This window comes from Roseisolibacter agri (assembly GCF_030159095.1).
In the GTDB taxonomy this organism is placed as follows: Bacteria; Gemmatimonadota; Gemmatimonadetes; order Gemmatimonadales; family Gemmatimonadaceae; genus Roseisolibacter; species Roseisolibacter agri.
On the sequence record NZ_BRXS01000011.1, the window covers coordinates 1 to 50,350 of the forward strand.

Annotated in this window: 46 protein-coding genes and 1 rRNA gene; 24 read left to right on the plus strand and 23 right to left on the minus strand. The window is 73.9% G+C overall.

Annotation, left to right across the window (positions count from 1 at the left end):
• A 23S ribosomal RNA gene (locus rosag_RS24820) occupies positions 1-92 on the minus strand; the annotation flags it as partial.
• A gap of 535 nt (positions 93-627) precedes the next feature.
• Between rosag_RS24820 and rosag_RS24825 the strand changes: the two genes are divergently transcribed.
• Positions 628-1,812, plus strand: coding sequence for a class I SAM-dependent rRNA methyltransferase (locus rosag_RS24825; RefSeq protein ID WP_284352889.1), 1,185 nt, complete (start codon positions 628-630; stop codon positions 1,810-1,812).
• Positions 1,813-1,831: 19 nt separating this feature from the next.
• Here rosag_RS24825 and mutM read toward each other — a convergent pair whose 3' ends face one another.
• Positions 1,832-2,617: a bifunctional DNA-formamidopyrimidine glycosylase/DNA-(apurinic or apyrimidinic site) lyase gene (gene mutM, locus rosag_RS24830; RefSeq protein ID WP_284352890.1), complete on the minus strand. Its 786-nt coding sequence runs from the start codon at positions 2,615-2,617 to the stop codon at positions 1,832-1,834.
• A gap of 164 nt (positions 2,618-2,781) precedes the next feature.
• On the opposite strand from mutM, the gene rosag_RS24835 reads away from it, so the two are divergent.
• Complete coding sequence (locus rosag_RS24835; protein ID WP_284352891.1) at positions 2,782-3,555, plus strand: SAM-dependent methyltransferase; 774 nt, start codon at positions 2,782-2,784, stop codon at positions 3,553-3,555.
• 216 nt (positions 3,556-3,771) lie between these two features.
• Positions 3,772-3,933 (plus strand): hypothetical protein, encoded by a 162-nt coding sequence (locus rosag_RS24840; RefSeq protein WP_284352892.1) that lies wholly within the window; start codon positions 3,772-3,774, stop codon positions 3,931-3,933.
• Positions 3,934-4,058: 125 nt separating this feature from the next.
• Here rosag_RS24840 and rosag_RS24845 read toward each other — a convergent pair whose 3' ends face one another.
• Entirely contained in the window at positions 4,059-4,400 is a 342-nt protein-coding gene (locus tag rosag_RS24845) for a hypothetical protein (RefSeq protein WP_284352893.1), read from the minus strand.
• A gap of 597 nt (positions 4,401-4,997) precedes the next feature.
• On the opposite strand from rosag_RS24845, the gene rosag_RS24850 reads away from it, so the two are divergent.
• The 4 genes from rosag_RS24850 (at position 4,998) to rosag_RS24865 (ending at position 8,493) form a co-directional block, all read left to right on the plus strand.
• Positions 4,998-5,789, plus strand: a complete 792-nt coding sequence (locus tag rosag_RS24850) for an SDR family oxidoreductase (RefSeq protein WP_284352894.1) — start codon at positions 4,998-5,000, stop codon at positions 5,787-5,789.
• 152 nt (positions 5,790-5,941) lie between these two features.
• The gene (gene tdh / locus rosag_RS24855; protein ID WP_284352895.1) at positions 5,942-6,958 is read left to right on the plus strand and encodes an L-threonine 3-dehydrogenase; all 1,017 of its coding nucleotides are present in this window, start codon (positions 5,942-5,944) and stop codon (positions 6,956-6,958) included.
• Between the two features lie 13 nt (positions 6,959-6,971).
• Positions 6,972-7,265, plus strand: coding sequence for an ankyrin repeat domain-containing protein (locus rosag_RS24860; RefSeq protein ID WP_284352896.1), 294 nt, complete (start codon positions 6,972-6,974; stop codon positions 7,263-7,265).
• 22 nt (positions 7,266-7,287) lie between these two features.
• Positions 7,288-8,493 carry a glycine C-acetyltransferase gene (locus tag rosag_RS24865; RefSeq protein ID WP_284352897.1) on the plus strand — a complete coding sequence of 402 codons (1,206 nt, stop codon included), beginning with the start codon at positions 7,288-7,290 and terminating at the stop codon, positions 8,491-8,493.
• A gap of 275 nt (positions 8,494-8,768) precedes the next feature.
• Here rosag_RS24865 and rosag_RS24870 read toward each other — a convergent pair whose 3' ends face one another.
• Positions 8,769-9,092 carry a hypothetical protein gene (locus tag rosag_RS24870; RefSeq protein ID WP_284352898.1) on the minus strand — a complete coding sequence of 108 codons (324 nt, stop codon included), beginning with the start codon at positions 9,090-9,092 and terminating at the stop codon, positions 8,769-8,771.
• 167 nt (positions 9,093-9,259) lie between these two features.
• On the opposite strand from rosag_RS24870, the gene rosag_RS24875 reads away from it, so the two are divergent.
• Both rosag_RS24875 and rosag_RS24880 read left to right on the plus strand, forming a co-directional pair.
• A complete protein-coding gene (locus tag rosag_RS24875) occupies positions 9,260-11,986 on the plus strand; it encodes a M14 family metallopeptidase (protein ID WP_284352899.1) in 2,727 nt (908 codons plus the stop codon).
• A 165-nt stretch (positions 11,987-12,151) separates the two neighbouring features.
• Complete coding sequence (locus tag rosag_RS24880; protein WP_284352900.1) at positions 12,152-12,829, plus strand: hypothetical protein; 678 nt, start codon at positions 12,152-12,154, stop codon at positions 12,827-12,829.
• A gap of 30 nt (positions 12,830-12,859) precedes the next feature.
• Here rosag_RS24880 and rosag_RS24885 read toward each other — a convergent pair whose 3' ends face one another.
• From rosag_RS24885 to rosag_RS24900, 4 genes are all read right to left on the minus strand, one after another.
• The gene (locus rosag_RS24885) at positions 12,860-13,504 is read right to left on the minus strand and encodes a DNA-3-methyladenine glycosylase (RefSeq protein ID WP_284352901.1); all 645 of its coding nucleotides are present in this window, start codon (positions 13,502-13,504) and stop codon (positions 12,860-12,862) included.
• Positions 13,505-13,635: 131 nt separating this feature from the next.
• Entirely contained in the window at positions 13,636-15,909 is a 2,274-nt protein-coding gene (locus rosag_RS24890) for an NYN domain-containing protein (RefSeq protein ID WP_284352902.1), read from the minus strand.
• Positions 15,910-15,995: 86 nt separating this feature from the next.
• The gene (locus rosag_RS24895) at positions 15,996-17,588 is read right to left on the minus strand and encodes a class I adenylate-forming enzyme family protein (RefSeq protein ID WP_284352903.1); all 1,593 of its coding nucleotides are present in this window, start codon (positions 17,586-17,588) and stop codon (positions 15,996-15,998) included.
• Between the two features lie 238 nt (positions 17,589-17,826).
• Positions 17,827-18,249 carry a secondary thiamine-phosphate synthase enzyme YjbQ gene (locus tag rosag_RS24900; RefSeq protein WP_284352904.1) on the minus strand — a complete coding sequence of 141 codons (423 nt, stop codon included), beginning with the start codon at positions 18,247-18,249 and terminating at the stop codon, positions 17,827-17,829.
• Positions 18,250-18,438: 189 nt separating this feature from the next.
• Between rosag_RS24900 and rosag_RS24905 the strand changes: the two genes are divergently transcribed.
• The 7 genes from rosag_RS24905 (at position 18,439) to rosag_RS24935 (ending at position 25,507) form a co-directional block, all read left to right on the plus strand.
• Positions 18,439-19,683, plus strand: coding sequence for a sensor histidine kinase (locus rosag_RS24905; protein WP_284352905.1), 1,245 nt, complete (start codon positions 18,439-18,441; stop codon positions 19,681-19,683).
• On the plus strand, positions 19,683-19,994 hold the full coding sequence (locus rosag_RS24910) for a hypothetical protein (protein ID WP_284352906.1): 312 nt from the start codon (positions 19,683-19,685) through the stop codon (positions 19,992-19,994). The genes rosag_RS24905 and rosag_RS24910 overlap by 1 nt, the downstream gene beginning before the upstream one ends.
• Positions 19,984-20,595, plus strand: coding sequence for a hypothetical protein (locus tag rosag_RS24915; RefSeq protein WP_284352907.1), 612 nt, complete (start codon positions 19,984-19,986; stop codon positions 20,593-20,595). Before rosag_RS24910 ends, rosag_RS24915 begins: the two co-directional genes overlap by 11 nt.
• Before the next feature lie 102 nt (positions 20,596-20,697).
• Positions 20,698-21,378, plus strand: a complete 681-nt coding sequence (locus rosag_RS24920) for a hypothetical protein (protein ID WP_284352908.1) — start codon at positions 20,698-20,700, stop codon at positions 21,376-21,378.
• 7 nt (positions 21,379-21,385) lie between these two features.
• A complete protein-coding gene (locus rosag_RS24925) occupies positions 21,386-22,756 on the plus strand; it encodes a sigma-54-dependent transcriptional regulator (RefSeq protein WP_284352909.1) in 1,371 nt (456 codons plus the stop codon).
• Positions 22,757-23,003: 247 nt separating this feature from the next.
• On the plus strand, positions 23,004-24,824 hold the full coding sequence (locus tag rosag_RS24930) for a BamA/TamA family outer membrane protein (protein ID WP_284352910.1): 1,821 nt from the start codon (positions 23,004-23,006) through the stop codon (positions 24,822-24,824).
• Between the two features lie 20 nt (positions 24,825-24,844).
• The gene (locus tag rosag_RS24935) at positions 24,845-25,507 is read left to right on the plus strand and encodes a hypothetical protein (protein WP_284352911.1); all 663 of its coding nucleotides are present in this window, start codon (positions 24,845-24,847) and stop codon (positions 25,505-25,507) included.
• A gap of 22 nt (positions 25,508-25,529) precedes the next feature.
• On the opposite strand, the gene rosag_RS24940 is transcribed toward rosag_RS24935, so the two are convergent.
• The 5 genes from rosag_RS24940 to rosag_RS24960 form a co-directional block, all read right to left on the minus strand.
• The gene (locus rosag_RS24940) at positions 25,530-26,204 is read right to left on the minus strand and encodes an HNH endonuclease (RefSeq protein WP_284352912.1); all 675 of its coding nucleotides are present in this window, start codon (positions 26,202-26,204) and stop codon (positions 25,530-25,532) included.
• A 168-nt stretch (positions 26,205-26,372) separates the two neighbouring features.
• Positions 26,373-27,323, minus strand: a complete 951-nt coding sequence (locus rosag_RS24945; RefSeq protein WP_284352913.1) for a branched-chain amino acid transaminase — start codon at positions 27,321-27,323, stop codon at positions 26,373-26,375.
• A 52-nt stretch (positions 27,324-27,375) separates the two neighbouring features.
• Positions 27,376-28,752, minus strand: coding sequence for an amidohydrolase family protein (locus tag rosag_RS24950; RefSeq protein ID WP_284352914.1), 1,377 nt, complete (start codon positions 28,750-28,752; stop codon positions 27,376-27,378).
• Positions 28,753-28,756: 4 nt separating this feature from the next.
• Positions 28,757-29,533 carry a hypothetical protein gene (locus rosag_RS24955; RefSeq protein ID WP_284352915.1) on the minus strand — a complete coding sequence of 259 codons (777 nt, stop codon included), beginning with the start codon at positions 29,531-29,533 and terminating at the stop codon, positions 28,757-28,759.
• Positions 29,530-32,007: a penicillin-binding protein 1A gene (locus rosag_RS24960; RefSeq protein ID WP_284352916.1), complete on the minus strand. Its 2,478-nt coding sequence runs from the start codon at positions 32,005-32,007 to the stop codon at positions 29,530-29,532. The genes rosag_RS24955 and rosag_RS24960 overlap by 4 nt, the downstream gene beginning before the upstream one ends.
• A 95-nt stretch (positions 32,008-32,102) precedes the next feature.
• Between rosag_RS24960 and tyrS the strand changes: the two genes are divergently transcribed.
• Positions 32,103-33,401 carry a tyrosine--tRNA ligase gene (tyrS, locus tag rosag_RS24965; RefSeq protein WP_284352917.1) on the plus strand — a complete coding sequence of 433 codons (1,299 nt, stop codon included), beginning with the start codon at positions 32,103-32,105 and terminating at the stop codon, positions 33,399-33,401.
• Positions 33,402-33,552: 151 nt separating this feature from the next.
• Here tyrS and rosag_RS24970 read toward each other — a convergent pair whose 3' ends face one another.
• The 8 genes from rosag_RS24970 to porX form a co-directional block, all read right to left on the minus strand.
• Positions 33,553-35,130, minus strand: coding sequence for a M20/M25/M40 family metallo-hydrolase (locus rosag_RS24970; protein ID WP_284352918.1), 1,578 nt, complete (start codon positions 35,128-35,130; stop codon positions 33,553-33,555).
• Positions 35,127-35,438 carry a hypothetical protein gene (locus tag rosag_RS24975; RefSeq protein ID WP_284352919.1) on the minus strand — a complete coding sequence of 104 codons (312 nt, stop codon included), beginning with the start codon at positions 35,436-35,438 and terminating at the stop codon, positions 35,127-35,129. Before rosag_RS24975 ends, rosag_RS24970 begins: the two co-directional genes overlap by 4 nt.
• A gap of 56 nt (positions 35,439-35,494) precedes the next feature.
• Positions 35,495-36,670, minus strand: coding sequence for an aminotransferase class V-fold PLP-dependent enzyme (locus rosag_RS24980; protein ID WP_284352920.1), 1,176 nt, complete (start codon positions 36,668-36,670; stop codon positions 35,495-35,497).
• Positions 36,667-37,563: an ABC transporter permease gene (locus rosag_RS24985; protein ID WP_284352921.1), complete on the minus strand. Its 897-nt coding sequence runs from the start codon at positions 37,561-37,563 to the stop codon at positions 36,667-36,669. The genes rosag_RS24980 and rosag_RS24985 overlap by 4 nt, the downstream gene beginning before the upstream one ends.
• Complete coding sequence (locus rosag_RS24990) at positions 37,560-38,537, minus strand: lysophospholipid acyltransferase family protein (RefSeq protein WP_284352922.1); 978 nt, start codon at positions 38,535-38,537, stop codon at positions 37,560-37,562. The genes rosag_RS24985 and rosag_RS24990 overlap by 4 nt, the downstream gene beginning before the upstream one ends.
• A gap of 113 nt (positions 38,538-38,650) precedes the next feature.
• A complete protein-coding gene (locus tag rosag_RS24995) occupies positions 38,651-39,763 on the minus strand; it encodes a glycosyltransferase (protein WP_284352923.1) in 1,113 nt (370 codons plus the stop codon).
• A complete protein-coding gene (locus tag rosag_RS25000) occupies positions 39,760-41,547 on the minus strand; it encodes an ABC transporter ATP-binding protein (protein WP_284352924.1) in 1,788 nt (595 codons plus the stop codon). Before rosag_RS25000 ends, rosag_RS24995 begins: the two co-directional genes overlap by 4 nt.
• A gap of 45 nt (positions 41,548-41,592) precedes the next feature.
• Complete coding sequence (gene porX / locus rosag_RS25005) at positions 41,593-43,152, minus strand: T9SS response regulator signal transducer PorX (protein ID WP_284352925.1); 1,560 nt, start codon at positions 43,150-43,152, stop codon at positions 41,593-41,595.
• Positions 43,153-43,408: 256 nt separating this feature from the next.
• Here porX and rosag_RS25010 point away from each other — a divergent pair, with 256 nt between their 5' ends.
• The 5 genes from rosag_RS25010 (at position 43,409) to rosag_RS25030 (ending at position 46,613) form a co-directional block, all read left to right on the plus strand.
• Positions 43,409-44,149, plus strand: a complete 741-nt coding sequence (locus rosag_RS25010) for a YebC/PmpR family DNA-binding transcriptional regulator (RefSeq protein ID WP_284352926.1) — start codon at positions 43,409-43,411, stop codon at positions 44,147-44,149.
• Between the two features lie 58 nt (positions 44,150-44,207).
• On the plus strand, positions 44,208-44,750 hold the full coding sequence (gene ruvC, locus rosag_RS25015) for a crossover junction endodeoxyribonuclease RuvC (RefSeq protein ID WP_284352927.1): 543 nt from the start codon (positions 44,208-44,210) through the stop codon (positions 44,748-44,750).
• Complete coding sequence (gene ruvA, locus rosag_RS25020; protein WP_284352928.1) at positions 44,747-45,346, plus strand: Holliday junction branch migration protein RuvA; 600 nt, start codon at positions 44,747-44,749, stop codon at positions 45,344-45,346. Before ruvC ends, ruvA begins: the two co-directional genes overlap by 4 nt.
• A gap of 13 nt (positions 45,347-45,359) precedes the next feature.
• Positions 45,360-45,899, plus strand: a complete 540-nt coding sequence (locus rosag_RS25025) for a hypothetical protein (RefSeq protein ID WP_284352929.1) — start codon at positions 45,360-45,362, stop codon at positions 45,897-45,899.
• A gap of 135 nt (positions 45,900-46,034) precedes the next feature.
• Complete coding sequence (locus rosag_RS25030) at positions 46,035-46,613, plus strand: hypothetical protein (RefSeq protein WP_284352930.1); 579 nt, start codon at positions 46,035-46,037, stop codon at positions 46,611-46,613.
• A 77-nt stretch (positions 46,614-46,690) separates the two neighbouring features.
• Here rosag_RS25030 and rosag_RS25035 read toward each other — a convergent pair whose 3' ends face one another.
• The gene (locus tag rosag_RS25035; protein WP_284352931.1) at positions 46,691-47,236 is read right to left on the minus strand and encodes a hypothetical protein; all 546 of its coding nucleotides are present in this window, start codon (positions 47,234-47,236) and stop codon (positions 46,691-46,693) included.
• A 422-nt stretch (positions 47,237-47,658) separates the two neighbouring features.
• Between rosag_RS25035 and rosag_RS25040 the strand changes: the two genes are divergently transcribed.
• Positions 47,659-48,756 (plus strand): helix-turn-helix transcriptional regulator, encoded by a 1,098-nt coding sequence (locus tag rosag_RS25040; RefSeq protein WP_284352932.1) that lies wholly within the window; start codon positions 47,659-47,661, stop codon positions 48,754-48,756.
• Between the two features lie 134 nt (positions 48,757-48,890).
• A complete protein-coding gene (locus rosag_RS25045; RefSeq protein WP_284352933.1) occupies positions 48,891-50,054 on the plus strand; it encodes a pyridoxal phosphate-dependent aminotransferase in 1,164 nt (387 codons plus the stop codon).
• A gap of 90 nt (positions 50,055-50,144) precedes the next feature.
• Here rosag_RS25045 and rosag_RS25050 read toward each other — a convergent pair.
• On the minus strand, positions 50,145-50,350 hold a 206-nt coding region (locus tag rosag_RS25050; RefSeq protein WP_284352888.1), incomplete at its 5' end, for a hypothetical protein.

Consider the following 50,350-nt stretch of genomic DNA (forward strand, 5'->3'; position numbering starts at 1 on the left):
TGTGCGGCTCCCCCCGGCTTATCGCAGCTTACCGCGCCCTTCATCGCCTCCGTGTGCCCAGGCATCCCCCACTGGCCTTCAGTCGCTTGACTACACCAACTCAGTCAACACGACACGCGCAGTAGATCAAAACACTAGGCTGATCCACAATAAATCGACACGCAATCTCGTCGCGCGCCACGAGCACCGAAGCACTCGCCGTCGCGCAATTGGATTCGCATCCCACGCGGCCAGCCGCTCTCGCGAGCCTCTGACCGCCCCTCGTCCGTCACTTGTCAATCAGCGTTGCGCCGGCGGCAACCGCCGTCGCATCCAGCCTCGTATAGTACTCTTTTGCGCCGCCTCTGTCAACCTTTTTTCGAGGCGTCCCCCGCGCCGCCAGCGGTGCCGAAGCGGTGCCGGTCAGCGAAGGGTCGGGTAATGTAGACGGCCCTGGAGGGAGGGTCAAGGCGTCCGAACACGCCTCCGCACGGCCCGTTCCCCCCAGAAAATGAGGCGCCGCCGAGCCCGCTCCCGGCGCGCCCCGCGCCGAGCGCATCCCTTGTCGCACCCCATCTATAAGAAGGAACGCGTCGGACCGAGTGCCGGCCGGTACCGGCGCCCACTGCGTCGGCGTACCATCCCCGCATGCCGACCACCACCGCCACGGCCACCGTGGCCGTCGTCTCCGCCCGCGGCGCCCAGCGCTGGGACGCGGGGCACCCCTGGATCTATCGCAGCGACCTCATCGAGCGGCCGGCCGACGCCCCCGGCATCGTCCGCGTTCGCGATCCGCGCGGCCGCCCCCTGGGCCAGGCACTCTGGAGCCCCGCCTCCGAGATCTCGCTCCGGCTCCTCACGCGCGAGGTCGACGCCGTGATCGACGCCGGCTGGTGGCACGACCGCCTCGGCACCGCCCTCGCGCGGCGCGCCCCCCTCGCGGCTCAGGCGAGCGCCTACCGCCTGGTCCACGGCGAGGGTGACGGCCTCCCCTCCCTGGTGGTCGATCGCTACGACCGCTGGCTGGTCGTCCAGCTGATGAGCGCGGGGCTGGAGCAGGCGCGCGGCCCGATCGTCGAGGCCCTGCGCGCGCTCACCGGGTGCGAGGGGATCCTCGCGCGCCACGACGCCGCGGTCCGCACGCGCGAGGGCCTGCCGCGCGAGACCGCGCTCCTGTTCGGCGACGTGCCGCAGGAGATCGAGGTCGCGGAGCATGGGGTGCGCTACCTCGCCGCTCCCTGGACCGGTCAGAAGACCGGCGCCTTCCTCGATCAGCGCGAGAACCGCGCGCTCGTCGGCCGCGTGGCGCGCGGACGCGCGCTCGACTGCTTCAGCTACCACGGCTCGTTCGCGCTGCACCTGGCGCGCGGTGCCGACGACGTGCTCGCGCTCGACGTCTCCGCGCACGCCCTCGAGCGCGCGCACGCCAACGCCGCGCGCAACGGCTACGCGAACCTCCGCACGCGCGAGGCGAACGCGTTCGAGTTCCTGCGCGAGGAGGAGCGCGCCGGCACGCGCTACGACACGATCGTGCTCGACCCGCCGGCGTTCGCGAAGACGCGCGGCGCGCTGCCGGGCGCGCTGCGCGGCTACAAGGACGTCAACCTGCGCGCGATGCGCCTGCTCGCGCCGGGCGGGCTGCTCTTCACGGCCAGCTGCAGCTACCACCTCACGAAGCCGCTCTTCCTCGAGATGCTCGAAGCGGCGGCGGCCGACAGCGGACGGCGCATGGCGCTGCGCGAGCTGCGTGGACAGCCGCTCGACCATCCCGAGCTGCTGACGGTGCCCGAGACCGGCTACATCAAGGGAGCACTGCTGGAGGCGATGGACTGAGCCGCGCGCGTGGCAGCGCCTAGCGGCGCTGGCAGCCGCCGCAGAAGTAGGTCGAGCGCCCCGCCTGCACGATGCGCCGGATCGTCGCGCCGCACCGCGTGCAGGGCTCGCCCTCGCGGCCGTACACGTGCATGCGCTCGAGCGCCTCGCCGTCCTGGTAACGGCCCGGCGTCTCGAGCGCATCGCGCATCACCGACCTGATCGCCGCCACCAGCCGCTCCGCGCGCGCGGGGCCGAGCGACGCCGCCGCGACGCGAGGATCGATGCGCGCCACCCAAAGCGCCTCGGCCGCGTAGATGTTGCCGACGCCCGCGACCACGCGCTGATCGAGCAGCGCCGGCTTGATGGCGGTGCGGCGCGTGCGCAGCGCGGCGCGCAGCGCGGCCGCGTCGAAGGCGTCGTCGAGCGCGTCGGGACCGAGCGCCGGCGCGGGCGCCTGCCCGGGCGCGTGCCACGTGATGCCGCCGAGCGCGCGCGGATCGACGAGCGCGACGCGCACGCCGTCGTCGAACGTGAGCACCACGCGCGCGTGCGGCGGCAGCGGCGCGTCCGCGCGACCCACGTCCCAGTCGCCCGTCATGCGGAAGTGCGCGTGCAGCGTGCTCCCGTCGTCGAGCGCGAGCGCCTGGTGCTTCCCCATCCGCGTGACGCCGACGATGCGCCGGCCGGTCAGCGCGGCCGCCACGTCGTCCGGGAGAGCGCGACGCGCGGCGGCATGCCGCGTGTGCGCGTCGCGGATGGTGCGGCCGACGACGGCGGCGCGCAGCGCGCGGACCGCGGCCTCGACCTCGGGCAGCTCGGGCATGCGACGTGGAAGCGGGTGGTGCGCGGATCCGTCGGTGGGCGGACGCGGCGGGCACCGTGACGGGATCGGCCAGACATGCATGCATCCGGCCTTGCACGCCCGGTCCCGCGCCCTAGGTTACGCGGGTCCCCCGCCATCCGTTCCCGCGCACCACCGCGCTCCGCATGCACGCCCCACGTTCACTCAAGCACGAATACGAGTTGTTCGTGGAGCGGGAGATCGAGGACTACAAGGACTCGATCCCGCGCAGCGCCATCCTCGCCATCGGCGACGAGGCGGTCGCCGCGCTGCGCGAACAGGCGCAGACGACGTTCACGGAGCTGGTGATCTGGGAGGAGGTGGACCGGATCATCGCGCGCCGCATCCGCCTGCCGAGCTACAGCACGTGGCGCCGCCGCCGGTTGAAGACGCTCGCCGAGCTGCGGAAGCCGGAGCGCTGGGGGCTGCACCCCAACAGCCCGCTCGCGCGCGAGGTCCGCGCGTCCGAGGGTGAGCACGTGCTGGTCGCCGGCATGGACGACGAGGGCGCCGCGATCTTCTCGGCCGCGCTGGGCTGCGCCGTGACCGCGATCGACGCCGCGCCCGACGCGGTGGAGCGCGTGATGGTGGCGGCCGAGCAGGCGGGGTTGATGACGCGGGTGCGCCCGCTCGTCGGCGACATCGCGGGGTGGGCGCCGGACGTCGCGCTGCGCCTGGTCGTCTGCTCGCCGCAGGCGTTCGAGGGGCTGGCTCCCGAGGAGCGGGAGCGCGCCATCGCGACGCTCCAGAGCGCGACGCTCGACGGCGGCGTCCACCTGGTCCAGACGATCGTGGCCGGCACCGCCGGCCCCACGCTCGAGGAGCTCCGGGCGCGCTACGCGGGCTGGGCGATCTCGGTGGAGAGCGAGTCGGCCACCGGGCCGACCTTCCTGGCGCGCAAGCAGGCCGAGCTCCACTGAGCCGGCGGGGCCCGTTGACAGGGCACGGGGGTGTCGCGTTTCGCGACACCCGTGCCGGCGGGGATGTGTCAGAGCGCGACATTCGCCCACGGCCGCGGCCCGGGCGATCTTAACAACTGCTTGCGAGGCAACGTCTTACGTGTGGGCGAATCCCCGGCACCGGCGCTGCCAGTAGTATGGGCGCCCGGGTGCCGGGCCCCTACGCAAGGAGTGCCTATGAAGCAGACGCGTCAGACCATAGAAGTGCAGGAGCCCCTCGGGATCGTGATCGCGGACGGCGCGCGCGCCGACGTGACGCCGCGATTCTTCGCGTTCGTCTGGGGCCCGGCCCCGGAGCCCGCGGTGGCCGAGGCCACGCCGGAGCCCCGCGCGGCCTGAGTCGCCATCGCGCGACCGGGCACGAGCCATCCTGAACGACGACGCCCCGCCGGCATGCCGGCGGGGCGTCGTCGTGTAGCGCCTACGAAAGTGCCCGACGCGTGCGATGCGCCGGGCGGAGCGACTCAGGCCGACTTCTTCGCGGCCGACTTGCGCGCCGTCGTCTTGCGGGTGGCCTTGCGCGCCGACGTCTTGCGCGCGCCGCCCTTCTTCGCCGCCGCGCGCTTGGTGCCGGCGCGCTTCGCGGTGGACTTCTTGGCGGCGGACTTGCGCGCCGTCGTCTTCTTCGCGCCGGTCGCCTTGCGCGCCGCGCCCTTCTTCGCCGCGCCGCGGGCGGCGGTCTTGCGCGTGCCGGCCTTCTTGGCGCTGGCGCGCTTCGCCGTCGACTTCTTCGCGGTGCCCTTCTTCGCCGCGCGCTTCGTGCCGCGCTTCGCGGCGCCCTTCTTGGCGGTCTTGGTAGCAGCCATGAGCTCTCCTGGTGCGGGTCGTTCCCGCGGTCCCCCGGTGGAACGCGGGCATCCCGACGGCGCGCGCACTCGGTGCGACGCGACGTCGAGACGGCGTGTGCCCGCGCGCGAGCGCGGCGGGCGAAGCTTCGGCGCGACGTCGGACGGCGGAGCTCCAGCCTCCGACGACGCGCGGTGTGTTGACGCGGGGTGCAGCGACTGCGACTGCGATGCGACTGCGACTTCGGTCGTGCGCCGTGCGACTGCGTGACGACAACGTGACGACTGCGGTGGGATGCGACGGGCGGCTCGTCGAGGAGCGCGGATCCGACACGCGCAACGGTGGTCCGACAGCGGGCCGTCGCGCAGCGCATCGCCGAATGGACGGTCGATGCGCGAAATGGTAACGTCGTGCGTACCATCTTCGTCGCGTTGCGCGAACTTAGAGGTCCCGCGCGGATCGCGCAATCCTCACGCACACCGTCGGATGCGTCGCGTCGCACGCGGCGACGCGCGCGCGCGGTGGCGCCCGCGCCGGACGCACGCTCGCCATCCACCCACCATCACCGCGGCGCCGTCGGCGATGCGCCGACGCGGCGCCGCAGCGGAGCAACGGACATGGATCTCGGACTGACGGGCCGCGTCGCGCTGGTCACCGGCGCCTCGAGCGGCCTCGGACTCGCGATCGCGCAGGAGCTGGCCGCGGAGGGCGCGGCGGTCGCAATGGTAGCACGTCGCACCGATCTCCTGCAGCGCGAGGCGGCCGCGCTGGTGGCGCGGACGCACCACCGCGTGCTGCCGCTGGCGGCGGACGTCACCGACGCCGACGCCACCGCGCGCGCGGTCGACGAGGCGGTGGCGACGCTCGGCCCGATCGACATCCTCGTCGCGAACGCCGGCGGCCCGCCGTCGACGACGTTCGCCACGACGACCGACGCGCAGTACCGCGCCGCGCTGGAGCTCAACCTGCTGGCGGCGATCCGGCTCGCGCAGCGCTGCGTGCCGCCGATGCGCGAGCGCCGGTGGGGCCGCGTGATCTTCCTGACGTCGATGGCCGCGAAGCAGCCGCAGCCCGGGCTCCTGCTCTCCAACATGGCGCGCGCGGGGCTGCTGGGCTTCGCGAAGACGCTGGCCACCGAGTGCGCGCCGGACGGCGTGCTGGTGAACACGGTGCTCCCCGGCCACTTCGAGACGGCGCGGGCGCGCGAGCTGGCCGAGATGCGCGCGGCCCGCGACGGGCGGCCGGTGGACGAGCTGCTCGCCGCGCGCACGCAGGCGATCCCCGTCGGGCGATCGGGTGCGCCGCGCGAGATGGCGGCGGTGGTCGCCTTCCTGGCGTCGGAGCGGGCGAGCTTCGTCACGGGGACCGCGCTGCAGGTCGACGGCGGCCAGATCGCGTCGCTGCTGTAGGTGATGGAGCGCGCGTCCCGAGCGCGGCGGCGGCCGCCGGGCTTCCCCTCCCGCCCACTCCCCGGCCACCTTTCGCGCGCGCCGACGGCTGCACCGAGCGGGCGCCCGACACACGAACCGAGTCCACACGGAGCGAGCGCTTGAAGGCGTTGGTGAAAGAGACGGCCGGCCCCGGCTTCGTCCTGCGCGAGGTGCCCGAGCCGAGCATCCGGGACGACGAAGTGCTCATCCAGGTGCGCCGCGCGGGCGTGTGCGGCACCGACGTCCACATCTACGAGTGGGACGACTGGGCGCGCGGCCGCTGTCGGCCGCCGTTCGTCGTCGGCCACGAGTTCGCCGGCGACGTCGTGCAGGTGGGCGCCCTGGTGGAGAACGTGAAGGTCGGCGACCGCGTCACGGCGGAAGGCCACATCGTCGACGGCATGTGCCTGCTGTGCCGCACCGGCAACGCGCACGTCTGCCCGCACACGAAGATCATCGGCGTCGACCGCGACGGCTGCTTCGCCGAGTACATCGCGATGCCGGCGACCAACGTGTGGCACCTGGACGCCAACGTCTCCTACGAGATCGGCGGCATCCACGACCCGATGGGCAACGCCTTCCACACGGCGCTGACGCACACCGAGATCCCCGGCGCCACCGTGCTCGTCACGGGCTGCGGCCCGATCGGCTGCTTCGCGGTCGGCATCTGCAAGGCGGCGGGCGCGTCGCGCATCATCGCCTCCGACGTGAACCCGAAGCGCCTCGAGCTGGCGCGGCGCATGGGCGCGCACGACACGGTGCATCCCTCCGAGGCCGCCACCGCGGTCGAGCGCGCGACGGGCGGCTACGGTGTGGACGTCGTGCTGGAGATGTCGGGCGTGCCGGCGGCGATCCACCAGGCGTTCGCGCTCGTGCGCGTCGGCGGCCGGGTGCAGATGCTCGGCATCCCCGCCAAGCCCATGGAGGTGAACTTCGCCTCCGAGGTGATCTTCAAGGGGATCACGATCTACGGCGTCGTGGGCCGCCGGATGTACGACACCTGGCACCAGATGACCCGCTTCCTGCGCTCGGGCGAGTTCGACCCGACGCCCGTGATCACGCACCGCTTCCCGCTCGAGGGCTTCGACGACGCGATCCACGCGATCAAGAGCGGCGAGGCGGGCAAGGTCGTGTTCGAGATCGCCTGACGCCCAGCCTCCGATGTACGAGAACGACCACGACGACATCCTGACCGCCGCCCGCGCGGGCGACACCGACGAGACGGCGGCGGTCCTCGCGATGGACAACCGCCTGACGCGCGTCACCGACGCCGAAGGGCGCACGCCGCTGCACCTGGCCGCCGCCGGCGGGCACCGCGAGACGGTGGAGCTGCTGCTGCACAACAACGCCGACCCGCAGGCGCGCGACCGCGCCGGCCAGACCGCGCTGGCGCTGGCCGAGCGCGCCGGGCACGCCGACGTCGCGGCCGCGCTCCGCGCCGCGGGCGCGTCCTGACCACCGCCGTCCCCACCATTCCGTGGCCCTCAACCCGACCTTCGTCCAGGACTTCGAGGCGCAGATCGCGCAGCTCAAGGCCGATCGCGTCTACAAGCGCCTGAACCACCTCGACTCGCCCCAGGGGCCGCGCGTGCGGATGGAGGGGCGCGGCGAGGTGGTGATCCTCTCGTCGAACAACTACCTCGGCCTCGCCGACGACCCGGCGGTCGTCGAGGCGGGGCACGAGGGGCTGCGCCGCTACGGCGCGGGCACGGCGAGCGTCCGCTTCATCTGCGGGACGTTCACCGTGCACCGCGAGCTGGAGACGGCGCTCGCCCGCTTCGTCGGCACGGAGGCGGCGCTGTCGTACGTCTCGGCGTGGAACGCCAACGAGGCGCTGACGGCGACGGTCGTCGAGGCGGGCGACTTCGTGATCTCGGACGAGCTGAATCACGCGTCGATCATCGACTCGATCCGGCTCGCGAAGGCGATCAAGAAGTGCACGACCGCCGTCTACAAGCACTCGGACCTGGACGACCTGCGCGCGAAGCTGCGCGCCAACCGCGACGCCAAGCGGAAGCTGATCTGGACCGACGGCGTGTTCTCGATGGAGGGCTCGATCGCGAAGCTGCCGGACATCCTGCAGATCGCCCGCGAGGAGAACGCGGTCGTGGTGATGGACGACTCGCACGCGACGGGCGTCCTCGGCAAGACGGGGCGCGGCACGGCGGAGCACTTCGGCGTGCTGGGCGAGGTGGACGTCATCACGTCGACGCTCGGCAAGGCGCTGGGCGGGGCGGCAGGCGGCTTCATCGCCGGGCCGGCGGCGCTGGTGGACATGATGACGCAGCGCTCGCGCCCGCAGCTGTTCTCGAACGCGCTGCCGCCGACGGTCGCCGCGAGCTCGCTGGCGGCGGTGGAGCTGACGGAGCGCGAGCCGGCGCGCGTGGAGACGCTGCGCGAGAACGCGCGCTACTTCCGCGAGCGCATCATCGAGGCGGGGTTCAAGCCGCTCGCGGGCGAGACGCCGATCATCCCGATCATCGTCGGCGAGACGGCGGCCGCGATCCAGATGAGCGATCTGCTGCTGGACGAGGGCGTGTTCGTGACCGGCTTCGGGTTCCCGGTGGTGCCGCAGGGACAGGCGCGCGTGCGCTGCCAGATCAGCGCGGCGCACACGCGGGACGATCTCGACTTCGCCGTCGCCGCGTTCAAGAAGGTCGGCGCGAAGCTCGGCATCATCTGAGAAACCGCGAAGCGCTGCGTGACGGACGCCGTCGCACCGGCCCCGAACGGCGAACGGCATTGCAAGGATGAAGTTCTGAAAGGATCGGATAACGACGGATGGCTCCGCGTCTGGCGACGTTCCTCGCCGCGACGCGCAGCCATCCGTCGTTGTCCGATCTTCTCAGCTTCCGATCCCTGCTGCGTTTCAGTTTGGGTCCGGAGCGGCGACGCGAGCCACGCGTGACGGAAAGGCAGGTCCCTCGCTCCGCTCGGGACGACACCGAAGGGGCGCGCTCAGTCTCGGAGCTCGACGCGGATGATGAGCCGCTGCCAGCTCTCCACGTCGTCGGAGTGGACCTTGTCGACGACGGCGCCGGCGCGACCGCCCGCGAGCATCCAGGGCGCCAGCCAGACGGCGATCTGGAGCGAGAGGTGGCCGATGACGTCGCCGCCCGGCGCGTGCACGTAGACGGCCGGGATGTCGGCGCCGGGCGGATCGGGCACGAGAATGAGGCGGTCGCCGGCGTGCAGCCGGTGGACGACCGCCGTGCGGTCGCCGAAGACGGTGCCGAGCACCGCGGTGCGGAAGGGCTCGCGGTACGGCGGGGCGGAGGGCATCGGCGCGGGGGGCTCCGGTGATCGGGTCGAGGGAGAGCGGGCGCGGCGTCGCCGGCCCGCGAGGGCGTCAACGCCCGTGCGCGACGAACGGTATACTGAGCGCCCACCTCGGACGGCCCGCCCGGCGCCGCCGGGCGCTCTCCTCTCGGACCGCGATGCCCCGCCCCATGTCCCCCCGCCCCACCCCCGCGCGCCGTCCCGGCGCCGCGCGCGTGCTCACCACGGCGCTCACCTCGGCGCTCACGACGGCGGCCGCCGCGTGCGTGTCGCTCGCCGCCCTGCCCGATGGGGCGACGGCGCAGGCCCGGCGCGCCGCGCCCGCCCCGCGCGCCACGTCGGTCGCCACGCCCAAGGCCCTGCTGGGGCTGGACGTCGGCGCGGACCGCGTGCTGGCGGACTGGGGACAGATCACGCGCTACTTCGCCTCGCTGCCCGGCGCGTCGCCGATGGTGAAGGTGGACACGCTCGGCCGCACCACCCAAGGGCTGCCGCTGATCGTCGCGACCATCTCCTCGCCCGAGAACATTCGCAATCTCGCGACCATCCGCCAGCGCCAGGCGCGACTCGCCGACCCGCGCGGCCTGTCGGCGGAGGAGCAGGCGCGGATCGTCGCGCAGCAGCCGGCGGTGGTGATGATCACCTGCAACATCCACGCGACCGAGATCGCGTCGTCGCAGATGGCGATGGAGCTCGCGCACCGGCTGGTCACCAACGACACGCTGCGCCGCTCGCTGGACGACGTCGTGCTGCTGCTGGTCCCGTCGCTCAATCCCGACGGCCAGCAGATGGTGACCGACTGGTACCGCAGGGGCGTCGGCACGCCGTACGAGGGCGGCCCGCTGCCGTGGCTGTACCACGCGTACGTCGGCCACGACAACAACCGCGACTGGTACATGGCCACCCAGGTGGAGACGCGCCTGGTGACGGACCTGCTCTACCGCCGCTGGTTCCCGGCCGTGTTCTACGACGTGCACCAGCAGGGCAACGAGGGGATGCGCCTCTCGATCCCGCCGCACGTCGACCCGATCAACCCGAACGTGGACCCGCTGATCGTGCGCGGGATCAACCACATCGGGATGGAGATGGCGCTCGCGCTCGAGGAGCGCGGGAAGACGGGCGTCGGCGACGGCGTGACCTACGACCTCTGGTGGCACGGCGGCGCGCGCTCGACGCCGACGCGGCACAACATGGTCGGCCTGCTGACCGAGGCCGCGAGCGTGCGCATCGCGACGCCGATCACGCAGAAGGTGGAGGACCTGCGCGGGCATCCGCGCGGACTGCCGCGCTACGAGCAGAAGGTCAACTTCCCGAGCCCGTGGATGGGCGGGACGTGGCGGCTGCGCGACATCATGGACTACGAGCTGATCGCGGCCGAGGCGCTGGTGCGCATGCTGAGCCAGCAGCGCGACCAGTACGTGCGCAACTTCGCGCAGCTCGGCCGCAAGCAGATCGCGGCCGGCGAGGCGGGCGGCCCGTGGGCGTACGTGATCCCCGCGACGCAGCGCGACCCCGGTGCCGCCGCGCGCCTGGTGGAGGTGCTGCGCATCGGCGGCGTGGAGGTGGAGCGCGCGACCGCGGCGTTCCAGGCGAACGGGAAGTCGTATCCGGCCGGCAGCCACGTCGTGAAGATGGCGCAGCCGTACCGCGCGCACGCGAAGGACCTGCTGGAGGTGCAGCGCTTCCCGAAGATGGAGCGCTTCCCCGGCGGCCCGCAGGAGCGGCCGTACGACGTCGCCGGCTGGACGCTGCCGTTCCAGTTCGGCGTGGCGGTGGACGAGGTCGCGCAGCGCTTCGACGCGCCGACGAGCATGGTGCGCGAGATCGACGTGACGACGCTGCGCGACCGCTGCGGCGCGACCGGCGGCGGCCAGTACCGCGTGCTGGACTCGCGCGACACGCGCAGCTACGCCATCGCGATGGCGGCGCTCGCGCGCGGCGTCCCGATGCGCATCGCGCAGGCGCCGGTGGCGCTGGGCGGCGGAGCGACCGCGGCCGCCGGCTCGTTCGTGCTGGAGCGCGCGGACGACGCGGCCACGCGCGCGTGCACGGAGGGCGGCACAGTGGCGACGCTGCCCGCGGGCCGCACCCTGCGCGCGGCACCGCGCGTCGGGCTGTACAAGCCGTGGACCGGCAACATGGACGAGGGGTGGACGCGCTGGGTGTTCGACCAGCACAAGGTCGCGTACACGAGCGTCACCGACTCGATCATGCGCGCGGGCAACCTGCGCGCGCGCTACGACGTGCTGGTGGTGTCGGACATGGCGCTGCGCGAGGCGGAGCGCGGGCTGGCCGCGAGCGCGGCGCCCGCGCAGTACACGGGCGGGCTGGGCGCGGCGGGCACCGCGGCGCTGAAGGCGTTCGTGGAGGCGGGCGGCACGCTGCTGCTGTTCGACCGCGCGTCCGAGCTCGCGAGCGGCCCGCTCGGCATCCCGGTGCGGCGCATCACGCCGAACGTCGGGCGCGGCGGCGAGGGCGGCGGCGGCGCGGACGCCGACACGGTGCGCGTCGGTGCGCCCGTGCGTGAGCAGCTGTACGCGCCCGGCTCGGTGCTGCGCACGCTCGTCGACACGTCGAGCCCGATCACCGCGGGCATGTCGGACACGACGGCGGTGTACTTCACCAACTCGACGACGCTGGACGTCTCGGGCGTGCCGGGGGCGCGCGTGCTGTCGCGCTATCCGGCGCGCGGGGAGGACATCCTGATGAGCGGCTTCCTCACGGGCGCGTCGCAGATCGCGGGCAAGACCGCGGCGGCCGAGGTGCCGCTGGGACAGGGGCGCGTCGTGATGTTCGGCTTCCGCCCGCAGTACCGCGGGCAGTCGATCGCGACGTTCAAGATGCTGTTCAACGCCATCCTGTCGTCGCCCGCGGCGGACGCGCGGCCGGCAACGTGACGGGTCCGGCGAGGCGCACAACGCTCGCGCTTTAATAGATGTGGGACGAGGGGCGCGGCGTGACGTGGACGCCGCGCCCCTCGTCGTTCGGGCGATTCCCGCGCGCCGTCCCGGATCGCCGGAGACGTCGCGCGCGGGCGTGCCACCCGCCTCGTCGGAGCCAGCATGTCTCGCTGCCCTTCCCCGCTCGCCCGCCTCGCGTCGGCCGTCGTGCTGCTCGCGACGTCCGCCGGCGTCCTCTCGGCGCAGATCCCGGCCGCCGACACCGCGCGGCGCGCCTTCGCCGACTCGTGGTTCTGGGGCGTGAAGGGCGGCGCCGCCCGCTTCGGCACCGTCACCGACGGCTACAAGATCGCGCCGCTGGCCGGCGCCGACTGGCTCATCACGCGCAGGCGCGCGGCGCTGCTGGTGAGCGCGGAGCAGTCGTTCTTCGAGCACACGTCCGCGGTGGCGGAGCCGGGCGTGCCCGGCATGGGCCGCGTCGTCGACCTGAAGGACGCGCGCCGCTACTCGGCGACGGTGCTCGCGGTGCCGGGCATGCTCGGTCCGGTGCGCCCGTACGCGGGCCTGGGCCTCGCCATCGACGTGATGCGCGACGCGTCGCCGCAGGGCGACTTCGAGAGCGCGTCGCACTGGGCGTCGGTGCAGGACGAGATCGACGACGGCTCGAGCAAGGCGTCGGTGCTGCTCGTCGCCGGCGGCCAGGTGCAGTTCGGCCGCGCCGCGGTGTTCCTGCAGGCCAACGCGACGCCCGCGCAGACGCGATCGCTGTGGAACCGCGGCGGCGTCGCGCAGCTCGAGGCGGGCTTCCGCTTCAACGTCGCGCCGTCGCGCGAGTACTGAGGCGCGCGTTCCCGCGCCGTCAGCACACGCTCAGTACGGCGTGCGCGGGAACGCCTTCGGCGTGCGTGAGACCCACGCGCTGCCAGCCACGAGATAGCGCAGCGGCCACTCGGCCGCGCGCGTGATGCCGATGCGCGGGGTGACGATCACCGCCGCATCGGCGATGGGGGCGCCGGCGCGCAGCGTCAGCGCCCCTGCTGCGTTCGGTGCGCCGTCGAGCCGCACGCCGTCCAGCCGACCGTCGATGCCGAGCGCTTCGGCGAGCTTGCCGGGACCGTTGGTGAGATCGCGGTCCGCGGGCACGCTGCCCGTGCGCACGGACCGACGCCGCCGCATCAGCTGCACGCCCTCTATTGGCTCGAGCGCGCGCACGAGCACCGCGCTGCCGAAGCCCTCGGGCAGCGTGACCGCGTTGAAGCACCAGTGCATGCCGTAGATGCGGTAGACGTAGGCGACGCCCGGCGCGCCGTGCAGGAACCAGGTGCGGGCGGTGCGCCCCGCCACCGCGTGACACGCCGGATCGTGCGGGCCGAGATAGGCCTCCGTCTCGACGATGCGTCCGCTGGCGACGCCGTCGGCGGTGCGACACTGGAGCACCGCGCCGAGCAGCTCGCGCGCGACGAGGCGCGGATCGCGGTCGTAGAACGCGTCGGGATAGGGCGAGCCGGGAGGCACCGCCGGAAACGCCCCGGCGCCCCCTTCCTCGATCGCGGGACGGGCCGCGACGTGGGACGGGGGCGCCGGAGCGCCGTCGGCGACGCCGTGCGGGCGGCCGGCGTTCCGGCCCCCCGCGCGACGTCCCGGGGTCATGCGCCGCGCTTCGCGGCCGTCTTGCGCGCGCCGCCGCGCTTCGCGGCCGTCCTGGCCGCGGGCGCGGGAGCCGCCGCCGCCGGAGCCGGAGCCGGCGCAGCCGTCTTGGCCGCGCCGCGCGCCGGCGCCTTGGCCGTCGTCTTCGTGGCGGTCTTGGCGGGCGTCTTGGCCGCGGTCTTGGCGCCCCCACGGCCACCACCGCGCGCCGGAGCGGCCGGCGCCGGAGCGGCAGCGGGAGCGGGTGCCGTCGGCGCTGGAGCCGGGGCCGGAGCCGGGGCCGGGGCCGGAGCCGCCGTCTTGGCCGCCGGGGCACCCTCGCCCCGGCCGCCGCGACCGCGGCCACGGCCACCACGGCCGCGCCCACCGCGCGACGGCGCGGCCTCCGCCTCACCCGCGGCCTCGTCGGCCGGGGCGGACGACGTCTCACCAGCCGCCGGGATCGCCACCGTCGCCGCTGCGGCCGGCACCGGGGGCAGCGCCTCCGTCACCGGCATCACCGGCGAGACGACGCCGACGGACAGCAGCTCCGGCGGCGGTGCGCCGCGGCCGGCCGGACCGCGCCCACGACGCGGCGGCTGGGCCGGTGCGGCGGGGGTCGCCGGGGCGGCGGGAGCCGACGGCGCAGATGGCGCCGCGGCCTGTGCCGCGGCCTGTGCCGCGGCCTGTGCCGCGGCGGCCACGGGCAGGACGAGCGGGATCTCCGCCGGCACCACCGGGGCGCTGGCGGCAGGAGCGGCAGGAGCGGCGGGAGCGGCCGCGCCGACGACGCCGATCGACAGCAGCTCCGGCGGCGGCGCGGCACGCCCACCGCGCGCGGGACCGCGACCGCCACCACCGCGCGGCCCCATGCCGCGCGGGCCGGGCGCCGCCGCCGTCGACGGCTCGGCCGCCTGTGCGGCGGCTGCCGCGCGGTTCAGCTGATCGGCCACCGAGTCGGCCTCCGCGGCGCGCGACAGCTCGTAGTCGTCGCCGCGCTTGCGCAGGTCGACGAGGTTCGCGTCGTGGGCGTCCTGCAGGATGCGCACGAACATGCGCTCGGTCAGCGACTCGCTGTCGCGGCCGAGGAGCTCGAAGGCACGCACGCGGACCTCGCGCGAGGAGACGCTGTCGCCCTCGTCGCGGGTGAGCGACTCGACGGCGCGGCGCACGAGGTCGAACGCCTCGGCGCGCGTCAGCCGCTCGCCGCTGGCGCCGATCGCGAACGCCGCGGGCTTCGCGGGGCGCGCCGGCGCGGGCTCGCGCTCCACCGGCAGCTCGAGCAGCGGCGTCTCGATCGCGCCGTCGCCGCCCTCCTCGCCCTCGTCGCGGCGCGGGCCGCGCTCGAAGTCGCGCCCACGCCCACGCCCACGCCCGCGGCCACGGCGACCACGGTCGCGATCCGCGCGCTCGGCGGCGCGATCGGCCGGCTCGGCCACCGGCGCGGCGGCCTGCGAGGCGGGCGGGCGCGTCTGGCCGATCTCGTACTGCCCGTTCTCCTGCTTGGTGAGCGTCAGCAGGCCGCGCTTCTCCGCCTCGTGCACGAAGCGCGAGAACTTCGACATGCCGAGGTCCTTCTCGTCGAAGCTCGGGTCGACGTCCTGCATGACCTGCTTGAGCCGGTCGGCGCGCATCACGTCGCCGTTCTTCACCATCCGGCCGATCGCCTCGACGACGAGCTCCCACGGGTCCCAGCGGACCGTCTCCTCCTCGCCCGTCTTCACCAGCCCCGCGAGGGCGTTGTAGCTGTAGTACTCGTCGCAGTTCTGGACGAGCAGGTCGCTGGAGCTCTCGCGGATGCCGACGCCGATGACGTACTTGCCGTACTCCTTGAGCTTGATGACGAGGCTCGAGAAGTCGGAGTCGCCCGACAGCAGGATGAAGGTGCCGATCTCGGGACGCGTGAACACCAGCTCCATCGCGTCGATCGCGAGGCGGATGTCGGTCGCGTTCTTCTTCGCGGAGCCGTACGCGGGCGCGAAGATCAGGTCGATCGACGCCTCGGTGAGCGGGACGATGTAGCCCGGGTAGCGCCGCCAGTCGGCGTACGCGCGCTGGACCGAGACCTTGCCCTTGATGATGTCCGAGGACAGCAGGTTCCGAAGCTCGGACTGCATGTCCTTCTGGATCCCCATCGTGACGTTGTCGAAGTCGATGAGGAGCGCCGCGTTGGGCGCGTGCATGTTGTAGTAGCCGCCGGGCGACGCGGAGGTGCCGGGGGGCAGGGCCTGGGGCCCGCGGTGGATCGGAGCGACCGCGCCGCGCTGCGGCGGCCGCTGGAAGCGAGAGCTCATGTACAGGCTCGCGTGCGTAACTGGGGCGGGCGCCGACGACCCGCGCGGAGAGCGGTCTCCCTCAGAGGACTCTCTCGGCGCGTGCGTCAGGCGCCCGACGTGACGGTTGGGTCGAGCGCGACCGTGCGCTCGAGCTCTCGTCGCCGCACCTTCCCGCTCCCGGTCATCGGGAACGCGTCGAAGAAGCGGACGAGGTCGGGAATCTTGTAGTCGGCCATCGTGTCGCGGGCGAAGTCCTTGAGCTCCTTGCCCGTGATGACCGCACCTTCGACCGGCACCACGCAGGCGCAGATCAGCTCACCCAGCACGTCGTGCGGGATGCCGATCACGCAGGCGTCCTCGACGCCCGGATGCGCGCGCAGCTGGTTCTCGATCTCGCGCGGATGGATCTGGTAGCCCCCGCGGAGGATCGCCTCCTTCCGGCGCCCGACGATGCGCAGGTAGCCGTCGTCGTCGAGGATGCCCAGGTCGCCCGTGAGGAAGTAGCCCTCGGGCGTGAACGACTTGGCGGTCTCCGCCGGCATGCGCGCGTAGCCGATCATGACGCCCGAGGCGCGCACGGCGATCTCGCCGACCGCCTCCGCGGGGCCGTGCAGCGCGCCGGTGAGCACGTCGACGGCCATCACCTCGACGCCCGGGAGCGGGCGGCCGACGGTGCCGAGGCGCTTGTCCTCGGGATCGGTGAAGCGGGTGATGGAGACCGTAGGGCCGGTCTCGGTGAGGCCGTACGCCAGGTGCACGTCGCACCAGCGCCGCACCCGCCGGACGAACTCCTCGCTGGCCGGGCTGCCGGCGATGATGCCGGTGCGCAGGCCACCGGCGCGGAGCTTCGCGCCGTCGAACCGCTCCTCGCGCATGAGGAGGTGGAACATCGTCGGCACGCCCTGCAGCACCGTGACGCGCTCGCGCTCCAGCAGCGCCAGCGCGGTCGGGGCGTCGAACTGCTCCTGCAACACGAGCGTCGCACCGCTCGCGATCGCGCCGACGGCCGTCGAGAAGCCGAAGATCGCGAACAGCGGCACGCCGGCGAAGATGCGGTCCTGCGGCGCGAGCTCGATCGCCTCGCCGGTGCGCACCGCGGTCTCGAGGATCCCGCGATGGCTCAGGCGCACGCCCTTCGGCTTGCCCATCGTGCCCGACGTGTAGAGGAGCGCGAGGTCGCTCCCGTCGTGCACCTCCTGGGGCGCGGGCACCGGCCGGCCGGCGCCCTTCGACACGAGATCCTCGAACTGGAAGATCCGGTCGTCGTACCACAGCTCCTCGTCCCCGACGGTGACGATGTACTGCAGGTCGGGGAGCTCGGCGAGCGCCTGCTCGAACAGCTGCAGGTAGTCGACGCCGTTGTGCCGCTCGGCCGTCACCACGCAGGAGACTTCGGCGTGGCGGAGCTGGTACTTCAGCTCGTGGTAGTTGAGCCGCGGGCTCACCGGCACCACGACGGCGCCGAGCTTCGCGCAGGCCACCAGCGCGACGACCCACTCGGGGCAGTTGGGCAGGTTGATCGCGACGCGGTCCCCCTCCGCGATCCCCAGCTCGGCGAGGGCGGCCGCGAGCGCGGTGCCCTGCGTCTCGACCTGCCCGTACGTGAGCCGCCGCGCGGCGGCGACGACGAGGGGGCGCTCCGGGTGCTCGGCGGCACGCCGGGCGAGCACCGGAGCGAGGGTCCAGGTGTCGGCCATCACTCGTCGGAGGGTCTGGGCATCAGCACGGAACGCTAATCCGGCGCAAGAGCCGGGTAAAGCGACGGACGGAAACCAATGGGGCGGAGAACGATGGAGCGGAAGACGGCGGGGCGTGAAACGATGGGGCGCCCCCTGCAAGCTCGAAGCCTCGGGCTGAAAGGGTCCGCCTCACCGTCTCACGCCTCATCGTCCTCCGTGGTTCCGTCCTCCGCCGTTCCGTCGTCCGCGGTCCTGGTCACTCTCCCATCGCTTTCAGCACGACTCGCTTGGGCCGCTGCCCGTCCCACTCGCCGTAGAACACGCGCTGCCACGGGCCGAAGTCGAGGCGGCCCGCGGTGACCGGAACGATGACCTCGTGGCCGATCGTGAGCGAGCGCAGATGCGCCGCCGCGTTGTCCTCGCCGGTGCCGCTGTTGTGGCGGTACGCCTCGGGGTCCCAGGGCGCGACGCGCGACTCCAGCCAGTCGAGGATGTCCTGCCACAGCCCGGGCTCGTGGTCGTTCACGAACACCGAGGCCGAGATGTGCATCGCGGAGACGAGGACGAAGCCCTCGTGGATGCCGGCGGCCGCGCGCGTCGCCTCGACCTCGTCGGTGATGTCGACGATCTCCTGGCGGCGGCGCGTGGTGAAGGTCAGGTAGCGCGTGTGCGTCTTCATGGCGCGTGGTCGGGGTGGCGCAGGTGGTTCTCCCACGTGGTTCCTCTGGGGCGGTTCGAGGCCCATTCTTCTCCGAAACCCCCTCTTTCCGCCACCCGTACGGTGCCCAGGCTCCGGCCCCCCGGAACGCGCTACCGGTTCCGCACCCGACTCTTCGCGATCCTCCTCCTCTTCGCGGTCTGTCCGTCCGTGCTCCTCACGCTCCTCTGGGTCGGCACGGTCACTCGGGCGCTGCCGCTGATGAGCGGAAGCGGCGCCTGGGAGCGGGCCGCGGCGACCGGCGAGCGCGCGCTCGCGCTGGCGCGCGGGCGCGGGTCGGACCCCGCCGCGGCACGTGCGTACGACGCGCACGAGCAGGAGCTGCGGCGCTCGCTCGAGCTGGCGCGCCGCTACAGCTTCGTGGCGCCGCGCGCGGGACGCGTGCTGCTGGCCACGGGGGTGATCGGCGTGGCGCTGCTGATCGTGGGAACGTCGCGGGTCGCCGGACACCTCAGCCGGCAGCTCAGCCGACCGCTGGACCAGCTGGTGCGCTGGACCGCGCTCGTGCAGGCGGGCCAGCCGCTCCCGGACGAGCCCGAGCCGCGCGGCGCGCCCGAGTTCCGCACGCTGCGGCAGCGCATGCGCACGATGTCGCGCGAGCTGGCGGAAGGCCGCGCGCGCGCCCTCGAGGCGGAGCGCGCGGAGGCGTTCCGCGAGACGGCGCGCCGCGTCGCGCACGAGCTCAAGAACCCGCTGACGCCGATCCGCTTCGCCGTCGAGCGGCTGCGCCGCGACGCGACGCCCGCGCAGGCCGAGGCGGTGGAGGTGCTGGCCGCGGAGACGGCGCGCCTGGAGGCGATGGCGCGCAGCTTCGCGCAGTTTGGCCGCCTTCCCGACGGCCCGGCCGCCGACGTCGACCTCGGCGACCTCGCGCGGTGGGCGGTCGCGACGTCGGTGCCGGAGCAGCTGGAAGGGCGCGTGGAGGTCGCCGACGACGTGCCGCTCGTGCACGGCCACTACGACGCGCTGGCGCGCGCGCTCAACAACGTGCTGCTGAACGCGGTCGAGGCGTGCGCGCCCGGCGGCCGCGTGACGGTGCGCGTGCAGCGCGCGCGCTGCCCCGCCGTGCCCGGCGACGCGGTGGAGCTGGCGGTGCACGACACCGGCGTCGGCATCGCGCCCGAGCTGCTGGCGCGCATCTGGGATCCGTACGTCACGCAGAAGGCGCACGGCACCGGACTCGGGCTCGCGATCGCGCGCCAGACGGTGCAGGCGCACGGCGGCATCGTCGACGCGGTGAGCGCCGTCGGCCGTGGCACCGAGGTGCGCTTCATCCTGCCGGTGGGCGGTGCAGGCGCGACGCCCGGCCGCCTTCCCTCCGCCGACCCGCGTCACGACGCGCCCGCGCGCGACGCCGCGGTGCCGCCGCCACTCGCCACGAGGACCATCGCCTGATGTCTCCCTTCCTGATCCCGATCACCGCGATCATCGCGGGCACGCTGATGGCGCTCTGCTTCCCGCTCGTGCGCGCGTACGCGCGCAAGCTGGAGCTCGAGGGCGCGCAGCCGCGCATCCCGCCCGAAGTCGCCGAGCGGCTGGCGCGCATGGAGCAGGCGATCGACTCCGTGGCCGTCGAGATCGAGCGCATCTCCGAGGCGCAGCGCTTCACCACGCGACTGCTGGCCGAGCGCTCGAACGCCGCGCTGCCCGCCGGCGCCGGCCTCCCCGATTCCACGCCGACACAGGGCCTGACCCATGCGCGCTGACGCGATGCAGCAGAGCGCCGGCCAGGCGCAGGAAGCGCGCATGGACGCCGAGCTGGCGCGCGTGCGCGCGGAGATGGCGCGCGCGCAGGCGGAGCAGGCACGGGCCGCGAGCGAGGCCGCGGCCGCGCAGGCGGGCGGCGAGCAGCGAGAGGTGAGCGTGCTGCGCGGCCGCGACGGCCAGACGATCGTGCAGCTTCCGAACGGACGCACCGTGATCATCGACCGGGACGGCGCCCCCGTGATGGAGGCACCGGTCGGGTTCCCGCACGAAGCGCCCGCGGGCTTTCCGGCGATGCCGATCGAGGAGCGCGGTCCGCCGGAGAACGTGATCGTGCTGATCGCGGTGGTGCTCTGCTTCGTCGCGATGACGATCGTCGGCCTGCCGATCGCGCGCGCCTTCGCGAGGCGCATGGATCGCAGGGCGGTCGGCGCCGGCACCACCGACGTCGACGCCCGGCTGCAGCGCATCGAGCAGGCCGTGGAGGCGGTCGCCGTGGAGGTGGAGCGGGTCTCGGAGGCGCAGCGCTTCTCGGCGCGCCTGCTGGCCGAGCGCGCCGAGCCGCAGCCCAGCTATGGTGCGGGGCCCACGCGCCGGCCGTGACGTACTTCCCTTCCTGGAGCCCCTCCATGTCCGATGAAGCGCCGCTGGCCATGGTGGTCATCGCGATCCCCGGCGGCATCTCGCGCAGGCGCGAGGTGACGCATGCACACTGAGCACGCGACGATGAACGCGACGACCACGCTGCAGCCGCCACCGCCCGCGCCACCGACCGCGCCAGGCGTTCCCGGCGCGCCCGCGCCGACCACCGTGCAGGCGCCCAGCGAGGCCGCGGTGCGCGTGACCGAGGAGCTGGATCGCGCGCGCCAGGCGGTCGCGGAGATCGCACCGGCGCAGGAGGGCGCGCGCCCCGAGATGGGCGTGACGACCACGCCGGACGGCCGCATCCGCATCGTCGCGCGCGACGGGCAGGTGACGGTGCTCGACCGCAACCTGTTCCGCCCCGACCAGATCGAGGAGCTGGTGCAGACCGCGCTCGAGCCGCCGCCGCCGCCCGAGATCCCCGACCGCGGCCCGCCCGAGGGCGTGATCGCGCTGATGGGGATCCTGGCGTTCTTCGTCACGCTGATGGTGATCGGCTTCCCGCTGGCGCGCGCGCTCTCGCGGCGCATGGACCGCAAGACGCAGGGCGGCGGCGTGCCCGCCGACGTGGGGCTGCGCCTGGAGCGCATCGAGCAGGCGGTGGAGGCGGTGGCCGTGGAGGTCGAGCGCGTGTCGGAGGCGCAGCGCTTCTCGGCGCGGCTGCTGAGCGAGCGCCTGCCCGAGGTGTTGCCGCGCCTGGACGCGGCCGCGGAGTCGATGCAGCGCCGCCGGATCGAAGGCTGACGCGACCTTGCCGTCCGTCCTGATCGTCGACGACGAGGCGAACATCCGCCGCATGGTCGGCGCGCTGCTCGCCACCGAGGGCTACGACGTGCGCGACGCCGCCGACGGCAACGCCGGCGTGGCGAGCGCGCTGGCGCACGAGCCGGACGTCGCGCTGCTGGACCTGATGATGCCGGGCCTCGACGGGCTGGGCGCGCTGGAGCGGCTGCGCGAGGCGTATCCCGACCTGCCCGTGGTGATGATGAGCGGGCGCGCCGGGCTCGCCGACGCGGTGCGCGCGACGAAGCTCGGCGCGTTCACCTTCCTCGAGAAGCCGCTGACGCCCGAAGGCGTGCTGCTCGCGCTCGCGTCCGCGCTGGAGCTGCGCCAAGCGCGCCGCGCCGCGCGCGCGCTGCGCGAGGACCTGGGCCTCGGCGGCGAGATGGTGGGTGCCAGCCCCGCGATGCTGAAGGTGCGCGAGCTGATCGCGCGCGTCGGCCCGAGCGACGCGCGCGTGCTGATCACGGGCGAGAGCGGCACTGGCAAGGAACTCGCGGCGGCGGCGATCCACGTCGCGAGCGCGCGGCGCGAGCGCCCGTTCATCCGCGTCAACTGCGCGGCGATCCCGCGCGACCTGGTGGAGAGCGAGATGTTCGGCCACGAGCGCGGCGCGTTCACCGGCGCGACCGAGCGTCGCATCGGCCGCTTCGAGCTCGCGCACACGGGCACGCTCTTCATGGACGAGGTGGGGGACCTCGGCGCCGAGGCGCAGGCCAAGCTGCTGCGCGCCATCGAGGCGAAGGAGATCGAGCGCGTGGGCGGCGGGAAGCCGATCCGCGTGGACGTGCGCATCGTCGCGGCGACCAACAAGGACCTCGCGCGCGCGGTGACCGACGGCGCGTTCCGCGAGGACCTGCTCTTCCGCCTGAACGTCATCCCGATCCACCTGCCGCCGCTGCGCGAGCGCCCCGACGACGTGCCGCTACTGGTGCGGCACTTCTCCGCGCTCTACCGCGCGCGCACGGGACGTCCCGCGCCCGCCTGGACCGACGAGGCGCTCGCGCTGCTGGTGCGGCATCGCTGGCCCGGCAACGTGCGCGAGCTGGCGAACATCGTCGAGCGGCTCGCGATCCTGCACGCCGGCGAGCCGGTGACGGAGTCGCACGTGCGGCAGGTGCTCGCCGTGGACCGCGGGACGCCGAGCGACGGCGTGCCGGTGACGCTGCCCGATCCATCGGACCTGGGCGCGTCGCTGAACGACGCGCTGGACGGCTACGAGCGCACCCTGATCGTGCGCGCGCTGGCGGTGGCGCAGGGCAACGTCGCCGAGGCCGCGCGCCGCCTGCAGACGGACCGGCCGAACCTGTATCGCCGGATGAAGCGGCTGGGGATCCAGTGAGCGCGCCCGTGCACGCGCTCGTGCACGCGCTCGTGCACGCGCTCGTGCACGCGCCGGATGGCGGCGGCCGCCGTCGCGATCCGACACGGGCCGTCGTCCCACCCGGGTGACGCCGCCGCGCGGGAAGCTCGGCGGCAGACGTGCGAAGGCGTTATCGTTTCGGCACTTCCGCACGTCAGTCCGCCTCACCGTCCCGGGAACGCGACGTGCCCCGTCGCACGGGCGCACCATTCCCGCGGAGCTTCTCATGCTCGCTCGACTCACGTTCCGCGTCGCAGCCGCCGCGCTGCTCGGCCTCGCGATGCCCGCCGCCGCCGGTGCGCAGCCCACGCGCCGCGACACCAGCAACGCGCCCACGCTGCCACGCGAGGTCGCGCGCGACGCGGCCGCGCGCTTCAACGCGCCCGCCACCACGCGCGTGTTCGGCGCGTACGACGTGCCAGCCGGCCGTACCGTCGCGGGCGACGTCGCGGTGCTCGACGGCCCGGTGACCGTCGGCGGACACATCACCGGGCGGCTGACGGTGATCAACGCGGACCTCACGCTGCGTCCCGGCGCGCGCGTCGATGGGGACGTGTTCGTCGTCGGCGGCGTGGTGGACGGCCGGCTCGACGCCGACCTGCGCGGCGACTACCAGAGCTTCCGCCAGCCGCTCCAGTACACGCGCACCGACGACCGCCTGACGCCCGTGCTCTCCGAGGACGAGCAGGGCACGTGGTGGCGCTGGCGCCGCACGACGGTCGGGCCGCGCCGCCGCACGACGACGGGGCTCACGCTCTCGTCGGGGCGCACGTACAACCGCGTCGAGGGGCTGCCGATCCACTTCGGGCCGTCGCTGGAGCACGACTTCGGCAGCGGCGGCGTGCTGATCGAGGCGCTCGGCATCTTCCGCACGGCGGAGCAGTTCTCGTGGGACAGCGCGAACGTCGGCCATCTCGTGCGCGCCGAGCTGCGACTGGGGCAGGGGCTGGAGCTGCGCGCGGGCGGGCGGCTGTTCGACCAGGTGGCACCGGTGGAGGACTGGCAGCTCGGGCCCGCGGAGACCGGGCTCGCCGCGTTCTTCCTGCGCCGTGACTTCCGCGACTACTTCGGGCGACACGGCGGCGCGGCGTACGTGTCCGCGTTCGCGGGGCCGGATGCGAGCGTGACGGTCTCGCTGTCGGACGAGCGCTGGGTGTCGCGCGGCGCGCGCGACGTGTTCACGCTGTTCCGCAACAACGCGACGTGGCGCCCGAACCCCGCCGCGGACGAGGGGCGCGTGCACGTGCTGACCACCGCGCTCCGGATCGACACGCGCAACGACGTCGACCGGCCGTGGGCCGGGTGGTACGTCGCGGCCGACTACGAGCGCGGGCGCGGCGAGTTCACGTCGCTCGCGGCGACGTCGGCGTCGCTGCTGCCGCCCGCCCTCAACGTGCCGATCGGCGAGCTGGGACGCCGCGACCTGACGCCGGGACGGCGCGAGTACGGCCGCGGCTTCGTGGACGTGCGGCGCTACAACCGCCTGACGCCCGACGCGCAGCTCAACTTCCGCGTCGCGCTGGGCGGCTGGCTGCACGGCGACCCGCTGCCGATGCAGCGACGGCTGTCGCTCACCGGGCCGGGCGCGCTGCCGGGCTTCGACTTCCGCCAGCCCGCGCTCATCGGCTCCGCGCGCAGCGACGTGGGCCAGTGCTCGCTCGGCGCCGAGCCGCCGGGGTCGCCCGCCCAGTGCGAGCGCATGGCGCTGCTGCAGGCGGAGTATCGCGGCGACATCCGCGTGAAGCTGTTCGGCGACGACGACGAGGGCCGCGTGCGGCGCCGCGCGTGGCGCACCGAGGCGAGCTGGGTCGTGTTCGCCGACGCGGGGCGCGGCTGGCTGGTGGGCCCGCGCGACGCGGGCGAGGTGGTGTATCCGCGCGGCCGCGTGCCCGCCGTCGGCAGCTTCCTCACGGACCTGGGCGCGGGGCTCGACTTCGGGCACAACCGCACGAACGACCTGGGGAGCTTCGGGATCTACGTCGCGAAGGCCGTGTCGCGGCCCAGCCCCGGCGCGAACGTGTTCGTGCGGATCCGCCGCCGCTTCTGACCGCGACGACGCCGCACGCCGTGACGCGCCGCGCTCCGCGCTCCCGCCCCGCCGCCCTGCTGGCCGTCGCGCTGCTCGCCATGCTGCTGGCGACGGCCGACGCGCAGGCGCAGCGCGGCGTGGAGATCCGGCTGCCCACGCGCGCCGCGCTGGCGAGCGAGGGCCCGCTGGTCCGCGTGGTGGGCGTGCTGGACGAGCGCGACCTGCGCGACCTGCTGGACCACGGCTTCCCGATCCGCCTGCACTATCGCGCCGAGCTGTGGACGGTCGCGGGATGGTTCAACGACCTGCGCGGCTCGTGGGAGTGGGACGTCGTGATCCGGCAGAACGCGATGGCGCGCAGCTACGAGGTCGCGCGCCTCGTGGGCGACGAGGTGACGCCGCTGGGCGAGTTCTCGCAGCTCGCGGCCGCGGTGCAGGCGGCGGAGCGTCCGTACCGCGTGCCGCTGCTGCCGCCGCGCGGCCGGCGCTCGTACTGGAACATGGTCGTCGACGTCGAGACGCTCTCGATGAGCGACCTGGACGAGGTGGAGCGCTGGCTGCGCGGCGAGCTGCGGCCGGCGGTGCGCGGGCGGCGCAATCCGGGCACCGCGGTGGGCCGCGGGCTCAAGACGCTCGCCACGCGCCTGCTGGGCGGCGAGACGCGGCACTACGAGGTCCGCTCCGAGACCTTCCGGCCGTAGATGCAGCGACGCCGCGTCGTCCCTAGGACGACGCGGCGTGGTGACCGTGCGAGGAGCCGTGCGAGGAGCCGTGCGCGCCGTGCGTGCCGTGATGCCCGTGCGCGGCGTGGTGGCCGTGCGGCGTGTGATGGCCGCGGCGCTCCAGCACCTCGAGCTGATGCAGCATCTGCTCGCCGTAGAAGGTGCGGATGTAGCGCGCCTGCGCGGGCGTGAGGCGGCGCACCGCCCACGACAGGTGGACGAAGTGCGGCTCCACCGGCGCGGTCATCGGGTGCATCCCGATCTCGTTCGGGAAGTGGTTCGCCTTGCGCAGGTTGCAGCTGCTGCAGGCGGTGACCACGTTGGTCCACTCGTTGGTCCCGCCGCGCGACATCGGGATCAGGTGGTCGCGCGTCAGCGCCTCGCGCCCCTTCAGTTCCGCCTGCGTGCGCCCGCAGTACTGGCAGCGGTAGCGGTCGCGCGCGAAGAGGAAGGTGTTGGTCACCTGCCGGCGGAAGCGGCGCGGCACGTGGATGAAGCGCGTCAGGCGGATCACCGCCGGGCGCGGCATCGTCATGCGCGCGGAGTGGACGAATCGCGCACCGTCGCTCTCGACGATCTCCGCCTTCCCGTCGATGACGAGGCGGAGCGCCCGCTTCACGGGCACCATCGTGAGGGGCTCGAAGCTCGCGTTCAGGGCCAGACAGCCGACGATCACGCACACCTCCGTCGTGCGTCGAGAGCGGCGTACCAGGTCACCGGTCGTACATGGGCGGGCGGTGCCCCCGGAAGGGCGCCGCTGCCGCACCGAACAGTATAGCACCCGACGTTCCACAAAGTGCCAGCGGCGCCGACCCGCACGGGATCGACGCCGCTGTGTAGACCCTCAGCCGACCGCTTCCGCCACCGGGACGGGGGTCAGCCACCCGTAGGGGTCGGCCACCCGCCCGGTCACGATGCCCATGTAGCGGTCCTGGATCGCCTTCGTGATCGGGCCGGGCTTCCCCTCCCCGACGTCGATGCGGTCCACCGAGCGGATGGGCGTCAGCTCCGCCGCGGTCCCCGTGAAGAACAGCTCGTCCGCGACGTAGAGCATCTCGCGCGGCAGCCGCTCCTCGCGCACCTCGTAGCCGAGGTCCCGCGCGATCCGGATGACCGAGTCGCGCGTGATCCCGTTGAGGATGGCCGAGTCGAGCCCGCTCGTGTAGATGATGCCGTCGCGGATGACGAACAGGTTCTCGCCGCTCCCCTCGGCCACGTAGCCGAAGCTGTCGAGCGTGATGCCCTCGACGTAGCCGTCGGTGCGCGCCTCCATCTTGGCGAGCTGCGAGTTCAGGTAGTTGCCGCCCGCCTTGGCCATCGTCGGGAACGTCCCGGGCGCCGCGCGGCGCCAGCTGGAGACGCAGACGTCGACGCCCTTCTCCAGCGCGTCGGCGCCCAGGTAGGTGCCCCACTTCCAGGCGACGATGAAGGTCTCGATCGGGACGCCGAACGGGAGCACGCCCATCTGCTCGCCCGCGCGCACGACGACCGGGCGCAGGTAGCAGTGCCGCAGCTCGTTGGCGGCGACCAGGTCGACCGTCGCCTGCACCAGCTGGTCGACCGTCCAGGGCAGCTCGATCCGGTAGATCTTGCAGGAGTCCACCAGGCGGCGCATGTGCTCGCGCAGGCGGAAGACGGCCGGCCCCGACGGCGTCTCGTAGCAGCGGATCCCCTCGAACACGCTGGAGCCGTAGTGCACGACGTGGCTCATGACGTGGAGGGTCGCCTGCTCCCAGGGGATCAGGTGGCCGTCGCGCCAGATCAGGGCGGTGCGGCCGGACGAGCGGTCCGACATGCGGCAGATGCCTCGGGTGGAAGTCGGACGAAAGATAGGTGCGCCGGGCCGACTATGCAGAGCCCGGCCGCGGCGCCCGGGCGTCCAGGTCCCACGCCCGCAGCCGGTCCGCGGTCGCCCCGACGCGGGCCGCGATGGCCGCCGCGTCGGGATGGAGCAGCGCGCCGCCGCGCAGGAGCGTGCGCCCCGCGACGGTCACGTGGTCGGCGGGCAGTCCGGCGAGCGCGAACACGAGCGCCGCGGGCAGGTCGCCCGCCCCCACCGCCCGCGGGTGCGCGTCCAGCCGCCACGCCGCGAGGTCGGCGGCCTTCCCCACCTCCAGCGACCCGATCTCGTGGGCCAAACCCAGCGCCCGCGCCCCGCCGATGGTCGCCAGCCGCAGCGCCTCCTCGGCCGACAGCGCGTCGGCGCGGGCGAGCGTGGCGCGCTGCTGCAGCGCGGCGTGGCGCGCCTCGTCCAGCAGGTCGAGGCGGTTGTTGCTCGCCACGGAGTCCGTGCCCAGCCCCACGCGCACGCCGGCGTTTAGCAGCGCGCGCAGCGGCGCGACGCCGTGGCCGAGCTTCGCGTTCGATGCGGGACAGTGCGCGACCGGGCAGTCGTAGTGCGCGACCAGCGCGACGTCGCTGTCGTCGAAGCGCACGCCGTGGATCAGCAGCGGGCGCGCGGTGGCCGCGATCCCCAGCTCGGCCAGCAGGTGCACGGGCGAGTGCGCGCGCCGCCGCACGGTGATGCCGCGCGCGCGCAGGAAGTCCGCGAAGGGCCCATGGCCCTCGCGCAGGAAGTCGATCTCCGCGGCGCTCTCGCTGACGTGCATCGCGATCGGCAGCGACTCGCCGAGCGCCCACGCGCAGGCGTCGAGCAGCAGGTCCTCGTGCACGGAGTAGACGGCGTGCGGCGAGACGCCGACGTGCACGAGCGGCGTCGCACGCGCCCGCAGCGCGGCGACGCGCGCGCGCAGCCCGGCCATGGACGCCTCGCGCTGCGACGCGTCGGGGCCGAACACCTCCTGATAGACGATGCCGCGCGCGCCGCACTCGACCAGCGCCTCGAGCGGCGCGCCGCTGGCGGAGGTGTCGGCGAAGGTCGTGACGCCCGCGCTCAGTCCCTCCAGCACGCCCAGGCGCGACGCGTCCACCAGCGCCGCGTCGTCCAGCACCTCGGCGCGCGCGCGCGTGAGCGTGCGGATCCAGGCGAAGAAGTCCGCGTGCTCCAGCAGCCCGCGCATCGCGGTCAGCTCGAGGTGCGTGTGCGCGTTCACGAGCCCGGGCAGCAGCACCGCGTCGCCGAGGTCCTCCACGTCGTCGCACGCGGGCGCGCCGGCGCGCGGGCCGACGTAGGCGAGGCGCCCCGCGTCGTCGATCGCGACCGCGCCGTGTTCGATCGGCGCGCTGGTGACGGGAAGGAGCCAGCGCGCGGCGAGCAGCCTCACGCGCCTAGCTCCGCCGGCCGTGCACGAGCGGCTCGTACAGATCCTCGTCGCGCACGCCCAGCTCGCGCGCGGTCGCCAGCGGCCACGCGAGATCCGCGACCTGCTCGAACGTGTGGCCGTCGGAGCCGAGCGAGAGGCGCACGCCCGCGTCCACCGCGCGTCGCACGAAGCGGATGTGCGGGCGGTAGCGGTTGCTGACCTCGAACGCGATGCCGGCGGCGGCCAGCGCGCGCACCGCACGCTCCTCGCGCGCCTCGGTCCACAGCTCCTGCAGGGGGCGCGTGCGCAGCGCGAGCGGGAGGAGCGTCGGATGCGCGAGGATCTCGACGGGCATCTCGCGCGCGAAGCGCTCCAGGTTCTCGACGTGCGCGTCCATGTACGCGTCGGCGTCGAGGCCCTCGGGCCAGCCGCGCTGGAACATGTGCAGCCGGTTGCCCGACGGCAGCCACACCGCGTGCAGCGAGCCGACCGTGTGCGTGAAGCGCGCCCACTGGTCGCGCGGCAGCGTGCGCCAGAGCGAGTCGTGCCAGCAGAACTCGCCCGAGATGCCCAGCTCCGGCACGTCGCGGCGCAGCTTCTCCAGCACGTCGAGGTAATTGGCGACGCCGGCGACCGTGCCCACCGCCGCGCCGACGTCGCACGACAGGTGGTCGGCGACGCTGGGGCGCGCGCCGCGCTCGCGCGCCACCTCGACGACGGCCTTCGGCGTCAGCACGCCGTCGGAGAAGGTCGTGTGCGCGTGGCAGTCGCGGGGCCGCCAGACGGGCGGCGTCGCGCTCATCGCCGCGGCGGGACGCTGGGACGCACGGGACGCGCGTCGGGCAGCGGCTCGGTCGCGGGCGGGAGGCGGCTCGCGGTGTCCGTCGGCACGCGGCGGCGCGTGCCCGGCGGACGCGCCGCGGGCGGACGCAGGCGGATGCTGTCGCCCGCGGCGCTGTCGGTGGCCGGCGGCGTGCCGGGCGGCAGCGGGGCGGGCGTGCCGGGATACGGCACCGTCGGCCGCACGGGCGTGCCGGGCGTCGGCTGCGGCGTCAGCGTATCGGTGCCCGTCCCGAGCGTGTCGGGGCCGAGGCCCGTCTCGTCGCCGTACATCTCGCCGGGGACGCACGTCTCCACCGGCTCCAGGCCGGCGATGAAGATGTCGGTGATCGACGGCGCGCCCGTGCACTCCGGGAGGAACAGCTTGTTCGTGCCCGCGACGACCTGGCGCTCGACGATCCCCGACGGCATCGGCCAGTCGGGCGGCGTGGGCTTGCGGCGATAGACCTCGGTCATGAACGCCGTCCACGCCGGCGCGGCCAGCTCGCCGCCCTGCGCGTTGCCCTTGATCTTCTGCGGCCGGTCGAGGCCCATCCACACGCCGGCGACGAGGTCCGACGTGTAGCCGACGTACCAGACGTCGGCGCCGTCGTTGGTCGTGCCGGTCTTGCCGGCGGACGGCACGCGGAAGCCCGCGCCCCACACGGCGTTGTACGCGGTGCCGCGCTGGTTCACGTCGCGCATCATGCTCACCATGACGTACGCCTCCTCGGGCGACATCACGGGGATGCGCTCCTGCGTCGGCTCCCACAGCACGTCGCCGCGCTGGTTCTCGACGCGCACGATCGCGTTCGGCGTGCTGCGCGTGCCGAGCGTGGCGAACGCCGAGTACGCGGCCACCATCTCGATCGGGTAGACGTCGGCGGAGCCGAGGTAGATCGCGGGATACGGCGGGATGGGCGTCGTGAGCCCGAACTTCCGTGCCTGCGCGATCACCGTCTGCGGGCCGAGCTCCATGCCGACGTTGACGGCCGCGAGGTTGCGCGACATGTAGAGCGCGCGACGCATCGGGATGGGGCCCTCGAACTTCCCGTCGAAGTTCCCCGGCGTCCACGACGAGCCGTCGGCCTGCGGCACGGTGACCGGCTCGTCGGGGACGATGGACGCGGGCATGCGCCCGTTCTGCACCGCGGCCGAGTAGACGATCGGCTTGAACGTCGAGCCGGGCTGGCGGAGCGCCTGCGTCGCGCGGTTGAACTTGGAGTCGTCGAAGTCGCGGCCGCCCACCAGCGCGCGCACCCCGCCGGTGCGCGGGTCGAGCGCGATGAACGCGCCCTGCAGGTACGGCGAGTTGGCGCTGGCGCGCGCCTGCTCGGCGTCGTCCTGGTCGCGCGCCTCGTACTGCTCGAAGCTGGGATGCCTGTACGGGCCGTAGCGCCCCGCCTCGATCGCGCGCAGCTGCGCCTCCAGCGCGCGCTCGGCCGCCGACTGCATCTCGACGTCGAGGGTCGTGTAGACCTTGAGGCCGTCCTCGTAGAGCTGGCGGCCGAACTTCTCCTCCAGCTGGCGGCGCACCCACTCGACGAAGTAGGGCGCGGTCTCGCCGCTCTCGGAGCGGGTCGCGAGCTGCAGCGGGTAGGCACGCGCGAGCGACGCGTCGGCCTCGTTGATGCGGCCCTCGCGGCGCAGCAGCTCGATGATCGTGTTGCGGCGCTGGACCGCGCGCTCGGGGAAGCGGCGCGGGTCGTAGATGGACGGCCCCTTGGGCAGCGCGGCCAGCGTCGCCGCCTCGGCGAGGCTCAGCTCGCGCACGCTCTTGCCGAAGTAGCGCTGCGCCGCGGTCTCCACCCCGTACGCGCCGGCGCCGAGGTAGATCTGGTTCAGGTACAGCTCGAGGATCTTGTCCTTCGGGTAGCGGCGCTCGATGTCGCGGGCGACGCGCGCCTCGCGCAGCTTGCGGACGAGCGTCTTCTCGCGGCTGATGTCCTCGGAGAAGACGTTGCGCGCGAGCTGCATCGTGATGGTCGAGAAGCCCTCGCGCCACCGGCGCGCGCGCACGTTGCGCAGCGTCGCGCCGGGGATGCGCAGCCAGTCGATGCCCGCGTGGTCGTAGAAGCGCTTGTCCTCGGTGACGAGGAAGGCGTCCTTCACGACGGGCGGGATCTCCTTCAGCGTCACCAGGGTGCGGCGCTCGTTCCCGATCTCGGCCACGAAGCGGCCGTCGGCGGCGTAGAGCTTGGACGTCTGGCGGGGCGAGTAGCCCTCGAGCCCCGCGACCGACGGGCAGGCGCCGCCGCGGCAGACGAGCGCCCAGGCGGCGTAGAGGCCACCGGCGGCGAGCGCCGCGAAGAAGACCGTCGCCAGCAGGACGGCGCGGACGGCGTTGGGGTGCCGGCGCCAGAACGGGCCGCCGTCCCGCCCCGAGGGGCGGGCGGCGCGACCGGAGGGAGTGGGCGCGGCCGCGGCTGGGGGCGTTCCGGGCGTCGGTGCGGTCATGGGCTGCGGTGAAGGTAACGGCCGGAGCGTGGGGGGCGCGACTGACGCGCCCGACGCGACTGACAGCCCTCCGCGGGCCGGCTAACTTGGCGGGCATGTCCGAGACCTCCGACACCACCGCCGCGGTCCCCCTGCTCGACGAGCTCGCGTGGCGCGGGCTCCTGTACCAGGCCACCGAGGGCGCGGCCGCGCACCTCGCGGAGGGCCAGGTGCGTGCCTACTGCGGCTTCGATCCGACGGGCGCGAGCCTGCACGTGGGCCACCTCCTCCCGATCATGGGGCTGGTGCGCCTGCAGCGGGCCGGCCACCGCCCGGTCGCGCTGGTGGGCGGCGGCACGGGGATGATCGGGGATCCGAGCGGCAAGACGGCCGAGCGGCAGCTGAACACGCGCGAGGTCGTCGAGGCCAACGCGGCGGCGCTGCGCGAGCAGCTGGCGCGCTTCCTCGACTTCGAGGGCCCGGCCGCGGCGACGATGGCGAACAACCTCGACTGGCTCGCGCCGCTGGACGTGCTGACCTTCCTGCGCGACGTCGGGAAGCACTTCTCGGTGAACGTGATGCTGAACCGCGAGAGCGTGAAGTCGCGGCTCGAGACCGGGATCTCGTACACCGAGTTCTCGTACGTGCTCCTCCAGGCCTACGACTTCGTGGAGCTGCGGCGCCGCCACGGCGTGACGGTGCAGATCGGCGGCAGCGACCAGTGGGGGAACATGACCGCGGGGACGGACCTGATCCGCCGCATGGACGGCGGGCAGGCGCACGCGATCACCTTCCCGCTCCTGATGACGTCCGCGGGGACGAAGTTCGGGAAGACGGAGGCGGGCGCGGTGTGGCTCGATCCGGCGCGGACGTCGCCGTACCAGTTCTACCAGTTCTGGCTGCACACGGACGATGCGGACGTGGGGAAGCTGCTGCGCTACTTCACCTTCCTGTCGCGCGCGGAGATCGAGGCGCTGGACGCGGCGACGGCCGCGCGCCCGCACCTGCGCGAGGCGCAGCAGGCGCTGGCCGAGGACGTGACGACGCGGGTGCACGGCGCCGACGCGGCGCGCGTGGCGCGCGAGGTGTCGCGGCTGCTGTTCCAGAAGGGCGATCCGCGGCAGCTGTCGGCGGAGGCGCTGTCCGCGCTGGCGGCCGAGATGCCGTTCGCCGAGGTCGCGGCGCCCGGCGAGGGGCTGGGCGCGGTGGACGTCGCGGAGCTGTTCGTCCAGGCGGGGCTGGTGAAGAGCAAGGGCGAGGCGCGCCGGCTGCTGGAGCAGGGCGGGCTCACCGTCAGCGGCCGCAAGCTGTCGACGGCCGAGCGCACGCTGGCGGGCGAGGACCTGCTGGCGGGCGGGCACCTGCTGCTGCGGAAGGGCGCGCGGGACTATGCGCTGGTGCGGGTGCAGGGCTGAGAAAGGCGAACTGCATGCAAGGATGAAAATCTGAGAAGGTCCGAAAACGACGGATGGCTCCGCGGCAGTGCGACGATCCACGCACCGACACGGAGCCATCCGTCGTTGTCAGATCTTGTCCGATCCTATCCTTGCAAATGCAGTTCGTCTCTCACTTCCACTCCGCGCCAAGGCGCGCGAGGATCGCCGCGAAGGTCGTGATCCCATCGCGCAGGTTCCTCAGCCGCAGGTGCTCGTTCGGCGCGTGCTGCGCGTCGTCGTGGTTGGCGATGGGCACCACGAGCACCGGCGTCTTCAGCACCTCGGCGAAGTCCGCGATCGGGAGGCTGCCGCCCAGGATCGGCACCTCGATGGGCGGCTGGCCGTGCGCGTCACCGACGGTGCGGACGATCGCGCGCGCCGCGGGCAGGTCGAGCGGACTGCGCACCGCGGCGTAGCCCGACTCGCGCCAGTCGACGCGCACCACGCGCGGATGCGCGCGGCGCGTCGCTGCGTCCGGCGCGTCGTGCACCACGTGCCAGCCCTCCGCCTTCAGGAACGCCTCGACCTTCTCGCGGATGCGCGCGGGCGTCTGGTCGGGCACCAGCCGGAAGTCGACCGACGCCGTCGCCTCGGGCTGGATCGTGTTCGAGCCGGCCGCGCCGACGCCGCCGCTGCGGATGCCGCGCAGGTTCATCGCGGGGCGCATGATCGCCTCGGCCAGCGGATCCTTCCCCTCCGTGCGGCCGAGCGCCAGCTCCGCGCGCAACCCCGAGTCCGGGCTCGGCGCCGCGCCGATCGCGCGGCGGTCCGCGTCGGTCACCGGGCGGACGTCGTCCAGGAAGTCGGGGATCAGGATGCGCCCGTCCTCGTCGCGCATGCGCGCGATCAGGTGCGCCAGCGAGACGATCGGATTCGGCGCCCAGTTGCCGTAGTGGCCCGAGTGCAGCGCGCGCAGCGGGCCGTACGTCGTCAGCTCCATCCCCATCGTGCCGCGCACGCCGTAGACGATCTGCATGCGGCGCGTCTGGTGCACGGGGCCGTCGGCGAACAGCAGCACGTCGGCCGTCAGCAGGTCGCGGTGCCTCTCGAGCAGCGCGCGCAGGTGCGGGTCGCCCGCCTCCTCCTCGCCGTCGAAGTAGAACCGGACGTTGATGCCGGGGCGCGCGCCGGACGCCTTCAGCGCGTCGAGCGCCGCCAGCGTGGCGATGATCGGCGCCTTGTCGTCGCCGGCGCCGCGCGCGAAGAGGCGCCACTCGTCGCCGGCGACACCGGGCTTCTCCGGCAGCGGCACGATCTGGCCGCCCGCCTGGATGCTGTTCGTCCGCAGCGTCGGCGTGAACGGCGGCGTCGCCCACTCGGCCGGGTTCACGGGCTGGCCGTCGTAGTGCGCGTAGAGCAGCACCGTCCGCGTGGCGCCGGGGCTCCGCAGCTCGCCGTAGACCGCGGGCGGGCCGCCGGCGGGGCTCTCCAGCAGGCGCAGCGCGACGCCGCGCTTGGCGAACGCGTCGACGATCCAGCGCGCGTTGCGGCGGATGGTGGCCGAGTCGCTGGCGATGTTGGGGATCGCCAGGAACTCGGCGAACTCGCGCAGGACCGCGGGCTCGTTGGCGCGCGTCCACGTCTCGACCTTCTGGGCGAGGGCGCGCGTCGCGTTCTGCGCGCCCGCCGCCGCAGGTGTGACGGTGATCGGGAGCGCGGCGGCCAGCAGCGCCGCGAGGGTGCGCCGGCCGACCGCGCGCGCGGTCACGGGGCCTTCGTCGCCGGCGTCGCCGGCGCGGCCGGCTGCTGCACGACGGGCGCGCCGGGCGTCACGGGCGCCGCGCCGGTGCCGGGCGCGGGCGCCGGCGTCGACGACGGAGCGGCGGGGATCATCGTCGTGTCCGTGTTCTGGCCGGCGCGCGGACCGGGCTGCGCGTCGGGGCCGGCGCCGTTGCTGGAGCCGCCCGCCGAGTCGCGGCGGCCGTCGTTGCGGCCGGTGCAGGCGGAGACGGTGGCGACGGCGATGACGCTCGCCAGCAGCGCGGCGGTGCGCGCGCGACGGAAGGTGACGCTCATGGGGAGTCCTCGGACGGGAACGATCGGGGAGGGTCGGCCGGTCAACCGACGGCGGCTCAGCCGCCCAGCGCGTCGAGCGCGCGGGCGATCTCGCCGGCCGTATTGTAACCGTGCGGCGAGAGCCGGACCGCCCCCTCGCGCAGGGAGTGGGTGACGCCCGCCTCGCGAAGCCTGGCCGTGGCGGCCGCCGGGTCGCGCGGCGCGACGCTGACGATGCCGGCCCGGCGCGCGGGGTCGGCCGGGGTGACCAGCCGCACGTCGTCGCGATCGACCGCCCATTCGACGATGCGGTCCGCGAGCCCGCGCACGTGCGCCGCGACGTTGGCGGGCCCCAGCTCGTGGAAGAGCGAGAGGCTCGCCACGTAGCCCGCGACGTCCTGATAGGGGATGGTCGCGACCTCGAAGCGGCGGGCGTCGTCGCGCAGCGTGAAGTCGTAGTCGACCAGCCGCGAGAAGTCGTCGCTCCCCTTCACCGCCAGCCACCCGACGCTGCTCGGCGCCAGCGCCCGGACCAGCTCGCGGCGCACGTACAGGAAGCCCGAGCCCCACGGCGACAGCAGCCACTTCTGCGCGCCGCACGCCAGCAGGTCGATCGGCGTCTCGCGCACGTCGAGCGTGCACGGGCCGAGCCCCTGGATCGCGTCGACGAAGAACCAGACGCCGCGCTCGCGGCACAGCCGGCCGAGGCGCGCGAGGTCGACGCGGTAGCCGCTCGCGAACTGCACCCAGCTCACCGTCAGCGCGCGCACGTCGGGTCGGTCGAGCGCGCGGACCAGCGCGTCCTCGTCCGGCAGCCCGTCGACGCACGGCACGAGCTCCAGCCGCACGCCCTTCTCCGCGAGCGCCATCCACGGGTAGACGTTCGCCGGGAACTCGCGGTCGAAGGTCAGCACCACGTCGCCGGCGGAGAGTGGCAGCGCGCGCGCGGCCAGGTTCACGCCGTACGACGTGTTGGTCATCAGCGCGATCTCCGCCGCCTCCGCGCCGATGAGCCGCGCCGTCAGCTCGCGCGCGCGGCCGAGCGTGGCGAACAGCTCCGGATCGCGCAGGCGGAACGGCTCCGCGCGGCGGCGCGTCCACTCGTCGATCGCGGCGACCGCGCGCGCGGGCAGCGGGCCGGTGGACGCGTTGTTGAGGTAGATCGCGTCGCCGCGCGCGGCCCACGGGAACTCCGCGGCCCGCAGCGCGTCGACGTCATAGGCCAGAGCAGGCGCGGTCAGAGAGGTCGTCATCGGCGTCCGGCGATCGGCGTGCCGGTATCGGTGGGCATCTCGGTGCGGCGCACGGCGCGCGGGTCGAGCGCGTCGCGCAGCGCGTCGCCGACGAGGTTGAAGCCCAGCACCGCCGCACCGATCGCGAGCCCCGGGAAGAGCGACGTCCACGGCGCGCGTCGCAGCTGCGCGAGGTCGCGGCCGTCGGCGATCATCGCGCCCCAGCTCGGCGTCGGCGGCTGCACGCCCAGTCCGAGGAACGACAGCGCGGCTTCGGCCATGATCGCACCCGCCACACCGAGCGTCGCCGCGATCACCACGGGCGCGATGACGTTGGGCAGCACGTGCCGCACGAGGATGCGCGCGTCGCCCGCGCCGAGCGCACGCTCGGCCTGCACGTACTCCATGTGGCGCACGACGAGCACCTGGCCCCGAACGAGCCGCGCCATCCCCGCCCAGCCGACGACGCCGATGGTGACGAACACCGTCGTCAACGACGGCTCGAACGCCGCCGCCATCGCGATCAGCAGCAGCAGCGTCGGGAAGGCGAGCGTGACGTCGGCGAGGCGCATCACGAGATCGTCGACCCGGCGGCCGTAGTAGCCCGCGACGAGCCCCAGCGCGACGCCCAGCACCAGTGAGATCGCCTGCGAGAGCACGCCGACGGCGAGCGACACGCGCGCGCCGTGCACGAGGCGCGACCAGACGTCGCGGCCCTGCACGTCGGTGCCCATCCAGTGCGCGCCCGACGGCGCGCGCAGCGCGCGCGAGAGGTCGATCGCGGTGGGATCGTGGCGCGCGAGCAGCGGCGCGAGCGCGGCCGCCAGCACGAGGACCACCACCACCGCGAGCCCGATGCGCGCGCGCCCGTCGCGGCGCAGCAGCGGCCACACGCGTCCCGGTGCGCGGCTCACGGCTCGCGCAGGTGCGGGGGCGTGTCCGCCGGCTGGTGCTTCCACCGGCGGTGCTGCCAGAAGTACTGCTCGGGATAGCGGCGCACCCACTCCTCCAGCATGCGCGTGTACGTCGCGACGATCGTGTCCACGTCGCGCTCGCGGTCGCCGGTGTCGACGACGGGCACGCGCTCGAACGCGAGGCGGAAGCGCCCGTTCGGCAGCCGCACCGCGACGGCGAAGAGGATCGGCACGCGCAGCCGCAGCGCGAACACCGCGGGACCGCGCGGCGTCTTGGCGGGCCGCCCGAAGAACGGCACGTACGTCGACGCGAGGCCGAGCGCGCCCTGGTCCGAGACCATCGCGACGACACGGTTCTCGCGCAGCGAGCGCGGCGTGCGGCGCACCGCGTGCCCGTCCCACACGACGTCCATCCCCAGCCGCTCGCGCGTGCTGGTGAGGAAGCGGTCGAACAGCGGGTTGCCCTGCTGCCGCGCCACGCCGTCGATCGGGACGCCGCGCGCGGCGACGTACGAGCCGCCCAGCTCCCAGTTGCCGAGGTGCCCGGTGACGACGATCGCGCCGCGTCCCTCCGCGCGCGCCGCCTCCAGCAGCTCCCAGCCGTCGACCTGCTCGAACAGCTCGAGCACGCCCTGCTTCCCGAGGCCCGGCATGATCGCCGCCTCGACCGTCGTGCGGCCGAGCGACTCGTAGCTGGCGCGCGCGATCTCGCGCACGCGCGCGGGCGTCAGCTCGGGGAACGCGGCCGCGACCTGCCGCTCGACGACGCCGCGGCGGATGCCGGCGGGCGCGTAGCCCATGCGGCCCAGCCACGCGCCGACGGCCGTCGCCTGTCGCCACGGCAGCGTCGCCAGCCCGCCGATGGCCCCGCGCAGCGCCGCGTACTCCAGCCGGTGCGAGAGCGTCGGCCGGCGCTCGGCGCGCGGCGCGTCCTGGACCGCCGCGGGCGGCGCCGGGGCGACGGGTTCGGACACGGAGGGGAGAGGCGTGGCGGAGACGGAGAGCACCGGATGCGACGGACGACGAGCGCGGCGATCGAGCACCCGCCGCGGGCGTGGCCGAAAGCTAGCGGCGCCCACGGCCCCCGTCAGCCGCGCTCACTGGGATGCCTGGCGCCCCAGGCGCGCGGACGGTGCCGCTCGCGCGCGGCGTCGGCGGCGCGCGAGAAGCCGTCGAGCATCGAGGTCTGCGTGTAGGCGCGGGCGACGCGCGCGCGGCCCGCGCCGCCCATCGCCAGCCGGTCGGCGTCGTGCGCGAGCAGCTGCGCCACCACGGCCGCGGCGCCGGAGACGTCGCCCGGCTCCAGGTGCACGCCGCCGATCGCGTCGGGGACGTAGCGGGCCGCGTCGCTGCCGCGATCCACGAGCACGGGGACGCCGGCGGCGAGCGCGTCGAGCACGCCGAACGCGCCGTCGTCGCCGTCGGCGATCACCCAGCCCAGGTCCGCGTCCGCGAACAGCTCGGCCGGCTCGCCGGCGTCGCCGAGGTGCGCGACGATGCGGTTCACGCCGAGCGCCGCGGCGTGCATGCGCAGCTCCTCGTCGTCCGAGCCCGGGCCCACGAAGGCGACGCGCAGCTCGGGATGCCGCGGTGCCAGCATCGCCACGGCGCGCAGCACCATCGCGGAGCGCGCGCGGTGCCCGCGCGTGTGCATGCAGACGAGACGGCGCAGCGGGCCCTCGCGGCGTACGCGCGCGGTGCCGTCGGGCGCGGCCGGGAGCTCGACGCCCAGGTCGCTCGTCACGACGCCGATGACGCCCAGGTCCTTCGGGATCGCGGCCGCCTGCTCGGGCCACGTGCACAGCACCTTGGTGGGCGCGGTGCGCAGCGTCGCGCGCACCGCGCGCCCGAAGGCGACCGGCTCGCGGGCCGCGAAGCGCCGCACGATGACGCCGCGCTCCGCGCGCCACGCGGCGCCCGCCGCGGCCAGGTGCGCGCGCTCGCCGTGCACGAAGACGACCTCGACGAACTGCTCGCGCAGCGCGCGCGCGAGCGCGGAGCTGCCGGCCATCAGCCCGTCGCCCCGCTCCAGCGGGTGCACCGGGAGGCCCATCGCGACGGCGCGCCGGTGCGGCTCCGTGTCGGGACAGCAGGCGAAGAGCACCTGCCAGCCGCTCGCCGCAAGGCCGCGCGCCGCCAGCGCGAACGCGCGCGCGCTGCCGGTCCAGTCCTCGTGCGGGTGGTGGAAGAGCGCCCTCACACGCCCACCTCGGTCTCGCGGAACTGCAGCGCGTGGAGCCGCGCGTACGTGCCGCCGCGCGCGAGCAGCTCGGCGTGCGTGCCGCGCTCGACGACGGCGCCGCGGTCGAGCACGAGGATCTGGTCGGCGTGCACGATGGTGGAGAGACGGTGGGCGATGACGAAGACGGTGCGGTCGGCCAGCAGGCGGTCGATCGCCTCCTGCACCAGGCGCTCGCTCTCGGTGTCGAGCGCGCTCGTGGCCTCGTCGAGGATCAGGATGGGCGGATCGACGAGCAGGGCGCGCGCGATCGCGAGCCGCTGCCGCTGCCCGCCGGAGAGCCGCGTGCCGCGCTCGCCGAGGACGGTATCGTAGCCCTGCGGCAGCTCGGCGATGAACTGGTGGGCGTTGGCGGCGCGCGCGGCGGCCTCGATCTGCGCCGGCGTGTAGCGGTCGCCGGCGCCGTAGGCGAGGTTCGCGCGCACGGTGTCGTTGAACAGCACCGTGTCCTGGCTGACGATGCCGACCAGCGCGCGCAGCGCGTCCAGGCGGATGTCGCGCGTGTCCACCCCGTCGAGCGTGATGCGGCCGGCGGTGGGCTCGTGGAAGCGCGGGATCAGGTCGACGAGCGTCGTCTTCCCCGCCCCGCTGGGCCCCACGAGCGCGACGACCTCGCCGGGCCGCGCGACGAGCGAGACGTCGCGCAGCACGCCGCGCGGCTCGCCCTCGGGGTCGTCGGGGCGCGCGGGATAGGCGAAGCCCACGCCCTCGAACGCCAACGACTCCGCGAAGCGCGCAGGGGCGATGGTGCCGCGGTCGCGCGCCGTCTCGGTGGGCTCGTCGAGGATCTCGAACAGCCGCTCCGCCGCGGCGAGCGACTGCTGCGCCGTGGTGGGCACCTGCGACAGCTGCTTGAGCGGCTGCAGCATGCGCATGACGAGGATCAGGAACGCGATCAGGTCCGCGCCCGAGAGCGACTTCCCGACCAGCACCTGCCGCGCGCCGACCCAGAGCACGGCGACGGCGATCATGGTGCCGATCGTCTCGGTGAGCGGCTGCGCGAGGTACGTGGTGCGCGCGACGCGGGCCAGCCCGCGCGCGAGCCGGTCGCTCGCCTCGCGGAAGCGCCCCTCCTCGTACGCCTCGCCGCCGAACGACTTCACGAGGCGGATGCCGCTGACCGACTCCTGCACGACCGCCGTCAGCTCGCCCTGCTGGTCACCCGTGCGGCGGAAGCCCTTGCGCAGCTTGCGCAGCAGCGGCTGCAGCGCGGCGATGAGCAGCGGCGCCACCACCAGCGCGAGCAGCGTCAGCGACCACGAGGTCGCGACCATCGCGGCGATGGTGACGATGACGGTCGTGGCGCTGAGCAGCGACCGCGTCACCAGCTCGGTGATGACCTGCTTGGTCTGCTGCGTGTCCTGCATGACGCGGGCGAGGATCTGCCCGGTCTTCACGCGCGAGAACCAGCCGAGCGGGAGCCGCTGGAGGTGCGCGTAGGTGGTGTTGCGCAGGTCGCGGGTGACGCTCTCCTGCAGCGTCGCGCCGAAGTTGCCGGCGAGCCACGACAGCACGCTCTTGGCCGTGACGGCGCCGAGGATGACGATGATGACGCGCTGCAGCGACGCCATCGGGTTGCCGTCCACCAGCAGGTTCCCGATCAGCAGGTCGAGCAGGCGGTTCAGCGCCGTCTCGCCCGCCAGCGCCTTCTCGCCGAACAGCGCGTTCAGGAACGGGACGAGCAGCGTCAGCGCGAACACGTCCATCACCGCCGCCCCGATGGTGCAGGCGACGGCGGCCGCCATCAGGCGGGCGTGCGGACGGAGGAACGGAAGGAGACGGGCGAGCAATCAGCGCGGCGTCAGGAGCGCGAGCGGCAGGATGCACTCCTCCGGCGTCACGCCGCCGTGGAGGAACGACCCGCGGTAGCGGCTCTGGTACTCGCGCAGCTTGGTCGGGTAGACGAAGAAGGTGTCGCCCACCGCCATCAGCGTGTTGCCGCCGTAGCCGCGCTTCGGGAGCTTGAGGTCGTCGGCGTTGCTGAACGACAGCGCATGCTCCGGGCGCTCGGCGCGCAGGTCCTCGCCGAACTTGTAGCGCAGGTTGGCCGTCGCGTCGCGCTTGGCGAACACGGTCGCCGGCGTGTTGCAGTGGATCGAGCCGTGGTCGCTCGTCAGCAGCACCGGGATCTTCCGCCGCGCCGCCTCCTTCAGGAGCGCCAGCAGCGCCGAGCGCTCGAACCACTGGCGCGTGATCTGGCGGAGGGCCACCTCGTCGCGCGCCACCTCGTACAGGATCATCGACTCCGAGCGCCCGTGCGTCAGCAGGTCGATGAAGTTGAACACGAACGCGCTCACGCCCTCGGCCACCAGCGCGCCCTGCAGGTGCCGCTCGAGGTCGTCCGAGTCGGCGGCGCTGGAGATCTTGTGGTACTTGACCGGCGTGGGCCCACGCAGGGCCTTGAGCTGCAGGTCGAGCAGCTCGCGCTCGTGCGCGTTGAGCGTCTCGTCCTCGCGCTCGCCCCACCAGCCGGGGTGCCTGGCCGCCATCTCCGACGGATAGAGCCCGCTGAAGAGCGCGTTGCGCGAGTACGGCGTCGCCGTCGGCAGGATCGAGAAGTAGTGCGTCGTCTCGACGTCGAACCACTGCGTGAGCAGCGGCTCGAGGATCATCCACTGGTCCAGGCGCAGGCAGTCGACGACCACGAACGCGGCGGACTTCGAGCCGTGCAGCAGCGGCAGCAGGAACTCGGGGACGATGTCGACCGAGAGCGCCGGGCGCTCCACGCGCGGGCCGCGCAGCCAGGCCGGGTATTCGGTCTTCAGGTAGCCCGCGAACTCGCGCCGCATGTCGGGATAGAGCCCCCGCAGCGAGTCGTAGAGCGAGCGCTCGCCCGCGGCCGCGAGGTCCACGTCCCAGCGCGTCAGCTCGGCGAAGCGGTCCACCCAGCCGCGCCAGTCGAGATCGCGGTCGCGCTCCAGCTCCAGCGCGCGGAACCGCTCGACGAAGGCGCGCGAGATCGCCTGCGATCGGATCTGCGACCCCTCGAGGATCTTCGCGACCGAGGTGAGCACCTGGCGCGGGCTCACCGGCTTGACGAGGTAGTCGCGGACGTTGACGCCGATCGCCTCGCGGAAGGTCGCGTCCTCCTCGCTCTTGGTGACCATCACCACGGGGAGGTTCGGCGCCAGCTCGATGATCTCGCGGTAGACCTCGAGGCCGCGCTTGCCGGGCATCTGCTCGTCGAGCAGGACGAGGTCGAACGGCTGCCGCTGGACGAGGTCGACGGCGTCGTCGGCGTTGGTGGCCCACTCGACGGCGTAGCCCTTCTCCCGCAGGAAGATCCCATGCGGCTCGAGCAGCTCGGCCTCGTCGTCGACCCAGAGGATGGACTTGGGGGGAGTGGGCATGCCTTCAACCTAACAGCCTGAAACGGCGGAGGACGGTGGGGCGGAGAACGGTGAGGCGGAAGACGATGGGGCGTGAAACGCCACGGCGGACCTCTCGGCCTGACGCTTCAGGCTCGAAGGATCCCCCACCGTCTCACGCCGTTCGGTCCTCCGCGGTTCCGTTCTCCGCCCCACCGTCCTCCGCCGTTGGAAGCCCGTCTATATTTGGGGTCTGCCCGTCACGCCCCACCCTCCCCCGGTTCGAGCTCAGGTCAAGATGGCTGGCCACAGCAAATGGAAGACGATCAAGCGCGCGAAGGCGGCCACCGACGCGAAGCGCAGCGCGGTGTTCACCAAGCTGATCCGTGAGATCACCGTCGCGGCCAAGGGCGGCGGGGGCGATCCGGAGCACAACCCGCGGCTCCGCCTCGCCATCGACACGGCCCGCGGCTCCTCGATGCCCAAGGAGAACATCGAGCGCGCCATCAAGAAGGGCACGGGTGAGCTCGAGGGCGTGGACTACCAGGAGATCATGTACGAGGCGTACGGCCCCGGCGGCGTCGCGCTCATGATCCTGACGCTGACCGACAACCCGACGCGCACCGTCGCGGACATCCGCCACAAGCTGTCGCGCAACGGGGGCAACATGGGCACGTCGGGCTCCGTGGCCTTCATGTTCGACCGCAAGGGACAGCTGCTGCTCGACCCTGCGCTCGACGAGGACACGGCGATGGAGGCCGCCCTGGAGGCCGGCGCCGAGGACTTCGCGCGCGACGACGACCAGAACCTCGTCACGACCGACCCGGCGTCGCTGCACGCCGTGCGCGCGGCGCTCGAGGCGAAGGGGCTCACCACCAGCGACGTCCAGCTGACCTGGGTGCCGAAGAGCACCGTGCGGGTCGAGGGCGCCGACGCGCAGCAGCTGGTGAAGCTGCTGGAGGCTCTCGAGGACCTGGACGACGTGCAGAAGGTCGAGGGCAACTTCGACATCGACGCCGACGCGATGGCGGAGGCGTGAGCGCGGCGCCGGGCGCCCCGTCGCCCGGCGCACCGCGCCCGGCGGCGAGGAGGATCTGATGCTGGTCCTCGGGATCGATCCGGGCACCGCCACGACCGGCTACGGCGTGGTGCAGGGCGACCGCGGGGGCCTCGTGCGCCTCGTGGAGTGCGGCGTCGTGCGGACGCGCGCCCGCGATCCGCTCCCCTCGCGGCTGCGCGAGATCTACGAGGGCGTGCAGGAGCTGATCGCGCGCCACCGCCCCGACGCCCTGGCCGTCGAGAGCATCTTCTACGCGAAGAACGTCCGCACCACGATCACCCTCGGCCACGCGCGCGGCGTGATCCTGCTGGCCGGCGAGCTGGCGGGCCTCACGGTGCACGAGTTCCCGCCGGCCGAGATCAAGAAGGCCGTCGTCGGCACCGGCGCGGCCACCAAGGAGCAGGTGCAGTTCATGCTGACGCGCCTGCTCCGCCTGAAGGCCGTGCCCTCGCCCTCCGACGCCGCCGACGGCGTGGCGGCGGCGCTCACGTACTGCATGGCCCCCCACCTCCCGACCGCCCCGAACGCCGTGTCCCCTGCCCCCCGCCCCCGTCCGCTCGCCCGCGAGGTCCAGCCGTGATCGCGCACGTCGCCGGCCGCATCGTCGCCAAGGAGCTGGACCGGGTCGAGCTGCTCACCAAGGGCGGCGTCGGGTACGAGCTGTTCATCCCCCTCTCCACCTACGAGGGGCTGCCCAAGCTCGGCGAGGACGCCGCGCTGCACACGCACCTCGTGGTGAAGGAGGACGGCTGGCAGCTGTTCGGCTTCGCCACCGCGTTCGAGCGCCGCGTCTTCCAGAAGGTGCTCGCGGCCAAGGGCGTGGGCCCGGCGCTGGCGATCGGGATGCTCTCCACGCTGACGGCCGAGCGGCTGGTGCGCGCGATCCGCGAGAAGGACATCGCGACGCTGCAGGGCGTGCCGCGCGTGGGGCGCAAGAAGGCGGAGCAGCTGATCCTCGACCTGGCGGACAAGCTGGACCAGCTGCAGGTCGACACCACGCCCGGCGCGCGCCCCGAGGGGGCGTCGGCCGACGACGCGATCCGCGCGCTCGTCTCCCTGGGCTACACGACCGGCGACGCGGAGCGCGCCGTGAAGGCGGCGATCGACGCGGGCGGCAAGAAGATGTCGGCGACGGAGCTGATCCGGGCCAGCCTCTCGCGCATCGGGGCGCGCTGAGATGCGAGCGAACATGCGATACCTCGTCCTTCCCGCCGTGCTGCTCGCCGCCGCGTGCGCCGGAGACCCGGCCACGCGCGAGCAGCCGGCCGCCGACAGCGCGGCGGCCCCGCCGCCGGCCGCGCTCCCGCCGGACACGGCGCCTCGCCGCCAGGTCGTCGCGGCCACCTCCACCTCCATCCAGATCACGCCGAGCGTGGTCGCGGGCGGCGGGCAGTTCGTCGTGCGCTTCTCGATCCGCAACGACAACGCGGACACGGTGCGCATGACGCAGTCGTGCGACGCGCCGGCGATCTTCCGGATCCGCCACGCCGAGGCGGCGCCGGAGAGCCCGCCGCTGGAGGCGTCGAGCTGCAGGCCCGGGGAGACCCGGCACGTCGTGCCACCCGGGGCGGAGCTGGTGCTGCAGCTGCCGTCGCTGGCGCAGGCGGGCCGTCCGCCGCGGCCGCTCCCGCCGGGGCTCTACGTCGTGGAGGCGAAGCCGAACGTCTTCGAGATCGACGGCCGCCCGATCGAGCTGCGCGCGGTCTCGGGCGAGCTGCGGGTACGCTAGCACGGGCGTGGCGGCGACCGGGCGCGCGGCGCGCGCCCGAAAATCGCGATGGCGCCTTTCCGCGCCGACACGTATAGACAGATGTGTGGGCGCCGCTCAGCCCACCTGTCGCACCCGTGCCGGAGAAGTCGCCGCATGCCGTCCATCCGTCCGAGCCCGACCCGCGCGCCACGCGCGCACCGCGCCGCCCGCACCATTCTCCCCCTCGCGGCGCTCCTGGCCGCGGCCGGCGCGTGCGGCGCCGCCTCCCCCGCGGGCCCGAGCGGTCCCGACGCTCCCGGCGAGTCGCCCAGCGCCGACGTCTCCACGGCGAGCGTCGAGAAGGACGGGCTGGTGGCGACGCTGAAGCTCTCGCCCTCGTCCGTGCGTTCGGGCGGCGCATTCACGGTGCGGTTCGCGCTCGTGAACCGCTCTCGGAAGACCGTCCAGGTCACGCTGACCTGCACCGCGCCCGCGTACCTCGCGCTGCGCGCCGCGTCCGGCGGTGACGCGCTCAACTCCTCAGGGTGCGGCCAGGCGATCACGACGCGCACGCTCGCGCCGAACGGCGAGGTGGCGATGAGCCTTCCCTGGCGCGCGGAGGCGAGCGGCTATCCGTCGGGGCAGCCGCTGCCGGCCGGGCGCTACGTCCTGGAGGCCGCGCCGACCGTGTCGCACGTCGACGGTCAGGCGCTCACGCTGGCGCCGCTGCGCGCGGAGCTGCGGGTGCGGTGAGCGCGAACGTCGGGCGGCCCGGGTGCTCCACGCACCCGGGCCGCCCGACGATGCAGCGCTGCGAGCGTCCGCGACGGCTAGAGGCCGCTCAGGTCGATCAGCACGAGCGGACCGAGCGACGTCGGGTCGACGTCGGCGGAGAGCGGAGTGGTGAGGTCGTCGAGCTGGATGTTCGAGTACGCCACATCCGCGAGCACGCGCCGCTGGCCGCTGGGGCACTCGAAGTCGCCCGGGCCGGGCACGCCGAAATCGAGCGAGGCGACGACGTTGCCGTTCTTGACGACGAACGTCCCCTCGGCGGTGACCTGCGCGTTGATCGTGCGCTTGTTGGCCGCGTTCGGGTTCTTCGCGCCGCCGTTGATGCACGCGTAGGTCGCCTGGCCGTCCGCCGAGGCGCGGTAGTCGATGGCGGAGCCGCTCGACAGGCCGGCCTCCTTCCACGCGACGTGACCCACCCCGTCGTTGGAGAGCGACGCATCGGCGTAGATGAAGTGCGGGTTGCCGCCGCTGCCGTCGCGCGCGAGGGACGGGGACGCGGACGGCGACGTCAGCGTGCGGCCTGCGTCGTTGCACGCCGCGATCATGACGAGACCGATCGCGTAGACGAGGAGAGAGCGCTGCATCGGGTCACCTCTCGGTGGGGGCTGCCGGCCCTCGGGCCGGCGCGGAGCTCGACGTCTCGGTCCGGAGTCGCGCGTGCGTGATGCGAGGGTGGTCGCGTCCGCGAGCAGCGGTCGCGCGAGCGCGGGCATCTCGAGCGTGCGCCACAGTAGTCCGCGCATTCACATCACGCATGGGCAGCGGATGCCCATACGCCATGCGGAGCGCGTCCTCATCTTGCCTCGCATCGCGAACCTTCCTATCTAGGGACGACGTCTCGCGACGCGCACGCATCACGCAGCAGCATGCCGTCGCATGCATCCGTTGTCGGACCCGATTCGCGTGTCGAATCGGTCATGCGTATCGAAGTCGTCATGAGTATCGACTTCGACACGCGGGCCACGCGACACACCGCATCCACGGACCGCCTCGCACGGAGTCCCGCGTGCGCATCGCGCTGACGCCAGTCGAGACCGCACGACTCGGCGACGTGCTCTCGCTGCTGCTGTCGCCTCCCCTGCATCAGGACGCGGACTGCTGGCGCGCGGAGCTCGCCCGCCTGCTGCGCACGCTGATCGGCGCGCCGATGGCAGCGCTGACCGTGGAGACCGCGGACGGCGCGCGCACCTACGGCGACGAGGTGGACCCGCGCGCCGTGCGCGCGTACGAGCACCGCTTCCGCGCGCTCGACCTCGGCCGCCACCGGCTGCGAGCGCTCGGCCTCGAGCTGTGGAGCCGCGAGCGGCTCTGGTCGCACGCCCAACTGCAGCAGAGCGAGTACTACAACGACTTCGCGCGGCCGTATGCGCTGCACGATGCGGTGGGGCTCGCGGTCGAGCTGCGGAGCGCGCGCACGCACGTGATGGCCTCGCTGCTGCACGACCAGCCGGTGCGCAGCCCGACGCAGCGCGAGCGGCAGCTGGCGCTGCTCGGCCTCGTCCGCCCCGCGTTCCGCGCGGGCATGGTGGCACACCTGCGCGACGCGACGGGCCCGCTGGCGGCGTGCCGCGATCCGCGCGCGGGGCTGATCGACGCGGCCGACGAGCCGCAGGCGCTGTACAGCCGCGACGGGGAGCTCCTCTACCGCAACCGCGCGATGGCGGCGGCGCTCGACGACGGCCACCGCGGCGCGCTGCGGCACGCGGTGTTCGAGGCGGTGCGCGCGGCGCTGGCCACGGCGGCGGACGCGCCCGACGCGCCGCGCGCCGCCACGCGCGCCGTGCGCACGGCCACGGCGACCTACCGCGTGCGGGCGGGCGTCGTGGTGAGCGACGCCGACGGGCGCGGCTCCTCCGTGCTCGTCTCGCTGCGCCGCCACGAGGCCGCGACGGCCACCGCCGACGAGCTGCGCGCGCGCTTCGGCCTCACGGGCCGCGAGGCGCAGGTCGCGGTGCTGCTGCTCCAGCGCCGCTCGAACGCGGAGATCGCCGAGGCGCTGGAGCTGAGCGAGCACACCGCGCGGCACCACACGGAGCGCGTCCTCCACAAGCTCGGCGTCAAGTCGCGGATGGCGCTGGCGGACGCCCTGACGGCGCCGCGCTGAGCGGGCACGGCCGCGGCGGCTGGCCCCGCGGCGCCTTGACGCCCCGTGCCCCGCCCGCTCATTTCGCGGCGTCCCGTCGCTCCCGGCGCCGCGTGTGCCGCGAGCGCGCCCGTCCCGACCTCCACCCGCCTCTCGTGGTCTCCTCCCGCGCCTCGACCTTCACGGAGAGCGTCATCCGCGAGATGACGCGCGTCGCGCAGCAGCACGGCGCGATCAACCTGGCCCAGGGCTTTCCCGACTTCCCGATGCCCGCGCCGATGAAGGACGCGGCCTGCGCGGCGATCCACGGGGACGTGAACCAGTACGCGATCACGTGGGGCACGCCCGCGCTGCGGCTGGCGATCGCCGAGAAGTACCGGCGGTGGTACGGGATCGAGGTGGACCCCGACCGCGAGGTCACGGTGACGTGCGGCGCGACCGAGGCGATGGCGGCGGTGTTCCTCGCGCTGGTCGATCCGGGCGACGAGGTCGTGGTGTTCGAGCCGTTCTACGAGAACTACGGCCCCGACGCCGTGCTCGCGGGCGCGAAGCCCGTGTTCGTGCCGCTCGTCGCGCCCGACTGGCGCATCGACGAGGAGCGGCTGCGGGCGGCGCTGGCGCGCCGGCCGAAGGCGCTCGTGCTCAACACGCCCCACAACCCCACGGGCAAGGTGTTCACGCGCGAGGAGGTGGACCTGATCGCGCGGCTGGTGATCGAGCACGACGTGCCGTGGGTGTTCACCGACGAGATCTACGAGCACATCGTCTACGCGGGGCACCACCACCCGATCGCGCAGTGGCCCGGGATGGCCGAGCGCACGGTGACGATCTCCGGGCTCTCCAAGACGTTCAGCTGCACGGGGTGGCGGCTCGGCTACGCGATCGCGCCGGCTGCGGCGTCGGGCGCGATCCGCAAGGTGCACGACTTCCTCACGGTGGGCGCGCCGGCGCCGCTGCAGGCCGCGGGCGCGGTGGGCATGGCGTTCGACGCCGACTACTTCAACCACCTCGCGATGGACTACCGCGCGCGGCGCGACCTGCTGTGCGGCGCGCTGGCCGAGGCAGGCTTCACCTTCACCGCGCCCGAAGGCGCGTACTACGTGCTGGCGGGCTACGGCGCCGTGCGCGAGGCGGTGGACGACGTGGCGTTCGCGAAGTGGCTGGCGGCGGACGTCGGCGTGGCGACGGTGCCGGGGTCGAGCTTCTACCGCAAGCGCGACGGCGCGGGGCGCGGCTTGGTGCGCTTCGCGTTCTGCAAGCGCGAGGAGACGCTGCAGGCCGCGGCGGACCGCCTGGCGGGGATCCGCGTCGGCGCGTAGCGCCTCGCACGGCCCCCGAATGCACACGCGGCCGGTCGTCCAGCGGGACGACCGGCCGCGTGCCGCATACGCGATCGGATCAGTGCCGGCTCACGGCTGGACGACGCCGGCGGTGGCGCTCTCCACCGCCGTCAGGTCGGCGCCCGGCGTGCTGCCGCCGGTGCCCGCGCGGAAGTAGGCGCTCGTCGACGTCAGCCGCGCGTTCGCGACCGACACGCCGTTGACCGTGGCGCTCGTGATCCCCGCCAGCCCCGCCTCCGCCACGAAGCCGTTCGTGCTCGGATAGAGCCACACCG

Excerpts from the sequence above, each read along its gene's own strand:
- rosag_RS24930 (WP_284352910.1), top strand. The coding sequence starts at position 23,004 with ATGCTCGCTCGACTCACGTTCCGCGTCGCAGCCGCCGCGCTGCTCGGC.
- rosag_RS24845 (WP_284352893.1), bottom strand. The coding sequence starts at position 4,400 with ATGGCTGCTACCAAGACCGCCAAGAAGGGCGCCGCGAAGCGCGGCACG.
- rosag_RS24825 (WP_284352889.1), top strand. The coding sequence starts at position 628 with ATGCCGACCACCACCGCCACGGCCACCGTGGCCGTCGTCTCCGCCCGC.
- rosag_RS25035 (WP_284352931.1), bottom strand. The coding sequence starts at position 47,236 with ATGCAGCGCTCTCTCCTCGTCTACGCGATCGGTCTCGTCATGATCGCG.
- rosag_RS24870 (WP_284352898.1), bottom strand. The coding sequence starts at position 9,092 with ATGCCCTCCGCCCCGCCGTACCGCGAGCCCTTCCGCACCGCGGTGCTC.
- rosag_RS24900 (WP_284352904.1), bottom strand. The coding sequence starts at position 18,249 with ATGAAGACGCACACGCGCTACCTGACCTTCACCACGCGCCGCCGCCAG.
- mutM (WP_284352890.1), bottom strand. The coding sequence starts at position 2,617 with ATGCCCGAGCTGCCCGAGGTCGAGGCCGCGGTCCGCGCGCTGCGCGCC.
- rosag_RS24910 (WP_284352906.1), top strand. The coding sequence starts at position 19,683 with ATGTCTCCCTTCCTGATCCCGATCACCGCGATCATCGCGGGCACGCTG.
- rosag_RS24860 (WP_284352896.1), top strand. The coding sequence starts at position 6,972 with ATGTACGAGAACGACCACGACGACATCCTGACCGCCGCCCGCGCGGGC.
- rosag_RS24945 (WP_284352913.1), bottom strand. The coding sequence starts at position 27,323 with ATGTCGGACCGCTCGTCCGGCCGCACCGCCCTGATCTGGCGCGACGGC.
- rosag_RS24835 (WP_284352891.1), top strand. The coding sequence starts at position 2,782 with ATGCACGCCCCACGTTCACTCAAGCACGAATACGAGTTGTTCGTGGAG.
- rosag_RS24840 (WP_284352892.1), top strand. The coding sequence starts at position 3,772 with ATGAAGCAGACGCGTCAGACCATAGAAGTGCAGGAGCCCCTCGGGATC.
- rosag_RS25010 (WP_284352926.1), top strand. The coding sequence starts at position 43,409 with ATGGCTGGCCACAGCAAATGGAAGACGATCAAGCGCGCGAAGGCGGCC.
- rosag_RS24960 (WP_284352916.1), bottom strand. The coding sequence starts at position 32,007 with ATGACCGCACCGACGCCCGGAACGCCCCCAGCCGCGGCCGCGCCCACT.
- tyrS (WP_284352917.1), top strand. The coding sequence starts at position 32,103 with ATGTCCGAGACCTCCGACACCACCGCCGCGGTCCCCCTGCTCGACGAG.
- rosag_RS25025 (WP_284352929.1), top strand. The coding sequence starts at position 45,360 with ATGCGATACCTCGTCCTTCCCGCCGTGCTGCTCGCCGCCGCGTGCGCC.
- ruvC (WP_284352927.1), top strand. The coding sequence starts at position 44,208 with ATGCTGGTCCTCGGGATCGATCCGGGCACCGCCACGACCGGCTACGGC.
- rosag_RS25030 (WP_284352930.1), top strand. The coding sequence starts at position 46,035 with ATGCCGTCCATCCGTCCGAGCCCGACCCGCGCGCCACGCGCGCACCGC.
- rosag_RS24895 (WP_284352903.1), bottom strand. The coding sequence starts at position 17,588 with ATGGCCGACACCTGGACCCTCGCTCCGGTGCTCGCCCGGCGTGCCGCC.
- rosag_RS24915 (WP_284352907.1), top strand. The coding sequence starts at position 19,984 with ATGCGCGCTGACGCGATGCAGCAGAGCGCCGGCCAGGCGCAGGAAGCG.
- rosag_RS24880 (WP_284352900.1), top strand. The coding sequence starts at position 12,152 with ATGTCTCGCTGCCCTTCCCCGCTCGCCCGCCTCGCGTCGGCCGTCGTG.
- rosag_RS25000 (WP_284352924.1), bottom strand. The coding sequence starts at position 41,547 with ATGGCGGCCGCCGTCGCCTGCACCATCGGGGCGGCGGTGATGGACGTG.
- rosag_RS24850 (WP_284352894.1), top strand. The coding sequence starts at position 4,998 with ATGGATCTCGGACTGACGGGCCGCGTCGCGCTGGTCACCGGCGCCTCG.
- rosag_RS24955 (WP_284352915.1), bottom strand. The coding sequence starts at position 29,533 with ATGAGCGCGACGCCGCCCGTCTGGCGGCCCCGCGACTGCCACGCGCAC.
- rosag_RS24975 (WP_284352919.1), bottom strand. The coding sequence starts at position 35,438 with ATGAGCGTCACCTTCCGTCGCGCGCGCACCGCCGCGCTGCTGGCGAGC.
- rosag_RS24920 (WP_284352908.1), top strand. The coding sequence starts at position 20,698 with ATGCACACTGAGCACGCGACGATGAACGCGACGACCACGCTGCAGCCG.
- porX (WP_284352925.1), bottom strand. The coding sequence starts at position 43,152 with ATGCCCACTCCCCCCAAGTCCATCCTCTGGGTCGACGACGAGGCCGAG.
- rosag_RS24875 (WP_284352899.1), top strand. The coding sequence starts at position 9,260 with ATGTCCCCCCGCCCCACCCCCGCGCGCCGTCCCGGCGCCGCGCGCGTG.
- rosag_RS24890 (WP_284352902.1), bottom strand. The coding sequence starts at position 15,909 with ATGAGCTCTCGCTTCCAGCGGCCGCCGCAGCGCGGCGCGGTCGCTCCG.
- rosag_RS24980 (WP_284352920.1), bottom strand. The coding sequence starts at position 36,670 with ATGACGACCTCTCTGACCGCGCCTGCTCTGGCCTATGACGTCGACGCG.